This window comes from Halobacteriovorax sp. YZS-3-1, assembly GCF_047084945.1.
GTDB lineage: Bacteria > Bdellovibrionota > Bacteriovoracia > Bacteriovoracales > Bacteriovoracaceae > Halobacteriovorax_A > Halobacteriovorax_A vibrionivorans.
Window position 1 is genome coordinate 1095776 of the sequence record NZ_JBKIYI010000001.1, and the last position, 57671, is coordinate 1153446.

Below are 57671 nucleotides of genomic sequence, written 5' to 3' on the forward strand. Positions count from 1 at the left end.
GACTATACAGAGCAGGGAGTCAGTGACAGTAAAACTATATTTCAAAAAATTATAACGCAGTTGAAGAGAGAGTACCCTGAATTAAGGCTTGGGCAGTTGGGAGTCCTAAAACAGATATATTTCGATGAGATAAAAGAAAACAAAAGTAGCATTTGGCAACATTTAGAAAATAATACTGAAAAATTAAATGAGAAAATAGCAAACTTCTTGGAGAGATCTATTGAGAACCCTACTACTCATCTTGAAAAAATTTCACATTACTTACGGAATCACTGTAATAAAAACCTTTGTGTTGTTTTTGATAATGCGGATCAGTTAAGTGATGAAGCACAGAAAGAAGCTTTTTTATTAGCAAATAGTATTCATAATAAGTTGTACAGTATTACAATTATTTCATTAAGAGAGGGGTATTATAATCGTTGGAAAAGAAAACCTCCATTTGATGCTTTTCAGTCTTTGGTTTTTCATATCAGTGCACCTCCTTACAGAGAAGTAATTCGAAAAAGAATTGAATATGTTGAAAAAAACATTGCATTTGACCCTATAGAATCAACATTTAATGGTCGAAAGCTTACTATAACCGAGGATGGTTTTAAGAAACTTTTTGCGAACCTTTATTATACTTTATTTGATGTTCAGAATAATGAGTTAATAAAATTTCTTGAAGAGACATCTTTTCCAAATATAAGATTAGGCATTGAAAAAATTAATAAATTTCTAGTTTCGGGCCATACTAACATTTCATCTTATATGTTAGGAGATAACTATAGAATTCCAATATGGGAATTTGTAAAGTCTATTGCTCTTGACTCTAGTAAGTATTATCATTCTGACCAAAGTATAGTGTTAAACCTCTTTAAACCTGTTGTTGGTAATAATAATCATTTTACAAAAATAAGAATTTTAAAATTTTTAGAATTAGAGTCTGAGGGAATTGTCGATGAGAATCGTTTTTTTCCAGTAAAAGGAATACTTGATGTTTTTAGATTAGCTGGTTATACAGATGAGATTATTTTAGGAGAACTTACAGAGTTACTAAATTCAATTTTGATTGATAATCAAATAATTTCTTCTGATATTGATTCAGACGGTATGATTAGTGAACTTAGTCAAGTTAGAATCACATATAGTGGAATGTATTACCTTAATAATATGATTTGTCAGTTTCATTATCTGTCTTTAGTTCTTCAGGATACTCCTATTTTCGATGAAGCTTTTTTTGAAAAAATAAAATACACTTTTCCTGAAGTAAATCAGTATGGGAAAAGCGAGCTTTCCAAGCGAATGGAGAGTGTTAAATACTTTACTGACTATTTAAAAGAGGAAGAAAACTTTGATCATGAAAGGACTCTTGTAGAGTCTTTTCATCCATGTTTAAAAATTAACGTGATGGATAGTTTGGTCTGTAACAGTACTTATAATGATAGAATTCGTTTAATAGAGGGAAAGTTAGCAGAAAAAAATATACTATAAATTATTTTAAAAGTGGGTTAGTATTGAAGATTAAAGCAAGTTCGCCTTCGTATAAAACTTGATGCAAATAAGTTTCCAGGTGCTTTCTCTTTACGCAAGATCAATGAAAAGGCACTTGGAACTAGAACTTTTACCTGTATTTTCAGTAACTAAGCCGGTGATTCTCAAGCGAAGCTTTATGTAAAAAATATTGTTAAGAACGAGTTCAATATCTCCGATATTTCAGATACTTATCACATTTTAAAAGGCTAGTATTTGAAGTTTCGTTTTGTTTTATTGCTTTGTTGTTTGTTATCCTTTGTTACTAAGGCAGAGGACTTTAAGAACCGTTTTTCATTAGGTAATCCTGGTCACTCAAAAGTCTTTGGGGTTAGTTTCTCTTTAGAGTACTTAAGAGTTTTCGGCGAAAAACACGCCTTGTATGCACGCACGAATCAAGCATCTCATTCAAGTGGTGCTGATTATTCTTTTGGCTATCGTTATTATTTATCTGAAAAGGCGATTGTTGATTCATGGTTTGTTGAAACAGGTTATAAGTGGGCGAGAGATGCATCACATACAACTACAACAACTCTTTTTCCGTATTATTCAAAGACAAGTTATACGACGATCACAAAAACAGAATTTGCACGTTTAGTATTTGGATATCAATGGGTTTATTTTGATCGAATGAACCTAGATTTTGGTATCGGATATGAATATGATTTAAAAGACAATTACGAAAGGCGTTTTACTGGTGTTCTTTCACTTGGGATTATTTTTTAGTACTTTATAGGAGTCGGAATGAAGAATGTAAGATGGACTATTTCGTTATTTATATTTTTATCCATATTCATAAGTTGTAGCTCTAGTCAGTATTCTATTAATGAAGGTCTTAGTTCTCAAGAAATTGTAAAAGAAATGAGCAGGCTTAGAGAAGAATATAGTGGTGATGATCTTGATTTAAATACTATAAATTCATATGCAGAACTATTGCTAAAGAGAAAAGAGAATACATATGAAGCATTAGTTATGAAAGCATGGGTTACTCTTAGAAAAGGTTATATTAATGAGGGAGTTGGTTTTTATCGCAAAAATATGATCTTAAGCTATAAAATAATGAGTCAAGCCATTGGTGAGCAAAAAATGAGATGGGAAGGATGGTCCGATCTTGCACATTTATACATCGAAGCTAGAGATTTCAAAAGAGCGGAAGCTGCAATCAATAAATTTAATACCTTAAATATCAATCAAAGTGATCAAAACTTTCTTTATAAGAAGTCAATCCTCATGATGAATTATAATAATAGCTTGGGGAAATACAAGACTGCGCAAGTTACATATAAGGTATGTGTAAAGAATGTTTCAAATAAATATCAAAAAAGAAAATGTCTTCATCAATTAGCTTTGAGTTATCCAGAAAATCATAAGCAAGTTCTAAGGATTAGGAAGCATATTTTAAAATTACATCCTAACTCTGCTTGGGATTTAGGAAATCTCGGTGGTGCATACTTTAAATTGAAAGAATATGATAGAGCAATCAAGTATTATGAAAAAGCAATTTCTATTCGAAAGTATGGGGTGGCACAAAGTCATCTCGCTGACCTATATCTTATTAAAGCAAAAGGTCATTTTGAAAATGGTCAAAGAGATATTGCAATTGAATACATAAATAAATTTAGAAGTTTGAATTATTATAATGATAGTAATGTTGAATATGCCACTGTCGTTATTAGAAGTAATCTTGGGAATAATGAGTTAATCCTTGATGTATTAGAAGAAGCTGAGGAGAGTGATGATAATAGCGGGAAGATTAAGAGCTTAATAGGTGAGTATTATTTTAAAAACAAGGATTTTAAGGAAGCGCGTAAATATTTTATATCCGCTATTAGTTCAGAACGAAGAAATACATTAAAGTCACACATGATAACATATGTCGGGACACGTATTGCATTTATTAGTATGTGGAAGTTAGAAACTAAGGATTACGATGTTGCTTTGAAATGGTTACTTGTCTCTTCTAAGTACTTAAAAGAGGACGATGATTTCGCTAGCTCTTTATATTATTATCTAGGTAGTGCATATCATGAAAAGTCTTGGATCGAAAAAGATATTAAACTTTCAAAGCTTGCATTAAATAGTTATAAAAATGCACTTAAGTACGATGATATTGAACATGAGAAGATATACAAGAACATGAGACGTGTAAGAGTAAACATTAGAAACTTCTCTAAGAATATTTGATAAATAATGTTCCAGGTGCTTTTTCTTTACGTAAGGTCAACGATAAGACATATCGAATAAACTTAATGCGATATAGGTAGAATGATGAAAATATTTAAATGCTTTATATTTCTAGTAATAATTTTGTCATGTGCAAGTAATAAGATTACAAAAATTGTTGATGAATTTTCTTCATATCAAAAACAAATAATGCCCTCAGAGAAGTCTAAATGTGAAAATGGTGATCCCGGATCTTGTAATATCTATTTGAGAGGCCTTTTTATTCAAGATAAAAAAGAAGAAGCTAAAGAATACTCTCTAAAGTTATGTCAGAAGATGGGAAGAGATACTTGCTTCTACCTAGGTAATTTCTATGCATATGATGCTCAGATGTCTAAAGCCAGAGATGTGTATGATCTTTCATGTAAGAATAAAGATTATATTTCTTGCTCAATTATTAATGGTTTAGAGAAGCGTAAAGCTAGTGAAGGGGATGTAAAACTCTTTCGCCAGAAATGTTATGAAGAAGATTCTCACGCCTGCTCAATCTATTATCTACATGTAAGAGATGATGAATTAAAATATAAAAAGTTTAAAGATTATATTTCAAAAACATGCAAACAAAATAAAGATCCTTATTTTTGCTATCTTGATTACGCTTATCACTATAAATCCAACCCTGATCTATACTTTAATAAGATTCAAGCATTGTGTGAAAGGTCTAGTCTAGAACTCGCTTGTATGATGGCCGCTAGAGGAAAGAAGCAAGAATCAAGAATAGAAATACTTGAGGGGCAAAAGAGAATGTGTGAGCAGTTAAATAGTAAATCTTGTTACTACTATGGTCAGGAACAGATGAAGATGGATAATACTCGCCTTGCCATAAGTTATATGAACAGAGCCTGTGTTCTTGGTGATGCAAATGGATGTAACTACTTAGGAAATAATTACTTTGATGAAAAGAATTATCTTTCAGCTAAGGAGTATTACTACAGTGGCTGTTTGCGAAACGATGGTGGTTCTTGTCGAATGTTAGGTCATGTACTTTATCAATTAGATAACGATTATAATGAATATATGAAGTATTTTAAAAAATCCTGTTATCTTAAGCATGGCCTTAGTTGTTTAATTGTGGGAAATGAATATTCTAAAAATGATAATATCGATACTGCAAATACTTATCTTGAAAAATCATGTGAAGTCGGATCAAGTAATGGTTGCTTAGCATATGGATTGAATCTTCATAAATCTAAAAAAGTGAAAGAAGCAAATATTCTATTTTCAAAGTCTTGTTCATTGCAAAATGTTGAGGGATGTTTTTTGAAATGCATGAGCTCTGCAGAATTAAGTAACTATGATGAAGCTGTGAGTAGTTATCGCAAAGCTTGTGTAATGAGTGAGAACTCCTATAAGTGTTCCCTTATTGATAACTTAGATAACAATGAGAAAATTTCTTTATCAGATATTAAGAATAAATGTCACTATGATCCTGATAAACCTTGGTGGTTGTGGGTCGGTTTTGGTGTTTTAGGTGCTCTAACCGGAGCATCAATAAACTAATCTAGTAAAACTCCAGGTGCTTTTCTTAGCAGTATGCAGACTTAAAGCACCTGGCTTCACTTCAATTACAGATCAAAAAAACGAACCTCGGACCCATCCCAACCAACTTGAAATCGGTGATCAGTCTTTCCAGCAAAAGTCACATCCACAATTTTAGAGTCGCGCTTTTCTCGGTAGAGCAGAATAATCTTATTCATTAGATTTAAGTCCAGCGGATTAGGAAGACGGATGTCATCTACTGTCGGGTGTTTGTCGATGCGGTCTTCCACATCGCGAACGATTTGGGAGATGAAGATGATAATACAGCCTGATTCTTTGGCGAAGGTTTTGAGTTTTTCTACCTGAGTTTGCAGTGGTGGATTGATGCGTTTTTCATCGAGAAGCTGTAAGTAGTCCACTATGATAAGTGAGCCAGGAGCTACCTCGTTCTTTGTTGCCTTGATAATGTAGTCGGCACTGATATCATCAGAATAGTTAAGTTCAAAGCGCTCGTTATTATGACCAATAGTTTGATCGTAAGTTCCAATGCGGGCAGCGTACTCCTTGTGAGTGTGCGCTAGTGTGAAGTAGAAACTCTTTGCGTGATTGGCATTGATGGCCTGAACGAATAAGCCAAGGGCAAAGCTTGTCTTTCCCATACCTGGTCTTGAACCAATGAGGACGAGGTCGCCGTCATTTAAGTAGCCTAAGATGTCGCTGTATTCTTGTGGCAAAACTTCTTGGGATTTGGACTTTAGCAGTGACCAAGAAGAGAAGCCTTCAGCTCGTGCGATAAGATCTAAGGCCTCGGACATGGTGATGCCTTGGTTTTTCTTTAACTTTTTTGCATGACTTTTTAAAACGAAAATAGGTGATGATAATTTCATCTGAAACCTCCAACTTGGCCGTAAAAACAATCCCTTCTTATGTCCTAGCCTTATTAAAGGTTAGATGTAGAAATTTGATTCATTCTGCACTCTAGTGCTTTCCCTTTGAAGGGGGGAGGCGAGAATAATAACCTACTTATTATGTTAATGGGCAAGTTGAGATTGAGCAAGTGTGAAAGCATAAGAATTACTATAACGTAAAGATTTTAGAAACTTATATTGGGGATACTCTATTTTAATTTAAGAAGTCGGGATTAAGATCCTGCTCAAAGATCCATTCAATAACGTCATTATAATGCTCGATGGATTTTGCCTTTTTAACTTTCTTATAAACTTTGTGCTCATTCTCAAAGATATCTTTGAAGTAGAGCCAATGACCTCGCATTTTTTGTAGGTAGTCTGATTTGGCATTGTCCATTGAGAGGTATTCTTCGCTCATAAGCTTATGCATTTCAATGAACTTTGCCAGATAGGTTTGTTCATTAAATTTTGACCCCTTGATCTGGGCCATAAGGGCCGGGTTTGAAAGGCCTGCGCGTCCTACCATCCAGCGATTAATCTGTGGAAATCTTGCTTTGTAGGCCTTGAAATCTTCTACTGTATTGATATCTCCGTTATAGCAGGGAGTTGTATTTAATAGAGGCAAGCACTCTTCAAAGGCATCAAGATCCACGCCACCAACATAAATTTGTTTTCCGTAGCGAGCATGAATTGTGAAGTCATTGATTTCTAATTTGTTGATCATGGGAATGATCTCTTTGATCTCGGAGACATCCTCACGTCCAAGGCGAATCTTAACTGAAAACTCGATGGGACACTTTTCTTTGATTCCTGTTAAAAGCTTTTCCACTTTATCTGGATGAAGAAGAAGCCCTGAGCCTTTGGTCCTGTTGGCCACCATTGGATAAGGGCAGCCCATATTTAAATTAACCTTCTTAACACCAAAGTCTTTATAGATATTGGCCACATATAAGAATTGATCAACTTCTTTTGTGAGAATTTGGGCCGTGGTCGGAAGAAGGTTCTTCTCTGGAAGAACATCGTGAAGTTGGCGCTTATTGAGTTCATTTGTATGTTTTGTCACAATATAGGGAGCGATGGCACTATCAGCGCCAGAAAATGTCTGCTCCAAGGCATTGCGATAAACGTAGTTGGTTACACCACGAATCGGGGCGAGAACCAGGTGATCATTAAAACTCATAGTTCATTTTCTACACTAAATTTATGCCTTTGGTATAGAAGAATTAGGGGACTAGGTGCTTTTCTTTACGCAAGCTCAAGGAAAAGGCATAATGAAGCAGAGAATTTTGTTTCATTTACTTAGGTGACTCTATGAAAAATAATTTATTGGTATTTGGCGCTGGCAATCTCGGAGAGAAAGTTGCAACTCTTTGGAAAGAGAGATTTCCTAGTGAAGAAGTATTTGGTGTCACTAATACAACTAGAAAACATTCGCAGCTTAGCTCAAAAGAAATCACTCCTCTTTGTTATGGCGAAAAGCTTCCGAAAGTTTCAAATATTTTATTTTCAATACCTCCAAAAGATAACTACTCTGAGCTCGTAGAGGAAGCTTTTAAGTGTTGGGATGAGTCTGGTAATTTTCTATTTATTTCTTCGACTTCTATTTATTTGGAAAGTAATGGAGGAGTTGTAAATGAAAACTCAAAGGCAAATCCTGAGCATCGCTTATTTTCAGTTGAAGAGATGGTTATTGATAAAGGTGGTTGTGTTTTAAGATTGGCCGGACTCTATGACAAACACAGAGGCCCTCATCTGTATTTAAAAAATAAGATGAAACTTAGCTCATCAAAAGACTCACTACTTAACTTAATCCACACCCAAGATGCCGCTGAGCTATCAGTAAAGGCCCTTGAAAGTGGATCGAAAGGTACAAGATACCTAGGATGTGACGGAAGTCCTATGACGAAGAGTGAATTTGCAAAAATCGTTTTAGGTGAACAGGCAAATGGTGTTGAATATTCTAGTCAGAACTCTAATAGTAAGATGTGTAATAATGAATGGACTCGTAAGACATTAAATTGGCAACCGCAATGGCCAGACTTTAAAACATGGAGCCAGGACATTCTAAAGAAAACTTTGAAACAGCTCTTTATGTAATTTCAATACTTAAGTCAGCGTAGTTTTAGAAATTCATTATCTTCTTTTTTACTTTAAGAACTTGTTCGAAATAGCCGATATTTCAGATACTTAGACAATCATTTCAGTATATGGATATACTAAAAGGCATTTTGTGTTTAAATCACTTCTAATTTTAATTCTAATTTTATCATCAACTGCTTTTGCTAACGACTATAAGAATCGTTTTTCGCTTGGACCTTTAAGTAAAACTTATGAAGATGGATTTATCTACTACATAGAAGCATTGAGAATTATAGAAGATACACATGCCGTATTCTTTCGATCTTTACAGGCAACTGACTCCAGTGATTCAGAATATGTTTTTGGCTATCGCAACTTCTTTGGAAATGAGGGATGGAATGATTCATGGTTTGTTGAAGGAAAATATACTTTAAGTCGTGAAATCTCTCGATATGATGATCCTGACTTTATAAATGGTGGTTGGATTGAGAGAACAGAAGTCGAAGAAGATAAGTACATTGGCCTAGTTTTTGGTTACCAGTGGGTATTTTATGAACGCATAAATTTTGAATACGGAGCTGGGTTTAATTTTGATGCTAGTACTTTTGAAAGAGAAGAAGTCACAGGTGTCTTATCATTGGGTTACTTATTTTAACAAAGATATTGCCCTTAGATCACTTTATGCAGACAAATAGATGCTTATCATGCAAAATTATATGTACTAGTTTTGGAGCTTTTATTTTAAAGAGGTTTAAGTGTTAACTTTTATTATTGCTGTTATCGTTGGTCTTATATTTCTTGTTTTAAGTGCTGATAAGTTTGTAGAAGGTGCATCAAGTGTCGCAAGATATTATGGAATGTCTCCACTCCTTATTGGTATGGTGATAATTGGCTTTGGAACTTCTGCCCCAGAGATGGTTGTTTCAGCTCTTTCATCAATTCAAGGGAATCCTGGAATCGCCATTGGTAATGCTTATGGTTCAAATATTGCAAATATTGCTTTAATACTTGGGCTTACATCTCTTATTGTTCCAATTTCAGTGAATTCACAAGTATTAAAAAAAGAGTTACCGATACTTCTCTTTATAACTGTCGTAAGTATTGGGGTACTAATAGATTTAAATCTATCGAGATTTGATGCGGTAATATTACTCATTATATTTATAGGAATAATAGGATGGACGATAAGAGAAGGCTTAAGAAATAAAAAGGATGCTTTGGCCAAGGAGATGGAAATTGAATTAAGTAATACCGATATCCCAATAAAGAAGTCTTACTTAATGCTCGTTGGTGGTCTTATATTTCTAATTTTAAGTTCACGACTTTTAGTCTATGGAGCAGTCGGAATTGCACAAGGTTTAGGAGTATCAGATATTATTGTAGGCCTAACAGTTGTTGCAGTTGGGACTTCTCTTCCTGAACTTGCATCTTCTATTATAGCGGCTAGAAAGGGTGAGTCTGACATTGCTCTTGGAAATGTTCTCGGATCAAACCTATTTAATACCCTTGCTGTTGTGGGAATTTCAGGAGTAATTCATCCTATAATAATTGAAAAAGAAATCTTTTTTCGTGATATAGGTGTTATGTCTATTCTTACCTTGTCCTTATTTTTATTTGGATTTGGATTTAAGAAACAAGGTAAGATCAGTAGAGTTGAGGGAGGCATGCTTTTGACTTCATACATCGTTTATACTGTTTATTTGATTACTACTGTAGCGAAGTAAGTATGATCATTTGTTTATACGAAACCTTATAAATTCTACACATCTCATAATGTTTAAGTACTTCGTCTTGAGATCCTGCTATCAATAGCTATTCTAAACTTATAAATAATTAATCAATAGGGAGATTTATTATGAAAAATATTTCTATTATCTTGTTTTTATTATTCTCAATTTCGGCTCATGCAGAATGCGAAAGTGTTGACCTGACTATAAAGTCTGTGGAATATGGATTAAAGAGTACAAATGATCTAGCCGAGGCCATCAATTGTAATCTGGCACAAATGACTAACTCGAATCAACTTTGTGGAACAAAAATTGGCCTTAAAAAGGATATTGTAGAAATGAAGCAAAGACTTTTTGATTTCGGAATGATTACAAAATTAGAATTAGCTGAAGCAAAAAGTGCTCTTTCAGAGCAAGTCGAGGTTTGTAAATAAGCCTAATTACATTGTTTAATAAACTTTAAAAGAGAGAATATTATGAAAAAAATTATTATGGCGATTTGTTTACTTACTTCAAGTATGTCTTTAGCAACATCTGAAGTGAAACTAGTTGAGATCCTTGAGTCAGCATTACGCTTTGATGGATATGTTGAAATCGCGAAGGTCTCAAAACTTGGATCATATACTATTGTTGATTTCTACGTAGGAGCCTACGGAGAAGAGCGTCCAACTCAGTGTATTCTGAAGGATGATAATCTACTTGAATGTAAAGACAATTGGTTCAAGACTATAAGTCTAATAAAATAAATTTCTTAAGGAGTGCAGTATATCTAGCTGCACTTCCATGTTTTTTCCACAATTTAATAAATTCAAAATGTTACAACAGTATCCTTTAGAAATTAATAGAGACCACCAAAAACTTGGCATATAAATATTTATAGTCCCGTATGATAAGTCTTATTGTCTTATTGAATCTCAGTAATTTTAAATACTTAATGTTTTCTAAATAAAAAACCGATAGAGAGTGTTAGAATAAAAATTGTGGTGAAAATGCATGATGATGAGCCTTTATATAATGGCGTTTAATTGGGGACATTATGAAACGATTTTTAATTTGCATAGCCTTCTTTCTATTTCAATCGCTAAATGTTCAAGCTATCTCTGATGCACAAATAAAAATGGCCAGAGAGATTCAACATGCTTGCCAGTCTAAGACCAATTCTATTGATCGTAGTAGGTGTCAATTAGAGTATCGAGTTAACTTAGTTGAATCAAAATGTGGACGAAATAATGATGGACGAGTTGAAGGAAGTATCGTTGAAGGTGAAATAAAGTGTGGAGCAGAAATTCCTTCTTCTACTTCTAATAACGAAGTCTCAAGCAAGCCTAGGCCACTTCCAAGAAAAGGTAAGTGTTCTTACTCAACGGACTATGCTTGTGAAGCATTTGACTTCAGAATGGATCGTTGCTTGAAGTCTTCAAATAATAATAAGTATTGTAAGGATATTTCTCATAAGTTTGCACTTAAGGCCCAAGTTCATGAAGAGTTAGGTGAAGATGGAATGAAAGCTTACGATCGTTGTCTAAATATGGACGATACTTCTCCAGATGAATGTGCAAAATTTGCGAAATTCTATTTAGATGAACAGAAGAAGAGTCGAGAAGCTCAGTCTTCCAATACCGAGTGTTCTGAGTTTGCAGTTGGTGTACGTAATGTAAATTGTCACGGTTTTGAATATCAACGTGTTGATAGTGATTTGGCAGATATTTCAAGACATGTGGGAAAAAGTATAGAGGACTCAGGAATTACAAGAAGAGAAATTGGAAGAGATTCCTTTCGCTCTGAAAGCCAGTAGATGACAATTATTGAAATAAGTACTCTTTTAAACCTCATAAACCTTGTAATAACAACACTTTAAAAGTGTGAGTTTTTTACTAAGGTATTTTGTTAATTTAACCGATAAGTTGCTTATGAAAAGAATCAGTATATTTATCCTTCTAATAAGTGCAACGACGGCCATGGCCAGAAACGAAGTGGATCATCATAAGAATTCACAAAAATGTCCTAGTGGCTACCTCTATAAATTGACTGAAATAAATAGTACAAATAAGACAACCACGTTTAGCTGTGTTGCTGACTCTGGCAAGGTACATCCTGATTATAAATTTCGAATTGCTAACTGGAGAAGTGGTGACTATCTTCTAGAGCAGAATGTTGGCAAGATTAAAACTCGTTTTACTTATAATAACGAAGGAAAAGTAAATAGCGTCACACAATCAATTAATGGAGTCGACTTTTCAAATAAGTGTAACTTTCGATATGAAGATGGAAGTCTTGTTCCAGCAAAAGATGATAAGTGTAGTGAAGTTCAAAGTGAATTTGGTAATATGACTGCTTCAATCAAACACGAAGTATTCTGTGAGCCAAATGCAACTCAATCTGCATGTACAACAGGTGATGGGCGTGTTTTTCGACCTTCTACAAAAGAGACAGGTGTTCTTCGCTATTTTTACGAAAAAGGCCACGTTGTCGATGAGGTTCAGGTTGATCCAAAAACGGGGAAAGCTCTTTCACAATAGTTGAAACTTCAACCTTATGAAACTCGTATTTTTTTCAGATACTCATAATCAGCATGACAAAGTTCCATTAGAAAGTGGGGATATTCTTTTTCATTGTGGAGATTTCACAAGAAAGGGAAGTCTTGATGATGTTAAAAGTTTTGCTCGCTTTGTCGGAATGCAAGACTTCAAATATAAAGTTGTCATTGCTGGTAATCACGATTTTTCTTTTGAAGATGATAGAAAAATAGAAGCAGAAAATATTCTAAAAGAGCATGGTATTATTTATTTAAATGATTCTTTAGTGGAGCTTGATGGCCTAAAAATATGGGGCTCTCCCATAACTCCTATGTATCATAATTGGGCCTTTATGAGAGAGCGTGGAAAAGAAATACAAAAACATTGGGAGCTCATTCCAAATGATGTGGATATCATTCTAACTCATGGCCCACCGGCCAATATTATGGACCTTTGCTACAATGGTGAGCGTGATGGCTGTCATATTCTCTTAGAGAAGATCTTAGAAATTAAACCAAAGATTCATGCCTTTGGGCACATTCATGAAGAGTATGGAGTCTTGGAGCAAGATGGGATTAAGTTTATCAATGCTTGTAGCCTCGATGAGAAATACATCTATCAGAATAAACCAATTATCGTAGAGATTTAGAAACACTTAGAAAATAAAAAGGCCCTGTCATAAAAGAGAGGGCCTTTTTGTTAAGCCGCACACGCAACGGAGTACTGTACGCAGAGTGATCATTCTCCAACAAGAACTTGCACTAAAGATATCTTAGCACCAAAACAAATTCATAATTTTAATTTAAGCTTAATTTTTACTTAATAGTATATAGTTTTTACCCTGGAATTGACTAAGCAGGCCATTTCAATTTGAATGCGCTATGGAAGAAAAATACACACAAATCCTTGAAAGAATTTATTCAGAAATATCTCCTCTAATCACAAGAGGTAAGGTTGCCGACTATATACCTGAACTTGGTAAAGTTGATCCTAACCAATTTGGAATGTCTGTTTGTACCAATAGTGGACATGAGTATATAATTGGAAATTCTCAAAAGTCTTTTTCAATTCAATCTATTTCAAAAGTATTTACTCTTGTCTTGGCCTACTCAAAGCTTGATGGAAAGTTGTGGGAACGTGTTGGCCGAGAGCCTTCAGGAACTAGATTTGATTCTCTCGTGTTATTAGAAAATGAAGAAGGTATTCCTCGTAATCCATTTATCAATGCTGGTGCAATTGTTGTGGTAGATATTCTTCTTGATCTCTACGAAGATCCTATAAATGAAGTCTTAAAATTTGTGCGTGAATTAAGCGGAAATGAAGATATTTATATTAATGAAAAAGTTAGAGACTCTGAGCTCGAATGTGCTAATCGAAATTATGCTCTTACTTATTTTATGAAAAGCTTTGGTAATATTCGTAATGATGTCTCTACAGTAATCGAAGCCTATACTTCTATATGCTCAATTGAAATGTCTTGTGTTGATCTTGCAAGATCATTTAGACTTTTTAGCTCAAATGGAGAGAATCCGTGGAATGGAAAGAGAATCTTAACAAAGAGCCAGAATAAGCGCATGAATGCCATAATGATGACTTGTGGCCTTTATAATTCAGTCGGTGATTTCGCTTACCGAGTTGGTATACCTGCTAAGTCAGGAGTCGGTGGTGGAATTGTTGGTGTAATTCCAAATGAGATGTCCATTTCAACATGGTCTCCATGTCTTGATAAAACAGGCAACTCTCTTGCCGGTATTAAGGCCTTAGAGCTCTTTACAACATATTCTGAACAATCAATTTACTAGTTCTCATACCAACGATAGAAGCCCTTATGAGATCGGTCTCTCTTTGGGAAATACTGATCTCTTTTTTCTTTAAGTTGATCACAGTCGAGGTCTTCTTTTAAAGGAATTAAGTATATTGGACTTTTTGAAAGGTCTGGATTTTGAATAGGGTTGCTCTCTGTAACAAGATCATCCTTAGAAGCACCAATAATATATTGCTGAGAACGGTCTCTTACAAATCCAGCTAAAATTCCATTTTTCATTTTCTTCATATCGTATGAAAAAATCTCTTTTCTAGCGATATATAACTCTTCATCGACTAATGGTTTAAATGTTAAGTTGACTGTAACTCCAGGCTTGCCGTCTTCATCATCATCTGTAAAGCGAGAATCATTAGGGTCGGATGGAAAGTCTTCTCGATAATCATTTAGGTCAAATCCTAAAAGGGTTGGAGTTTCAGGGCGATGAATAAGCAGTTCTCCATTTGTTTGCATGATTTCCATCTCTACAACTTTTGGCTCTATTGCTCTTGTGAATTCATCTGAAGTCTTTGCTTGGAATGGGAGGTTTGCTTTATATTCTGAAAAACAGAATTGATCTTTAGACATAAGTTTTCCATCTTCAAGATAATACTCTGTGATTCCAAAACTAATAATACGATTCTTTAATTTAATTGGGCCGAATAATTCACCAATATAGGATACAACATCATAGTGAGCATATTTACCAACTAGCTCTTCCATTTTTTCAATTTTTGTACTTGCTAAAGAGGCAAGACCCAGAGTCATTACTAAGACTATTTTTATGATGCTATTCATTATGTTCTCCTTAATCATCATTTTCTACAATTTTTACTGAGATATTTCTATTAAAATGAGGTTAAGAAAGATTATAAATTGATCTTTTTTGCAAAAGAATGCCATATGTCTCTATAATTACTGAGTGAGGGGAATTTGAACGTTAGTAATAAAGCAGTCCATGCATATATAAACTACATTATTGAAAATAACGATGATCCAAAGTCATTCTTTGAGAACTTAGGCTATGACTACTCAGTCATGAGTGATGAAAAGAAATATATGAGTTGGGATGACTACAAAGTAATTACAGAATCACTCAATGATAAATATGACAAATTCTACGAAGGGATGACTCGGCATGGTTTAACAAATAAGTTTGTTAAGCATGTACTTGATATTCTCTCACGTATGATTAGCTTTCGTTTTGTTGGCGATTTCATTTTAAAATATTCCTTTAAAACATTTTATACTAATGCTGTTAGTATTGAGCTTATTAAAAAAGGTAGAACAACTTTTGATATCAAATTAGCTTTCAATAGTGAGGACGATATTTTTCCTGTTTTTGTTGATATGTATCGAGATGTATTTCTAGCACTTCCAAGACTTATTTCAAACTCGCTAACTTGGGATGTGAAGACAAGTCAAAACGGAAATATTCTAATCTATCATATTGATGAGAAAATGAGCTCACCATCTTTTTATACTTCTTTTCAATTTTTTATCTTAAGGATCTTTAAACTTGATAAGTATTACCAAACGCTTATCTTTGATAATCTTCAACATAGTAATGAACTTGAAAAAAAGAATATCGAATTAGAGCTGGCAGAAAAGAAGATAAGTGAGGCACATAAGGATGTTCTCTTAGCAAATCGTATCATTAGTCATGATATTGCTAATAAGATGCAGATTATAGAGCATGTAAAAAGGTTGATGAAGCGAAATGATATCGAAAAGGCCAATCAGAAACTTGATATATACTATAAGTCAGTTAAGGCCATCATCGAAAATACCCGCAACGTAATAGACGATCATTCAAGTTCATTTATGTTAGCTGATGTTTCGCTAAAGAACTTGCTTGAAGAATTAGTCTTTGAATATCAAGATCAGGCCAATAACAAAGATGTAAATATTTCTTTCAATCTAGAGTGTGAAGATAATTATCATTTTAGAACAAATAAAGAAGCACTGAAGGCGAGTGTTTTAGGTAATATTCTTCAAAATGCGATTAAATTCTCAAAAGCAAATTCTGAAATTAAAATTAGTGCTTCTGTGGAAAAAGATATATTAAAGATTTCATGTGAAGACAGTGGAGTAGGCATAGAAAGAAGTCTCGTTAATGATATTAACCACAATTCTGAAAAGCTATTTCAAAGCACAATAGGAACACATGGTGAAACAGGACGTGGCCTAGGTTTATTTATTATTAGAAAAGTATGCCGTGAATTGGATTTTAATGTTAAATTCGAATCTTCATTAGGTAATGGAACTAAGGTTACGATTTCAAAAACTCTTCAAAGTAAGTAATTTCAGTAAGTAATAACTTCTTATTTATTTTCTTTTTTACACATTTCTTATTTTATCTTTTCAAAGACTCCTTTTTATAAGTATTTAGATTTAAAACAAATACCTTAAGGAGATCTCTATGAAGTCAGTTATTGCAGTAATGTCTGTATTATTATCAACTTACACGTTTTCAGCAGCTAGTTTAAATTGTGAGCTTGTATATGGTGAAGGTGTCTATACAAATATGAGTGTTGAGTTTAAAGCAATTGATGATTCTCGTGGACTTCCTTATTCTCTAAAAGACATTGTAGGAACAGAAGTTGTAATTGATGGAACAATGAACCAAAATCATGAAGATAATGATGATATTGGAGAAGAGTGGACATATGTAACTCCTGGTGCTCGTACAACAACGATTAGAAATGATGAATGGAATCAAAGTGGATTAGGCTTCTATGTTGATACTTGTGAAGACTGCGACTTTAATGGAGCAACATATCAGTATCGTCGTTCAAATGAAGGTGAAATCTTCATCACTGAAATGTATGGCTCTGATGGGTCTGGAGAATTCTCTCTTTATTCTTGTGAAAGAAATTAAATATAGAAAAGGGCCAATTAATGGCCCTTTTTTTATTTTACGATACTTTTAAATTTGTCATGTCGATGACATATCGATGAGATGGATTTTCTTTTTGTAGTTTATCCCACGCTTCATTTATTTGCTCTGGCTTTATAACCTCACAATCTGGATGAATATTGTGTTCAGCACAGAAATCCAAAACCTCTTGTGTTTCTTTAATCCCACCGATTAATGAACCGGCAATACGACGTCTTCCCATTATAAGTGGCGCAGTAACGGGCTCATCCATTTCACCTACCTGACCTACGATCACATGAGTACCATCGATATCAAGTAGAGGTGTGTATGTATCAAAATCGTGTTTTACAGGAACTGTATCGATAATTAAGTCAAAAGAAGAAGCAGCTGCTTCGAGTGCACTTTCATCTCGAGATGATAGGATTGCTTTTGCACCTATTGCCTTTGCTTCTTTTTCTTTATCTGTAGATCGACTAATAACTGTAACTTCTGCACCCATTGCTGATGCAAGTTTTACGGCCATGTGCCCAAGGCCTCCAAGACCAATTACACCAACTCTAGTTCCTTTTTTTACATTCCATGTTTTTAAAGGCGAGTATGTTGTAATACCTGCACATAAAATTGGTGCAGCTTTTGAGATATCAAGTTTATCTGAGATTTTAAGAACAAATTCTTCACGTGCAACAATATGCTTTGAGTAACCACCTTGTGTGATTTCTCCTGTTATACGATCTTCTGAGCCATATGTTGCAGTCATACCTTCACGACAATATTGTTCTTCATGATTATGGCATTGGTCACAAGTTTGGCAACTATCAACCATGCAACCGACACCGACGCTATCGCCTACTTTATATTTTTTTACTTCTGGGCCTACATCTATGACTTTCCCAATAATTTCATGTCCTGGAATAAGAGGGTAGGGTTGCTCTCCCCAGTCTCCATGTACTGTGTGAAGGTCAGAGTGACATATTCCACTATAAAGTATTTCAATGGCAACATCGTTTCCTCTTAGTTCTCTTCTTGAAAACTCATAAGGTTCTAATCCGGATGTTGGTGAATGTGCTGCGTATCCTACTGTTTTCATTGTTACTCCAATTGTTTATGGGTTTATATGAATGACATTATTACGCATCTATTGATTTGAATAAATAGGGTACTCGTTAAAGCTTTGTTAACTTTTGGTAAATAATAGCGATTAATAATAATTGTATAGGACTCATGTCTTTATTCTAATATTCAGAACGGTCTTTGCTTGATAAAAATTCAATGTAGTTAACAAAAAGGTTAACAAAATAGGAGTTAATTATGAAAAATGTATTTTTATTATTGGCCATTGCGCTAAATAGCTTCGTTTTTGCTTCGGCTGCTCTTGATCAGGCAGCGCAAGAAGAGATTGTTTCTTTTATTGCAAAAGTTGAAAGAAAGTATCTTTGGAGAGCGGGATATCAAAATGTTAGTTCAAACTTCTCTAAGTTATCACAGAGTTCTTTTAGTTCATATTTAGATCGTGTATTTGAGCACGACCTTGATAAGTCTGAGATTCAGGAAATTAGAAGCTGCTTAGAGGCCAAAGATTGTGCCGCGTATAATATTAGTATTCAGTCTGAGTATCACAGTGGGTATGGTGTGGATTCGGTCTTTGTTCTTATTAATTTAAATAGTGGTAAGTACAATGCTGACATAAAGCACAACGTCTATAGTGAGTAATTTGCAATCTCGTTAAGCCTTCTGCACAATGAAGTAAAGCGGGAGGCTAAAACGAATGGATACAAATAATAAATGGGATTTTTGGATTGATTGTGGTGGAACCTTCACTGATATTGTGGCCATCGATACTAATGGCTCTTACCAAACGGAAAAACTACTCACAAAATCTCCTCATTATAAATCTTCTGTCGTTCAAGGTATAAAGAATCTTCTTGGAGATGATTTTTCACCAAAAATAATTAATAAAGTTAGACTTGGTACTACTGTCGCAACAAATGCATTCCTAGAAAGAGACGGTATTGATTGTGCACTTGTTACCACTCTTGGCTTTAGAGATCTTCTTGAAATAAGAAGACAAAATCGTCCACGCCTATTTGACTTAGATATTAAAAAAGCAAAACCTCTTTATAAAACAGTTGTAAATATTAAAGAGAGAATAGATGCAAGTGGAAATATCATTACTAAACTCGATGAGGAAATTGCCTATTTCGAATTAATGAGATTATACGAGCAAGGTCTTCGCTCAGTTGCTATTGCACTTATGCATTCATGTATAAATCCCGAGCACGAATTAAAAGTTGCCCAGATCGCAAAAAAAATTGGCTTTGAATATATAAGTCTATCACATCAAACGAGCCCTATTTCAAAGTATGTATATCGTGCTGAGACATCTGTCGTGGATGCATATCTGACTCCTCTTTTAGATATCTATACAAAAGAGTTAGAAGATGACTTAGGCGGTGTTGATATTGTTTACATGCAATCAAATGGTGGATTATGTGATGCTAAGACTTTAAAAGGACAAAATACTCTTCTTTCAGGGCCTGCTGGTGGTCTAATCGGTGCTATCAAAAGTAGTGTCAAGAGAGATATCAATAAGATCATCACTTTTGATATGGGTGGTACTTCAACTGATGTTGCTATCTATGATGGTGAGATCAAACTTGATAATGAACCAGACTTTCTAGGAATAAAGCTTTTAGCACCTATGCTTGATATTCATACCGTTGCAGCAGGTGGTGGATCAATATTAAAATTTGATGGAGGACGATTTGCTGTCGGGCCTGAGTCAGCAGGGGCATTTCCAGGTCCTGCTTGTTATCGAAATGGAGGACCATTAACTGTAACCGATGCAAACCTCTTTTTGGGACGACTTGAAGCGGATAAGTTTCCAAAGATATTTGGACCTAATCGCAATCAAGCTCTTGATGAAGAGATCGTTAGTGAGAAGTTTAATAAGCTAGCTAAAGAAGCTGGAATGGATGCTAAAGAGGTTGCAGAGGGATTTCTTGATGTTGCCGCTTCAACAATGGCACGTGCAATTAAAAAAGTTTCAGTTGAAAAGGGTGAAGATCCAGCAGATTTCACAATGGTGAGCTTTGGTGGAGCTGCGGGGCAAATGGCATGTAAAGTTGCAGACGCTATTGGTATTAAGAAAATTTTTGTTCATCCATTTTCAAGTGTTTTATCAGCTTATGGAATAGGGACAGCAAATGAAAGTTTTCGTGTCATGAAAGCTTATACTAAAAACTTTTCTAAGATAAATGAAGAAGAGATTAAAGAGAAATTCACTGAGCTACATAAAGAGATTGAAGAAAATTTAAATAATGTTGATCGTTTTACAAATGAGCTACTGATGCGTGCAAAGGGTAGTGATTATGAAATTAATGTATCAGCAGAAAAGTTTAATGCTATCTCAAACGAGTTCTCAAAGGCCTATGAAAAGCTCTTTGGTGTTGAGTTTGAAGGGGAGGCAGAAGTTGTTAGTCTCGTCTCAACTGGAGAGAGGCTTTCTGGACATAATGAAGAGTTAATAAAGGATGAGGCACTTAATGACATTGAAGGCCCAGCTCTTTTAAGCGCAAATAATACCTGCTTGGTCTTTGATGAAGGATGGAGAGGTTCTAAAAATAAGTATGGTGAATGGATTCTTACGAAAGAAGAAGATGTAAAGCAAGATGAAACTTCAGAGCGTGACGCCAAAGTAGAGCTAGAGATTTACTATCAAAGATTTCAATCGATAGCCGAACAAATGGGGCATACTCTACAAAACTTGGCACATAGTATAACGATTAAAGAACGTAATGACTTTTCTTGTGCGCTTTTTACAAAAGATGCAGAGCTATTAGCAAATGCGCCCCATATCCCAGTTCATTTAGGGTCTATGGGGGATGCTGTTAAGGCCATCGCTGAAAAATTTAACGATGATATCAATGAAGGTGATGGATTTATTTGTAATGATCCTAATTATGGCGGTACACATTTGCCAGACATTACTGCTATTACACCGATCTTCTTTGAAGGGAAGCTATCAATGTATGTGGCCAGCCGAGGACACCATGCTGATATCGGAGGAATAAGTCCTGGATCAATGCCCGGAAAGAGCACAAAATTGTCTCAAGAAGGCGTTGTTATTGCTCCTGAGAGAATTATTGAAAAAGGACGCTTCTTAGAAGAGAAACTTTCTAAGATTTTAAAAGAAGGACAATTTCCTGCTCGAATACCAATTCAAAATATTCATGATATTAAGGCCCAATTTGCGGCAAATCAAAAAGCACGCACAGAGCTTCACTCTTTAGTTGATTCTTATGGTGCTACAAAAACTCTAGCAATGGCCGAAGCGATCTTAGCTTATTCACATAAGAAGATTATTGAAGTGCTTAAAAAATTTAAAGAAGGTACTTCTAATACAAATATAACTAATGAGAGATCAATTACTGTTAAAATGACAAATCACCATGAAGATAAGTTAGTGATTGATTTTTCTGGAACATCTCCTTGCGGAGATCATAACTTTAATACGCCACTGCCAGTAGTGAAAGCATCGATTTTATTTGCACTACGTTGTCTTATAAAAGAAGAGATTCCTCTTAATGATGGTATTGCTAGATACTTAGACATAAAGATCCCTAAGGGCTCTCTACTAAATCCAAGTATTGAAAGTGCTGTTGTTGCAGGTAACGTCGAAACATCTCAAGTTATTTGTGATCTCATTTTTGAATCTCTTGGTGTTAAGGCCCATGGGCAAGGGACAATGAATAATTTAAGTTTTGGTAACGAAGAATACCAATATTACGAAACTCTTGGTGGCGGGGCCGGTGCAAGTTCTAGTGGAGATGGTGCAAGTGCTATTCAAGTAGGTATGACTAATTCTCTTCTTACTGATCCCGAAGTCTTTGAGAGTCGCTTACCTGTTCGCATCGAATTGATGGGAATTAGACAAGGAAGTGGTGGAATTGGAGAGTTCCGTGGAGGAAGTGGAATCTACCGTCATCTCTTATTTCTACAAGATAGTGACTTAAGTATGATCTCGCAAAGAAGGCTTAGTTCTCCTACTGGAATAAATGGTGGGGAAGATGGCCTAAGAGGAAAGAATATTCTAGAGAGAAAGAACGGAGAAGTTATTGAGTTAGAAGAATGCTTTCAAACTAAAGTTGAGAAGATGGATCGACTTATGGTTTGTACTCCTGGTGGAGGAGGCTTTGGTAAGGCCCCTGATGAAGGAGAGCATCTTGTTTTTGGATTTGGTTCTAATATGGATATTTCTCAAATTAGAAAGAGATGTCCTAGTTCTTCATTTGTAACCAGGGCCAGATTAGACGGCTATGAGTTGCGCTATACAACCTATTCTGAAGTTAGAAAGGGTGGCGTTGCTGATATGTATGAAGCCCCTGGAAAGAGTATGTGGGGTGCTGTCTATCGCTTAAATGATCATGACCTAGCAACTCTAGATGAAATAGAGTGTAGTATGAATAATTACACTCGAATCCAAAGAGAAGTAATTAATGATAATGGGCGAAAACTTAAGGTCTATTGTTATGATGTAAATGATAAGGAGCCGGATATTTCTCCAACTAATATCTATCACTGGCTTGTTTATAGTGGGGCCTATAATTTAGGAACGTTAAATAACTATTTAAAGGCCTTATAATAGATAGAATTTAGAAAGAGCAAATTTAAATGGTGCATCAAGGCATTTTAGATGGTATGAGTACTTATGTTTCAAAAGCCTGAAAAGAAGTGGACTAAGGTCCTGTCACAACCATTTGAAAAGCAGTCAAAGTTTCTTAACAAGATCTGTAAAGTTAATCGAAGAGATGCACTTATTCTTAATGAGAGATATTTTGATGGACTGAGTTTCCCATTAGTTGGGGAAGTTGTTGAGCTTGTTCAAAAAGTTATCGCTGCGGGGGAGTTTGATCCAAGCTTTCGTGATCTCATTTTAGATCGCCTTCTAAGAGTCATTGGTATTGAGGAGCTTTATCCTGAAGACTATGAAGATGGTAATGAGTGTAACGGCGATGATGACAATGTAATCTTCGGCGAAAACTACCATGTCTATACTGCCTGTTATGATGATCTGGATATTCTCGTAAATTTCATTAATTCAACTGATGGTATTAGCAACCTATGTGATCTTGGTTCCGGTTCTGGAAGAGCTCTATTTTACCTGGCCATGAAGGTTAAGAAGGAATTAAATTATCTGGGATTAGAATTAGTTGATGAAAGGGTCAAGTTTACTAATGAAATCTCAAAATACTTCTCTTTGGATAATGTAAGATTTCAAACTTGTGACTTTTTAAAGGATCCGCAAGCGTTCCACGGATATGATGCTTATTATCTTTATGACTCTGTTGGTACTGAAAATGTTCCTCATTTAATCGGACATTTTAAGAACCTTATTGATGATGGCCAGAAGTTTTATTTATTCTTTATTTCTGGTTGGGATGAAATCATGCTTTCGGCATTAAATGAACTTGATGGACTAAAGCTTGTTGAAGGTAATGACAGTCGTAAGCAAGAAGGTCGAGTCGTAAATATCTACCAAACTCTATAAGCTAACTTAAATTAAGTATCTTAAATTCTTCGATGAAAATAAAATGAGTATGTTATATTCTTCGGAGGAAATATGAAAGAAATGCTAATCTGTTCAGATCTCTATGAAGGCTCAGATAATAACCTTAAGTCTGGATACTCCTTTGCGAGTAGTCTCGGGCTTAAACCCAAAATTTATCATATCGATACAATGACTCCTCAGTTAAATAAACAATTTCATCCTCTTACTGTTAAGCCTCGCTATATTAAAGATCCTATTTGGAATAAAGATATTGAAGCTACTGTTCTAGATATGGCCAATAAGGCGTTAGCAAGAGTAGGGATTGAAAAAGAAAAGGTTGATTTTGAAAACTTTGAAGGCACAATCAATGAAGGAATTGAGCATCTAACAGAGCATGTTGATCTAGAGATGATGGCAATAGGAATTACTCATCATGGTGTCTTTCATCGCTTCTTTTTAAATACATTTGCAGAGAAGTCTTTATTTCATGTAAAAAAAGATGTTCTCGTAAGTAAGAAGGCCGTAGAGAATTATTCTCACTTTACTTATTTAATACCTTATACACCTTTAGATGAAGACGATTTAGCAAAAGTTATTCACATCGCTAAATGTAATGAAGCAAAGGTCCATATGGATTGTGTCGTCCCAATTAACTTTGTGGGGTATAGTCTAGAGCTTTTTTCCAATGAGCCTTATCCTCGAGAAATTTTAACAAGTGAATTATCTGATATGCGTAGTAAAGCAGAAAAAGAATTACAGAAAGCACACAGAATTATGAGTGATGCCAATATCGAGTGTTCGTATTCTTTGGAGATGGTACTAAACGAAGATGCAGCTAAGCGTGTAGAAGAAATTGTGCAAAAAGAAAACTCTGATCTGGTGATTATAAAGCCTCAGCACTATACGTTTGAGCACTTATCAATTGGAAGTGTCTCATTGGATATTATGAAGAATGTAAGTAGTAACCTTCTTCTTTTAAAAGTCGAATAGTTTATATCTTGGCCCAGCTATTCTCTGGTATATTTATATAGGCTTCTGTCCATGCATTTTCTTTGCTGTTAAAACTTAGTTCAAGATTATCATCTTGTAGAAGATATTTTGCAGCACTAAGTCCTAGTCCACTTCCTTTACTCCTTGTTATTGTTGATATGAAGGGGAGTGTTATCATATCTAAGTACTCTTTAGATATACCGATACCAAAGTCTTTTATTGTTAATCGCAGATTGTTTTTAGAATCTATACTGGCATATATCTCTATTTTCTTGCGAGATTTATCATTATTTTTTTTAACTGCAGAAATCGAGTTTTTAATTATATTTTTCAATGATTGTATGAAGTTTTCCTTTGTTGCCAATATCATATAATCTTTTACACCTTCATCAATCTCTATTTGAATTCCATGTTTTTTTATCTTTTTATGAAAATGAGATGTGCTTTCTATGATTAAATCATAAAGTTCTTGCTTTCCTCTCTTGTGTGTTGCTGATCGAAAAGTCAGCTCTATGGTTTCAACAATTTCATTGATTCGATTATTTGAACCCTCTAATATTGATAGAACGCGTTGTGCTTTTGTATTATCTGGCCTTATCTTTTTAATTTCTTCTTCAAGTAGATGAGTTGAATTTATTGAGAGGTTCAAAGGGTTTCTTAATTCATGTGCCATTGACTTTATTAACTCTAATATTCTTAAGTAATTAGTGCGCTCAATTTCTTTTTCTTTTTCTCTTAATAGCTCCATTGCCTGTTGTTGTACTTTTTCTTTAAGTTCTATTTCTGTCTGCTTTTGTGCTGTGATATCACAGATATATCCTTCTAATGCAATAATCTTATCGCCGTCATAAACGCCAACACCTTGCTCCCATAAATAGATAATCCTCCCATCCTTGTGTCTAACTCTATATTCTGTTGTGTAGTAGTTATGAGCTTCAAGGGCCTCATCAACAGTCTGTCTAACGATTAGTTTATCTTCTTTAAGAGTAATATCATCAAAAGAAACCTTGGCATTGTTTAAGATCTCATCTTGTGTATAACCAGTGATTCTTTCAATACCAGAGGTAATGAACTCCATAGTCCAATATTTATCATTGCGACACCGGTAGGCTATGCCATCGATACTTTCGAGAAGAATATCTAAGTTAATTTTTTGTACCACGAGTTAATCTTCGGTTTAGAAGTGTAGTTAGCTAAGTTAATTAAAAACAAAGGCTTAGCTTAAGTTTCTTAGTTTTTTAGTGAAATACTCAAGCTTGGTGTCTAAATATTTTTCACATAATAATTTCATGAAATCGCGAGTATATCTAAGTAATACGATTTGATATGCTAGATTATTTTCAATGAGAAAGGTTATTTCAATAATATTATTAAGCGTCTTTATGCTAAGTGTACCTGTACAAGCAAGTACTGAGTATAAGTGTATAAAGCAGTACCAAGATAAAATAGAGACATTTTATCCTAAAGAGTCTGTGGAAAATGATGAAGGCTGGGTATACAAACTTAAGGGTTTTTATTGGCTATCTAAAGTCATTGGTAAACCTGCTGCGGCTTTTATTGTTGCTTTCGTTCCAGGCTCCATTCCTGTTGTCTTATCTATATCAACTGTGGCCGCCTTCTTCGATCTTTTAAAGAACGAAAAGGGAATTATAGGTGCTTATATTGTTTTAAAAATGTCTGAAGTAGAAGAGCATGAATTTGCAAATCAGGATATTGATTCAAAGATAGAAGAAGAAGTTCTTCAACTTCAAGAAAATAAATATAAGCGAGAAGAAAATCTTTTTAATACTTTTGTTGAAAGAGTTAATCGTAAATATAAAAATACTGATTTTTCTTATGAGCAGGTTAGAAGAGCAGTCGTAGAAATTGCTTCAAGAGATGATCAGCTTTGCCAGCGTAAGGGAAAAGAGAAGTTTACTTCTCTTTATCGCCTTATTCGCCTGACAAAGAAGAGGTTGATTTATAAATAACTAGATAATGTAAGCTATCGAAAATATGTGGCGCGCAAAGAATCCTTCTATAAATTCTCTTGATTTATTTTTAATATAACCGATAAGAACCCTATGAGATTAGAGGGGATTATCATTTTTATTGCTCTTGTTGCGAGTATCGTAACTAGGGCAGAGTCTATTGAGGAATTATGTAATTCTCTTCGTTTGGAAGATCCAAGTTGTTCAACTCTTGAAATTCCCAAATCAATCCTTCCTAAAGAGATTAGTGAAAATTCATTACGTCGTTGGCATTGGATTATTGAAAAAGTAGAAGAGAAAAAAGACCTTCTTCAAGCTGAAATAGACAATAACAAAGGGATGTTGCGCTTTTTACGTAATGACTTTGTCGAAGAGGATGAAAGTAGGCAATGGTATATAAATGAATTCAAAGATATTGAAAGTGATTATTTAAAGTTAAAAGAAATTACCAAGCAAATTGAAATCGTCTCAGATAAATTAAATATCTGCTTTAGAGTCTGTAGTCCAAAGATGCGAATTGAAAATGAAGAGCATTTAAAAAAACTTCAAAAGCTAAAGATTTTACTACTTTCTAAACGCCCCATTTTAGCAGGGCCAGAAATTGAAAATATCATTAAAAGTAAAGATGAGGGAGATCTTAAATCCGCACTGGTCAAAACATACTCTGATTATTTATCTGGTGCTCAAGATCAAATAAGGGAGATTAATACGCGATTTTCTCCTGAGCAAAGACAATATGACTTTGCTATCAACGAAGAAGTTAATGAGGAATTACAAAAAGAGAGAATTAAAGTCCTCTTTGATATTATAAATGGCAATGATGTCGTTGATGATACAACTTCCTCTATTTTATCAACATTAGATTGGCGAAAAGAGGTTATGAAAGAGCCAAGTCTAGCGTGCAGTCTTTATGAGAGGAATAAAAGTTACTTAACTGATCAGAAAATAAAGGAATTAGGCCTTGAGATTGGAATGTTTGTTGCTCCTTTTGTTGCAGGCCCTGCCTTTAGATTAAGTGTTTGGGGGCTTCGTGGCCTAGGATTAGCAAAGTGGGGAATGAGAGAAGAAATCTATGCTTCAATTACAAAAGCAACGACAGGACTCTCTAGTGCAACTTTTTTTGCAAAAGATCTCGTTGCAATACCTAAGAAAAAAGAACAATGTGAATCTTTATTAAATAATTTTATAAAGTCTAAGCAACATACTTATTATCAAAAATATACAGAGTGTTCTGAGGAGCTAAGCCAAGAGATTCTCTTAACTTCCGTGAGTACAGCTCTAAGTGGTCTTTCATCTTTAGGTCCAATTAAGCAGGCCTTTGAATTATCAAAGAAATATGATCCAAATTCCCGTCTTTTCCATGTTAAGACAATGGATGAGCTTAGCTTTTATCTTGGAAAGAAGCCAATCGATAATGAAGTATTTGGAGATGCAGGATATAAGCTTTCTATTGAGAAGGGTGATTATTATGTTCTAAATCTTAATAGTTCAAATAAAGAAGTTAGGACAATGAGTTCAAATTATTGGAATTTTGTTTCAGATACTTATCAGCGAAGATTAAACCTCTCTGAAAATGAAGTAAAAGACTTCATTCAAAGTAGTCGACAAATGGAAGATCGAACCACTTTGATTATTAGTACAGAAAAAGGGGCAGCTGATTCCATGAGAGGTGGACTGGCCTTTGTAACATCTTCAAAAGCTGATGAATTAATGCCCTTTGAAAAAGCAACAGGGGTAAAGGTCGATCGTCGTCCTGGGCGAAAGGTTGCAGAAGCGGTTCGTTTTACTGTTGATGATAAAAAAGGAGATCGCAAATTAAGCGAAGAATTACTAAGCCAATTAATCACTTCAATGGATGCAGATGATTCTCTGGATGGAATTTATATATTCACATCAAAGGCCCATGAGCGTTTATATGAGAGAATTCTAAAAAAACGTGGCATCAATTTTAATCGAGTAAAAGACCTCGATCGAGATGTTGTTCTAGAGATAAGGCCTTAATATTCCTCAAGTATTAACTCATAATAGCCGATGAGATAGGTATGAGATTCCCTAAGTGCTTATTATTATTTTTCATTCTATTTCAGACGTTTGCTTTAAAAATTATATGGCAACCAAAGCGTGAAATTGGAAATACGACGATTTGGAAGAGTACCCAAACAAAAAGTATTAGAGGATCAACTCAAGTTTTAAAATCATCAAAATCATTTTTAGCTAATATTGATAAGCGCGACAAATTTGTTAAGTCACTTGAGAAGAAAAAGCGAAATGGAATGAAGTTTTTAGGGATTAGTGATTGGAATGCTTTTGAATATAAGTGGCAGAATGATGAGTTAACAATTTCTGGTTATTATATTGATCGTAAAGGTCTTAAAAATTATTTTTATGAAAGACACACTTTTTTAAATGATAAACGTGTTATTAGTCTCATTACTTCTCTTGATAAAGACAAGTTAAACAAAGAAGTAATAAGTAGCTTTTTTCAATCGACTCTTAAGTGGGAGAGTCGTAAATGAGAAAACTATTAAGTTCTATTATTATTCTTTTTCTAAGTTTTAATGTCCTAGCATTTAGTAATAGTGACATAATTGATCAATTTAGATCTTTTGGCTCAGTAACTGATACTTATGACTATATTAGTTGTAGTTCTGAAAGCTCAGTTAAAGGACCTTTATCTGAAGATACATTTCAAAGTTTTTGTGAGGTCGTTAAAAATAGCGATGCATGTAAAGATGTTGAAGAAGACGAGAAGATAACTTGTGAAAGTATCGATGAAAATGAAATCGATATTACAAGTTTTTCTTTCATATATAATTGTTTTCGAGGACTTTGGCGCTCACTCGTGAACCTTTTTGAATTTGTTGTTGAAATGATAAAGGGAAGCCTTGGTTATGTGTTTGATTCTGAATTACGACAAGAAAAGAATGAGGCCCTCGGTGAATACTATGATTCTTTTAAGAATTACTTAGCTATTGAATTTGATAAAGCTTATGAAGAAACAGGCGATGATGTGGATGCATCACTTCTTGTTGCTAAAGATATTATGAAGATGGGGATGGATGCCATCTCTGATATGATTAAAGATACCTACTATACATTAGGTTGTTATAATCAAAAAGCAAGACAGGCAAGAGTATGTGAGATCGTTGGCGAGGTAATTATGCCTCCTGCCGCTGCTGTGACGCTGATCTTTAAAGGTCCAAAGATGGTGAAACGACTTAAAGAGGTCGTTTCAGAACATACAAAAAAACCACAATCATCAATTGTATCGGATGAAGATCTAGCGAAAAAGAAAACCGCTAGGGCCATAAGTCCAGAAGAGGCCCAGAACTCAAATACAAGAGCTGTATCAGCTAAGTTAGAAGAGATTATAAAAGAAGAAAAACATGATTTTCTTTCTGCTCCTCAAATCGGTCAAGGAATCCAATTAGTTGTTATTCGCTCTAAAGAAAATAAAATTCGTAAGTTCGCTAACCCTGTTATCAAATCTGATAATGGAAATGAATTATCAATTTCATATCTAGATATAGATACAGGTAAGATTATTAACGAGAGTATAAATAATGTAGATCGTAAAAGAACAATTGCGGCAATAGATCGTTTAAATGGAAGACGTTTTAATTTTCAAGATGATTCATATTACAATTCACTTGGGATAAAGGGGACACAAGAGCTCAATGAATCTCAAAAAAATCAATTAGGACAAATGATTAATGGCCTTAATAAAGACGAGCAACAGAAATTTAAAGCATATGCACAAAGACTTGGGGAAGATATTTCTGACATTAGAAATCCTCGCTCATTAGTCTCTTCACTCAATGATGGGGATGCATATAGTGATGTTCTATCTCTTTATTCAAATATCGTTAAGTCATCAAGTAGTGCACAAAAGTTTAAGAAGTTTGATCAGTGGGTTAAATCAGATGCGCATGCTCTCTATTTATATGACTTCTTATTAAAAGATGGTATTGAAAAGAATAGCGATTCTCTTCGCTACCTCATGGCCCGAAATGAATATTTTAAAAATGTAAGACCAATTAGGGGGCCACCTGGAACTCTCGTTACATTCTCGTTTGAAAAAGAAAGTAAGGTCGATGATATTACACTTTGGTACAAGACTTCAAATTATACTGATGAAGAGTGGTTAAACTTAAGTGGCGAACAACGCTTAAGCCTTGTTAGAAAAGCGACTATGATCTCTCGGAAAAAAGTTTCTGAAGATAAAATTACTGGAACAGAGTTTAAACCTCATTATCTAGGTGGTTTTTCCCAAGAAGTAGGAGACTATTTAATTGATAAGAGTCCTATTTGGGAAATTGCGAATAAGAAGTATGAAATCAGCCTTGAGCGAACTCTAGATGAAATTTCAGAGGTCTCAGAACTTACAGGAGAAACCCATTCTTTTCATGCCCATGTTGTTTTCGATTTACCAGAAAATTACGATAAGTTTGATCGATTTCAACTTTGGTCTAAACATACAAATGATTATCTCTATCTAAAAGGTATGGAAGAAGGTCTTCACGGTAATGAATTAACAGGAATTGCTCACTTTGCCGAGGATGCCCCTGCTAAAGCTAAGAGAAGTATGAATAATGCCTTACCGGAGACTTTATCAAGTATTGGTGTACGTTCCCATAAGTTCTTTTCAATGGGAATTCGAGGTGATTTATATGGAAAGTCTCCAGTTTCTAAGCATAAGAAAGTGGGACTTGAATTAAGAGATACAACTAGAAAGTTAGATATTCTAAGTGATCATATGAAGAAGGTTACAGCTACAGTTCAGGATTTCAAATGGGAGAGTCTCCCAACTGAAGTTACTCGAAAAAATATGCCTGCTTTACGAGTTAATCAAGACTTAATAGGTCGTGATCTAGCAGGAAAAGTAAGTGATTCATTCTTAGATACTTTAAAAAATGATGTAATCACTGCATCCATTGCTTTGAATCGATTTGAAGAGGGACGCTACTTTGATTATCAAAGAGGGACATTTAGAGAGCTTACTTCAGAAGATAAGAAACAAATCGTTGAAGCAAGACAGTACTTTATTGATGAAATGGGAAAAATTGATCGTGAATTAATAGAGATGAAAAGAAAAGGTGAGTCCTTTGAAAAAGAAGATGTCGAGATGGCCGTTCAAATGACTCTTTCTGAATGGGCAAAAATGGCAAGGGTCTCACGTTTCTATGATGGGATTTAAAAGGGGATATAGAATCCTATATCCCGTTATAGTCATGTCTTAATTTTGACTGATTCAAATAGACCTCAAGACGAATTCTATTTACGCCTCCTAATGGTCGATTAACTTGTGGTGCTCGCCATGGATTAAAGGTCATATTCTCACATGCTGACATTCTCATTTCGTCACGAACTCGATGCTGCCTATTTACGATTAGGCGTCCAACCTTAATTTGTGGTGATTTCTTCTCATCCCACGATAGCATTGCATTTTCGATATTATTCTTTTTTGGATCTTTATTTGGTTGAATATAGAAGTCAAAACAACCTTGTTCACTCTTAAGAGTTTTTGCTAAGCGCTCTCCTAAGTAATCATGACTAGGATTGTCTGGAATCGTATCCTTGTTCTTACGACATGATTTAAAGCTCATTTTCATGCTGGTACTACCTAGTTTATAAGGTGTTGCTGAAGAGTAGTCGATATCAAGTGGATTTGAGACTTCAACTCGTGCCTTCATTATTCTCTTAATTGATCCCCAATGAGTCAGTAAGTATCCAATAACACCAAATCGTCCTTGTGTTGCTTCCATAAATTTTTCATACTTTTTAGGATTTGCAATAAAGAAACTATCAGCATTCATCATAACTAAATCGTGGATATTCTTATTTCCTTCAAGACCTATATCTTGAAGATAGTTTTGATAGGGAACGCCGATTATTTTTACGGCCATACCTCGAATATCTTTTTCGATATCTGCTTTTGAAGGATCAGGGTCTCCATTAGAGAAGCGAATAATACTTTGATATTTTCTATTTTCTTCAAATAGGCCAACTCTTAGTTTTTGAGGTAGTTTAGAATTATCAATTGTAAGTTCTGATTTTACACAACCATGATGTTTTGGATGAGCATCCCTTTTCATGATTTTATTATTTCCTGTCGCTTCGATTAGTGTTTCTTTGAAAATCTCACCGACACGATTCATATTTGCTACTTCATCTTGTCCCCAGACTTCACCTTGTTCTACTTTTGGTTGAAGTGCATTGACTGAGGCAACTTGTCGTTCACTCTTTTGATTTTGACATGAAATTATTAAGCTTAATAAAGCTACAATCTTTAAACTCTTCATAAACCCCTCACTTGTTCCTAAATTATTTTACCTTAATTACCAAATACTCCAAGGACCATTAAATGCGGTAAAATTACCTTTCTGGTGAGTGATTTCTATATAAGTACTTGTAATTATTGTTTTGTCATTTGTCTAAATCTGTCTTTTGCTAGCTGACTGCTAAGGATCGTACCCATTCGTAAAAAGGTAACTCCATCATAGTTTCCAAAGTAGAGTGCATCTGCAATATTATCCCAAGCTTTGTGGGAGTAGAGTGTACCTGCTAAAGCATTTTCTCCTAAGATACGTACGCCTTGTCTTTGTGCTTCTTGAGCAACCCAGAATACTAATGCCTTCGCATAGCTTTGAGCATTTGTTGGCCCTTCAAGATTATTCATTTCTAAACAAGTAAAATGAAAATTTAATTGATGAAAGTCCTTCTCTTTTCTAAGTTCATTGATAATACCGATGATCCTATTATAACCATGACCTGTTTTATCACTAAAGATATCTTGATCTGTTGATATCAGTCCTGCATTAAGCTCTGCCAATCGATCAGCACCTGGTGCAACTCGCCAGTGTATTCCTGGTACTTTAAAGCCTAATTGAATATGGGCCTCTGTTCTAAAGGTATCAATGGCCGCTCCAAGAATTCTCTTTCCGTGCTCTCGTAAACTTTTAGAATACCAATTATAAAAGTCCTTACCATAATTAGTATGTTGTTCTTGAGCTGGAAAAAAGAAGAAAGGATTAGGAGGTGCAACTTCTTTGAAAGAAGATAGATTAAAGCCCCACATGAAGTTTACAGTATCAATATTAGAATACTTATTTCTAACGTAGTTTCTAAAGCTTTCTACTGCTAGCTCAGAGTAGGCTTGAAGCGCTCCACGTGTTGGATAACCTGATCCATTATCGTGTGAATTATATGAAGGATAGCGAAGCTCACCGGCAGGGCCAAGGCTTACATTAATTTCATATATATCTTTCATCTTATGTGAAAAGTTCATTTTAAATGAACCCATGACCTCATAAAATTCATTGATCGCTTTGTGGGTAGACCAAACAGATAGATATTCTTTTGAAAAGTTTCCTTGCTCACTTTTAGACATGGCACTCGCACCATACTTTTGCCATAACCAATTTGGGATTGGTACATCACATGTATCACCAACATTACCACCACATTGATGGAATGATAGAATCGGAACCCACTTTAGGCCAGCGTCTATAATAAGATCACTCAGCACTTGATAGTATTGCCAATTGAATTTATTATCTTCTTTTTCTATTAGTCCCCACCAGATATCAGTACTAACTCCTGTTGCTCCTAGGGACTTTATTTCATTTAATTGATCTTGAAATTTTCGTAACTCAGCTTTTGAATATTCAGACGACAAGTTATTTGGATCACCTATGATTAAGGGGGCCATGACATTGAATACTTTTGCGGAAGTCGTTAAACAATACAATGTTAGAAAGAGGGAGAGTAAAGCTTTAGATTTCATGTCTTACTTATAGCGATACTTCTCCCTAAATAATAGATATTTTGAATTTTTTATAGATTATTAGATTTTAAGATATCGTCCACTTTTGCTGCAAATATAAAATCACTTTCCACTAAGTCATCAATTTTATGTGTCCAAAGATCAACTTTCAGCTTACCAAAGCTTACGTGTAGATCAGGATGGTGCCATTGCTCATCTGCAACCTTTGCGATTTCATTTGCAATTTTCATTGGTTGGTCAAACTTTTCGCAATCAACTTCAAGAGACAGCCTTGTTTTATCATTAGTGAAGCTCCAACGTTTGTCGATTTGCTCTTTAAGGCTTAGTTTTTCCTCAAGAGGTAGGGGAGGTACCCCTCCTTGGCAAGGTATACATGTTTTCTCTTTCAATGAAGTCATATTTCCTCCTAAAAATTTACGAGTTCATAAAGGTCGATTGCTGGCTCCTCATAGGGATGGGCCGTTCTTAACGCCTTAATTACTTCTTTAACTTTATCATCAGGACAAATCGTTTCCACCTTAAGTTCTCTTACTTTTTCGATAATTCCGGATTCGCCAATATGGGGATTGGCTTGATTATTTGGACGAAATTGACCGATACCTTCTGTCTCAAATGAACATTTGTCATAGTTTCCAATGGTTCCAGCACCGGCATTAAAGATGACCTCTTTTACTTCTTGTGCGTCATCTACAGGAACAAAAAATACTAGTTTTTTCATTATTAACTCACTTTTTTTTTGATCAAAAACTTAACAGTACTCTATAAAATATACTTGATATCTACTAATTAATCTAATTCTTGATATAAATGACTCTCAACAATTACTCCCCAAGAAAAAATAAAAGTTAATCTTAATGATGATTTAATTTCATCTTAACTAGGGGGATATATGAAAAACATTCTAATTTTAATTGCCACTTTAATTTCTTATTCTGCATTTGCTTCAAATGTTGATTTTCCAGATTACACTTGTAACGTTTCAAAGTACTCAGATGACACTGTTTTTGGTGAAGAATTTGAAATAAAAAGAGACAATTCTAGTCGTTACAATCTAATGAGTACTGTTGTAGATAATATTGAATTTAAAGTTGCTCTTGTCGATAAAGCTTCTGGTCCACAAGCATCTTTTACAACAAATTATAAAGATCAAGGGATTCAGGTTTCTTCACAACAAGACTTTAACGGAGTACAGATTATTTTTGGGCCGACTCATCAAGTTGGGACTACAGGCTATATTGTAACTTGTGATAGAAGTTCACTAGATTGGTAATAAATATAGGACCTGCCTAAAGCAGGTCCTTTCTTATTAAATAAGTTCTTTGATTTTTGAAGTGATTTTTTCATCTCTTGGATCAATGTCAGGAAAGTATCTTTCAACAATTTCTCCATTTTCGTTTAAAAGGAATTTTTCAAAGTTCCAATGTATATCATGAGCTTGTCCTGAGATTAGACCTTTGCTTGTAAGTAATTGCTCAAAGTCTGGTTTGTCATTTCTTACGGCTTCTTTTTTCCCTTCTGTTAAAGCTTGATAGAGTGGGTGTTGACCTTCTCCTTTAACAACAATCTTTTCATTCACTGGAAATGTTACGTTGTACTCCATTGAACAGAAGTTTTGAATTTCTTCATTAGTACCTGGCTCTTGTTGTAAGAACTCATTTGCTGGAAAAGCAAGAATTTCAAGTCCTTTATCTTTGTATTCAGAATATAGTTTTTGTAGCCCTTCGTATTGTGGTGTAAGTCCACATTTTGAAGCAACATTGACTACAAGATATGCCTTAGCATCAAAGTCCTTAATTGTTTTATCTAGGCCTTTTCCATCTTTAAATTTAATTTCATTTATATTTGTACTCATGTGATAACCTCCATAGTTTTAACTAATAGAGGTTACCATAAAGATTTATTTAGAAAAGTTGTGGCGTGCCAATTGTAGCTTTTTATAACTTTCAATTAACTTTAGATGCTTATCAATACCTACAAGACTAGAATTTGTCTGAGTTAGGCCATCAAAGCGATTCTCTAGGGTTAATGTCTTAGTTACTCGCTCCATTAATTCAGGGCCATACATCTTAGTGAAGCTTTCAAGATAATCCGCTATTTCAAGATCATCTGCCAGTTCTATATCAAGTGCATTATTGAGAGCCTGATAAAAGCGTCTTCTTTCTATTGTATTATCGTTGAATGTACCAAGCATTTCGACGAGATGCTTAGCTTCTTCATAATTTTGTAGAGCAAGATAACCAAGTGCCTTGAGTTCTCCAATAACTAATTGTCCCCATACAGTACTTTCATCAAATGCAACTCCGATTAACTCAGAAATTGGCATGTAATTATCAAGCTCACTGTCTTCAAGTCGTTCAATTAGTGAACTTAGGTCTTCATTGTTTAAAGAGTGGAGATTTAAAATATCTTCTCTGAAGTCTAGTGCTTGATTATGGTTGTCCCAAATCAGATCTTCTGGTTGATAAATTTCAGAGTATTCTGGAACAAGAATACGACAAGCACTTGCTCCTAACTCGTTATAATCTGCTATATAAACTTCTTTACCTAGCTCTTCTAAGATTCCCATTAGATATTGATATTCTTCTTGAGTTGAGCCTGAGAAATTCCACTCGTTAAATTCGTATTGCGGCCTAGCACCAAAGAAGCGCCAAGAGATAACTCCTGTTGAATCAATAAAGTGATCAACAATATTATTGTGTTCACGAATAGCAAATTCATTAAATGTTGGAGGGAATGTGTCATTCATACCTTCAAAGCTTCGACCTTGTAGAAGTTCTGTCAGGCTTCTTTCAAGTGCCACTTCAAAACGTGGGTGAGCACCAAAGGATGCAAATACACCTCCATTTCTTGGATTCATGAGAGTCACACACATGACAGGAAACTTACCACCTAAAGAAGCATCTTTTACAACAATTGGAAAACCAGCTTCTTCAAGTTTGTTAATCCCTTCAAGTATTGTTGGATACTTTTCTAAAACACTTTTTGGAACATCCGGTAGTGTGATCTCTTCTGTAATAATTTGATTTTTTACAGCTCTTTCAAAAATTTCTGAAAGACATTGTACACGAGCTTCATATTTTGTATTTCCAGCACTCATTCCATTACTTACAAATAAATTCGCAATGAGGTTGGCCGGTATGTAAACCGTTTGGCCATCAGATTGACGCTCAAAAGGTAGAGCACAGATTCCACGCTCTTTATTTCCTGAGTTTGTATCAATTAAATTTGAGGCCCTAAGCTCGCCACCGTTATCGTAAGCATTAAGAAGTGTCTCATCCATTAATCCAGTCGGAATAGACTCATCATTTGGAATCTCAAACCATTTCTCATTTGGGTAATGAACAAATTCTGCATTAGCGATATCTTCACCAAGGTAATAATCGCTGTAGAAATAATTCGTGCTAATACGCTCTAGATATTCTCCTAGAGCAGAAGCAAGGGCCGCATCTTTTGTGGCACCTTTTCCATTTGTAAAGCACATCGGAGAGTCAGCATCGCGAATGTGAACTGACCAAACATGAGGAACTTGGTTTCTCCATGATGCAATTTCAATTTGAATTCCCAGGTTTGCTAGAAGTCCTGTCATATTCTTTATTGTTTCTTCTAAAGAACAATCTTTACCTGGAATCATCGTCTTGGTTTCATTTACTTCGTAGTCAAGTTTGACATCGTTACCAAGTATTTCTTTTGCTTCTATCTTAAAATCAATTTCATTTTGAATAACTCGCTTAACAGTACATCGATTCATTGAAGCAAGTATTCCTTTTTTATCTTTTTCAGATATTGAAGCAGGAAGCTCGGCATGTATAACAAATGATTGCTTGTAGCGATTATCAGGGTCCACTATATTTTGCTGACTTATGCGAATATCCTCTGTAGGGATATCTCTGCTTTTACAATAGACCTTTGCAAAATAAGCTGCACACATGGCCGAAGAGGCCAGAAAATAGTCATAAGGGCCAGGAGCTGTACCATCTCCCTTGTAGCGCACAGGCTGATCAGAGATGATTTTAAAATCATCGAAACTGGCTTCAATTTTTAAATTATCGAGGTATCTTACGTTTACTTGCATAAGGCAGATATAGCAGTATTTAAGGTGATTTACAGCTATTTCCCCTCATTCCTATAAGTTTTACCCTAGATCATACGTAACTTCTTTTTAGTTGGCCTAGAGTTAGAAAATTGGATTGTTTCAAATGAGGTAAGAGAGTCGCTGGAGCTCAACATCATTGCTAGATAATCATCAAATTCGCTTCCTCTATCCATTTTTTTAGACGTAATTTCAGTAGCTTGAGCCTCTTTTAATTCTGTGATCAGCTTCTCTAATTCATTAAGTATCATTCTAGCTTTTAAATTCTTCATATATTCCCCTTTGTATATCTCTATATTGCACCTTGTTGTTTTTTATTAGGAGGGGAGGATTCTGACTTTTTGACTTTTCTTAACTTGCAAAATCTTGTCATCGATGGTTTTTATTGCGAATATGTCTTTCGCTAATTTAAAGGAGAATTAAATGAAATCACTCGTTTTGATGCTGGCAATGTTGCCTGCTTTAGTATTTGGTTATAGTAATCCAGACGCTAAGACTCTTATGAATGAATACCAAGAGTTTCGCTCAATGGTATCAAATATGGAACACGATTACCTAGTTGGTGGTTGGTATAAGGCCAAAGACTTTGGTGATACAACTGTTATGTGGCTTCTTAGTGATGACTTAACAGATCGTGAAGTTATTAGATTTTTTAGAAAGAAAGATGATGGCTCAGTTTTTACTGTTACTTACCATCGTTCAGACTACATTGTAGATGGTAGAATTGTTCTTCGTCGTTTCGTTGGCCCAGAGCCAACTGGTTGGATTAACCACACTATTGATTTCGAAACAGGTGAGCACTTAGGTTCACAAGGTTGGTGGCCATTCTTTGATGAAAGCGACCATGACTTTATGAAAAAGTGGGGATTCCACTACTAAAATAAAATTAAGCCTACTTTGTAGGCTTTTTTTATTACTCTGATTTAACTCATAATATTTTAAAATCTCCTTTGATATTTTTAATTCATAGAAATTTCAAAGGAGTTTTTGTGAAAAAAACATCAATCGTTTCAATTTTACTTTTTCTAATGTTTAGTTCTTTCTCATTTGCAGAAGGAAATTCAATGGTTCGTGTAAGGGCCTTAAGCGTAACCCCTGATGTTTCAGACAATATCGGTGGTAATATTGCAATTAATAATGAATCAGTTCCAGAGATCGACTTCTCTTACTTCTTCAATCAAAACTTTGCACTTGAGTTAATTCTTGCAACAGCAACTCATGATGTAAACCTCAATGGAACAGGAAGCCTTGGTAGCGTTTCTTTACTACCTCCAACTTTATTAGCGCAATACCATATGGAATTTGGAGACTTCAAACCATATGTAGGTGCTGGTATCAACTATACAATCTTTTATGGAGAGGTACCGGGAGATATGGTCTCGACAAAGTATGATGATGCATTTGGATATGCCTTACAACTAGGAACTGATATCAAAGTTGCTCAGAATTTATATCTCAACCTTGATGTGAAAAAGCTTTACTTACAAGCTGATGCAACTGTTGATACAGGGTCTGGTGTTGTGAATGCTGAAGTTGATATCGACCCTTTACTTGTTGGGATCGGTATTGGTTTTAGATTCTAGTTTCTTGAAGGGTGGCCATAACACTTGGCCACCTTCTCTTTTTTAACTTGTCCTTTTATTTCTAAGAGCTAAACTATTTCTATGAAAGAAATAGATATTCAAATCTTAAATTCGCAAGACTTTAATAAATACTATTATAAGTATAAGAACGATGTTTTTGAAGATGATCATAGTTATGTACTATGGGATATTCTGTCAGAAACAGAACTTTCAAATGTAAAAAGACTCCAAGAAAATTTAGGAGAACCTTTTAAGTTATGTTTGGCCGCCTTTGATAAAGAAGGAAACTTCCTTGGCTGGAGTTGGGGATATCAAGAAAGTAGTACAACATTTTATATGTGTAATTCAGCAGTACTTCCACAATATCGAAGACAAGGTATTTATGGGGCCATTTTAGACAAGTGTCTGGCAATTCTAGAAGCGGAAGGATTTCAAATGGTCTATTCTCGCCACTGTGCTACGAATAATTCTGTTATTATACCTAAACTTAAAGCTGGCTTTTTAATTTCAAAAATGGAGCTAGATGATAAGTTTGGTGTATTGATACATTTACACCACTATTTTAATGAGAAGAGAAAAAAGGTCATGGATTATCGCGCCGGACAGATTAGGCCCGACGCAGATATTAAGAAGTTATTTAAAATTTAGCGTACACAATAATAAGAATACACCTTAGTATTTACTGACCATGGGTTTCTTACTGGTGTCGGATTCATAAGACCTGGATGATAAACTTTTCCACCACTAATGGCCCAAACCGTTTGTCCAATTGAAACACCTCCATTCCAATCACCATAAGCATCAATAGCTTCTAGTTCATTTGCATTAGGAAGTCTTGCATAAATATTGTCACAGGCTCTTTCTGCTTGTCTCATTGAAGTCGCTCGACCTACTGATCCGTTATGTGTTCCTACAATTGTAAGATTGCGACGTCCTATTTGTACCGTTGCTGGAAACTTTGTTCTTTGAAAATCTTCAAACATTGTAGAGGCAATTTGAGACATAACAACAGATGGTTGTCCTTGTCCTTGATATGTTTTCGTCGACCCATCAGAACTTACTAGAGTAAGTGTGACCTGAATTCCGCCACGGCAATTTGGTGCATATGAATAAGATCCATAAGCCATATAGTCTACTAAAGCTCCTGCATTATTTGGAATCCAACCTGGACGTTGTCCATTATTTATAGAGTCCATAATGTAACGAATATTATTCATATGGACGAATTCTAACTTACGATTAACTACTGGAAAATTACGATAATAGCTATCAAAATATGCTTTAAGAGTATTTTCTAGAGTTACATCCATATACTTATACTGTGTAGCAAGGCGCACATTCTTGTCATATAGAGCATCGAAAGTAACAAGAAGATCCAAGGCCTCATCTCCCTTTGCTCCAGATTGCATAAGCTGAGATGCTAATCCTGTCATTTCACGCATATACTCAGAACGTGTTTGAGAATAAGCTTGTTTGTATGCACACAGGTCTGCTCCTCTTATAAAGGGGATTGAGGCCCAGAGACGAGCTGCTTGAGAGTGTGCACTAACTCCTATTAAGAGAATAAGTGCAAGGGATTTGAGTTTCATAGATTTCTCCAATTTTATTTTATTGCGATCTTAAAAATGCTTCATAAATACAAGCACGAATTCTATCTTTACCCTCAGGTAACTTCTTACATTTGAATTCAGTTTTTGTATTATTTCTAGGTCTCCATTCAAAGTTAACCATGAAAGTTCCTGTTTCACGATTCCAAGAAGGAAAGACCATTAGTCCACCATTTGAATCATCGCCTTCGTGCATTCTAATAACAAGCTTTGTTATTAGATGTCCAGCAATCGCTCCTGCAAATACATCTGATAGCCAGTGTTTTCTATCGTGTAGGCGTCCATAAGATGTTAGAGCGGCCACACCGTAAGCTAAATATGGAACGACTTTATTATCTTTATAAATTTCTGCAAAAACTGTTGCAAATGACCAAGCTCCTGAAGAATGACCTGAAAAGAATGACTTTCCAGTTGTTCCAAAAGCATATGGCCCTTGGTCAGCATTTGGTCTTTGTCGCCCAAAGCCTTTCTTGAATGCTTCCGTTACAATCTGAGTAGCAATTTGACTCGTTAAAACGTAGAGTCCTGCCTTTTTAAGTTTTCCATCTTTTATAACAACACCTAAAAAGTATGATCCGGCGGCTGCTCCTCCAAGGATCATTTTGTCGTGATTATTTGTTGGGTAGACGAGTTTTTCAGTAAAGCCATTCTTATGATCTTGGACAAAGTCCATTGTTTCTTGGTCAGAGCCAAACATAACAAGTCCAAGTGAAGTGGAAGCTGCTAGCATTAGAAGCTCTTTATCACTTAAACCTAGTGGGATGAAATATCCTTTCTTATTATTAGATGAATCAAATTTACGAAGGTAATTAGAGAACTCTTGTGGCGACATTCCACCATAAATGGCCTTGTTTCCAATTCGCCCCTTAATTCCTTCCATTCTGTCGATATTCTTTTGTTCTTCTTCACTACAGCCTTGTACCGTATTCTTACAACTATAGATTTCATCAAGCATATGCTTGGCATTTGAGCGAAGATCTAACTCATTTTCATCAACTGTGACACAACCTTCATAGCGCCATTCACAATCACTTTCATAGACAGTTTGATATATGTCTTTTTGAAAAAAAATCTCATCATTAAGCTTATCTGCTTGGGCAAATTGCCCCATGAGAAGAGTCGATAGAATTAAACTTTTTGTTATTTTTAATGTTTTCATAATTTCTAATATAGAGAAAACGGTTAAAATATGTTTATTTATGTAATATTCACATTGCAGATCAAAAATTGGACAGTCTTAAGAAGGATTTTACAAAGTATACAAAAAATAAGCCTGTAATATTAGGTACTTAAAGTTGTTTTAAGCTACAGTTATACTATTCGTAATAGTATTTATTTGTCGTATGATAGTGTTTTTATCATAATGGACATTTAACTAAACTAGAAAAAGGTATGTTGTGGATATTATAACGTATACGAATATAACTCGTTATACTACGATTTTCTTCTTTTCATTCTTTGTTTACCACTCAATAAGTGGCTTTTTAAATTATTACAATTTAAAAGACCGCTCGACTTTATGGTATACTTTGATGTCAGTTGCTTCAGCCTTTTACTGCCTTTTCTTTACTATAAATACTCATGTACTAGACATAAAAAACTCAAACATTATTTTAAATAGTCTTTGGATTTTTGCTTTTTGTGCTTTTTACGCCTATATGCATGCTATAGAGGCTTTTTTTGGAAGCTCCATTAAGATGATAAAGTATATCAAAGTGTATATCCTCTCTCTGGGCATCTTTCAGATTCTTTCTCTTATTTCTTACGCTTTTTTTGATTATAGCTTTATGTTTTCACCCCAGTCACAAATAAAAGATAGCCTCTTTTATCAATCGACGAATATCGCAATCTCACCAAATTTGATAGGAAACCTAGTCGGAGGCAGTGCAGCTCTTTGCGTCTTTTATGTTAGCTTTGTTATCTGGAGAGAAATTTCGAAACGAAATCTTGAGGAATACTTACTGAGAATAGGTGTTATATTTAATATTCTCGTTGTATTGAATGATACTTTTATAAGCTTAGAAGTTTCAGGAAGCTTGATTCCTATTTATTATTTTGCTAATGCCTTTGAGGCTCTACGGTTTAATTTACACTTTCTTAAAAAGGCCCATAGTAAGATGTACAACCTCGAGTCAGAAGTAGTTCACTTATCTAAAGTCGCTCAGTTTGGATATGCAGCGGCTAGTATTGCACATGATATCAAGAATCATGTTTTCGTAATGAAAGTTAAAGTTGATAAACTAATAAAAGGACGATATTCGACAACTGATAAGGTTTATGAAGATTTAAAAAAGTATAATGAGGGTATATTAGAAATCACCGATCTATATATGAATATTTTTAAGAATAATATTAGTTCTCAAAAAGAAGAATTAGACTTTAATGAGATTTTAAAAGATGTTAGGGGACTAATCTTACCAAAGTTTGAAAATACTAATGTTCGATTTTTAGAAGAAACTAAAAATTTTAAAATATTTTGTAATAAAGCAGAAATGGTAATTTGCCTCGTTAACCTTATAAAAAACTCTTTAGAAGAGGTTAAAGAAAAGAAGGACAATCCTTGGGTTTTGCTTAAAAGTGATATTGAAAAAAATAAGATACTTGTAGTAGATAGTGGCGATGGGATCGATCAAAAACAAGCAGAACAAATCTTCAAGTTTGGCTATACAGGAAAGAAATCTGGAGGTCATGGAGTAGGGCTGGCCATAACAAATGAATTGTTGCAGCGCTCCGGCTTTTCTTTAAAACTTGAGAAAGGTTGTAAAAATACGACGTTCTCTATCAATTGTTGAGATAATTTTTAAAATTAATTAGATAAGTGTTTGAAAATATTTATTTGTTAAGATGGTTTACTCTTTGCTTTATTAGAGTGTATCGATATAAACTATTTATCAATTTTATTAATTAATCTTTGGAGAAGGTCGGTGGAGCTAGACCTATATGTCGCATTCACGCGTTATTTAACGACTTTTGTGTTTTCGTTTTTTATCTACCAACTTTTTGCAAGTTTAGTTAATTATACACAGCTCAAAGAAAGAGAAGCTTTATGGCCAATGGTCATGTGTTTGACGACTGCGGCATATTGCTTTGTTTTTGCTTTCAATACTCATTTCATCAATCAAAAGTTATCAGATTTTCTTTTAATGATCTTCTGGGTTTGTGCTTATTCGTCTTTTTACAGTTACATAAGAACCATAGAAGTTTATTTAAAAAGACGTATAAAGAAGCTTGAGTTTGCGAAGCTATATTGTGTGTTTCTAGTTAGTGTTCAGATTGTTTGTGCCATATCGACACTGCTTTTTAATCACAACTTTCTTTTTGATGAGCACAACTACGTCAAGTCCAATCTCTTTGCTCAGACAATGCACTTTAATGTTTCTCCAAATATATATGGTAAAATATTAGGAGGTCTCGGTGCTTTAGTTGTTCTCTATACATGTATTGTCATTTGGATTGAATTAAATCGATTAAAAAGAAATGAAGTTCTACTAAAGCTTGGAATTATTGTAACTTTTCTCGCTGTTTTAAATGATACTGCATTGGGACTTGAAATCTCAGGTGCAATTCTTCCTCTGTATTATTTCGGTAATGCATTTGAAGCAGTACGTTTTAATCTATATTTTCAAAGAAAGGTGTATCGTAAATTATTCAACCTAGAGAATGAAGTTGTAAGACTCTCTCGAATTGCTCAATTTGGATTTGCTGCTGCAAGTATCGCTCATGATATTAGAAATCATATATTTGTTCTTAAAATAGGAATTGATAAACTTATTAAAGGAAGGGAGGAGGACCCACAGCAGAATTATAAATCTTTAAATAAACACATTAATAAAGTTTCAGAGATCACAGATCTTTATATGAATGTTTTTAATAAGAATAATGCAAATGAAAAGAATAACGTCTCTGTAAAGAAGATCGTTGATGAGGCCATTGAGCTCGTAGCTCCAAAGTACAAAAATTCTAATGTTGAGCTAATTGTAGATATCGAAGACTTTTCAATTTATTGTAATGAAACGGAGATCACTATTAGTATAGTGAATTTATTAAAGAATGCCCTCGAAGAAGTCTCTTGTGTTGATAAGTATCAGTCTCCATGGGTCCAAGTTCATGCCTACGCAAGCAAGAGAAGTATTTGTGTTACTGATTGTGGTCAAGGAATTTCTAATGAAATTGCTTCCGAAATATTTAATTTTGGATATTCTACTAAGAAGGGTGTTGGTGGACATGGGGTTGGGCTTGCTATCACAAAGGCACTTCTTATGCGTTCTGGATTTCAATTAGGTCTATTAAAAGATTCTAAGAATACTACTTTTGAGGTCTTATTTTAATGTTGTGGTCCTAAAGTAATTACATACCTTCGTGCAATCTCATGAAGTTTCTTGTATTGACTATTAAATTCAAAAATCACTCAGGAGCACTATATGAAATCATTTGTTTTACCCCTAATTCTAGTTATGGCTTCGTCTAATTTATTCGCAGCCGGTAATGTCTCAAGTTTCCTTAAGAGCCTCGAAAAGCTTGACGGACAAGAAGGACGAGTATCTTCTAATACAAATGAAAGAGGAACAGGTGAATGCCAAATTGAAATTCTAAAAGATACTCAATCAACAAGTATTTATTTTAGAAACACTGGATATTATTTTACCCCTGTGGCCCATGCTTTTTCTGATTCAGCTGAGCTTGTCGATGCTAACACGCTACTTGTTTCTGAGGACTCTAATCGCCCAGGAGGTGATGCTTGTGGAAGTTATGGAGGAGAAAGTGGTTACAAGAAAACAATAACTCTAAATGGAGATTCAGTCACTATTAGAGAGACATTTCGCTGCTTTTTATTCAAAAAATACGACTTTAGTTTCACTTGTAAGCTATAAAATTTAGTAAAATTTTTTAGGTAATTAAGGGAGCGTATAAGCTCCCTTTTTTGTTAAATTAGTTAAGCTTCAGAGAATTTTTTAAAGTATTTCTATATTTTAAGTGTTTAATTAGTCTAAATAATGTATATTTTATATTATGAGTGTTGATGAATATATAGTAGTTACTCGGTATGTAACTATCTTCGCATTTTCATATTTCCTATACCAAGCATCAATTGGTGCCTATACTTATCGGAAACACCTAAATGTGAAGGCTTTCTGGCCTATTCTTATGTGTCTTTCGGCCGGAGCTTATGCCGTCTTAATTGCTGTAAATACTCATGTCTCAGATCCTAAACTTTCTAATTTCCTCTTAATTACGTATTGGTTCTTCGCATATTGGACTTATTATTGTTACCTAAAGGCGATAGAGGGTTTTTTTGGATATGATCTTAAAAAGCTGTGGTTCTCTAAGTTCTTTTGTGTGGCCCATTCGGTCTATGTTGTCATTGGAGGTTTTCTTTACCTCTTCACTTCTGTTGATTTGATATTTAAGCCTCGGGAAATTCCACCATCAACACTTTTTACAAAAGCATTAAATCTACAAATCTATCCCAGTCTTTTAGTTGTTCTAACAGGTGTTATGGGATTAGTCGTTATTCTCTACTCTACTATCGTCGTTTGGAAGGAATTAAATAGACGAAACAAGAACGAGTATCTTTTTAAAATGGGATTAATTGTTACTTTATTTGCATCGATATGGGATACATCTATAGGGACAGAAACAATTGGTTATCTCGTTCCTATCTATTATCTGGGCTACGTTTTTGAATCCATGCGATTTAATATTTATTACCAGGATTTGGCTTTTACAAAGATGTATAACCTTGAAAAAGATATGGTTAAGCTCTCTAAAGTTGCCCAATTTGGCTTTGCCTCAGCTAGTATTGCTCATGATATTAGAAATCATCTCTTTGTCTTAAATACGGCAAATAATCGTCTAGAAAAAGAATTATTAGAAGATCAACGCCGATATACAGAAAAACTCCGTAAACATATTGCAAAGATTCTGGAAGTTACTGACCTCTACATGAATATCTTTAAGAAGAATTATGATTCTCACAAAGAGAGAATCAAAATCTCAGATGTCACAATGGAAGCAATTGATCTCGTACAAGAAAAGATTGATAAGGATAAGGTGAAAGTAGAGCTTGAGATTGATGATTTTGATATAGATGGCAATGAAACAGAGCTAAGCTTGTGTTTAGTTAACTTGATAAAGAACTCACTTGAAGAGATAAAAACAACAGATACACCTTGGATAAAGGTCATTACTTCATCAAGTCAGCGGTTTATTAAGATTGTAGACTCTGGAAATGGGATTCCAAGGGATCAGTTAAAGAATATCTTTGAAATGGGTAAGACTACAAAGAAGGACGGCTCAGGCTTTGGTGTAGGCTTGGCCATCACAAAGCAAATCATTGAAAACTCAGGATATCAACTTCTGGTTGAGGAAGATTCAGAAAATACCACATTCGTGATAAATTTTTAGGGTTTCATTTATATTATTTTATTCTTAGGCATGCTGTGTTACTGATAGGCTAAATATTTTGTAATATTAGGGAGCTTAATATGAATATCTTAAAATCTATTATTCTACTGAGTGCTTTTTCTGTATTTGCACATCAGCCACAATCAACTTTTATTATCACTAATGATGCTCAATTAGGGACAGTTATTGGTTTCAGTGATTCTAGCTTCAATTATGATGTAAACGATACAAAGAGAGAAAGACAATTTTGCTTTGTCGGTAATGTAAATGAAGTATGTGCTCAAATTGAGCAAGCTTCTTTTGATATGAATGGCCGTTATTATCAAGGATCTCATGATCGTATTGAATTACTTAGCTGTGAAGTAAAGGTTCAAGATGATTATCGTTTAAAAGACTATATTGAAACGACATATAACCTAAGCGATGACTACGGGTCAGACTTCACTGTAACTCGTAAGATTGAGACATGTCTTAAAAATTAGAAATTCTCAAATAACTTTTAGGCCCATTTATTGGGCCTTTTCTTTTATATTTTCCAATACTTATTAAATTTTAATTGGTCTGACTTATAAAAAGTCAGAATGTCAGGATAATTATATTTAGCTTAATTTGTCTTCCTATAACCTAAGTACAAGAAAGTGATGAGTAATATCAGTTGTAAGATTGATTAATTACATTCTTTATATACCCTGATGGTTTCGTGATATGCAATTTTGTGATCTACTATTTCATCAGGGTATTTATCAGTTCCGTATTCTGGAATCCATTTCTTTATATATTCAAAATCTGGATCAAATTTCTTTTGCTGTGTATAGGGATTAAAAATTCGAAAGTATGGGGCAGCATCACAACCAGTTCCTGCCACCCATTGCCAATTTCCATTATTAGAAGCAAGTTCAAAGTCATTTAATTTGCGAGCAAAGTATTTCTCGCCCCAGCGCCAGTCAATGAGAAGATCCTTAACTAAAAAAGAAGCTGCAATCATACGAACTCGGTTATGCATATAGCCTGTCTCATTTAATTCTCTCATCCCAGCATCAACTATTGGGAAACCTGTTTTTCCTTCACACCACTTCTTGAATTCTTTTTTATTATTCTTCCATTTTATACTTTTATATTTCTCTCTAAATGGAGCATTCTCGACATGAGGGAAGTGATAGAGGATTTGAATGAAAAACTCTCGCCAGATTAGTTCACTTAACCATGTATCATTTTTCTTATATCCTACTTGTGCACATTTACGAGGAGATATGGTTCCAAATCTTAAATGGATACCTAGTTTTGATGTCGCATCGAGAGCTGGAATATCACGGTTCTTGTCATAGTCATCAATTATTCGACCTTTAATCGTTTTTACTTGTTCATCAGCTTTCTCATTATAGATAAAACCAAGATCTTCTAACGTTGGTAAGGTTTCTGCCTTAAAGTTCTTAAAATTATCAAAGTATTTATGAGTCTCAAGGGTCGCAATGTCTTTTGGCCTTAACTCTGCCAGCCATTTATTTTTGTAAGGAGTGTAGACTACATATGGTTTGCCATCATCTTTTAAAATATCGTCTTTAGCAAAAATACAGTGATCTTTATATTGGTGAAAACTAATATTTTCTTTTTCTAAAAAAGAAGCAATTGCTTTGTCTCTTTTAATTGCATATGGTTCGTAGTCTTCATTTGTATAGACTTCTTCGATATTATATTCTTTTATAAGCTTTTTGTATTCAGTAAGGGGGTCACCCGTTAAGACAAGTAGGTCACTTCCAAAATCGTTTAATTCTTCTTTTAGGTCAGTTATTGCATCATGAATGAAACTTACTCTAAGGTCATTTTCATCTTCTAATTTCGACAAAATATTTGTATCAAAGATAAATATAGGCAGGACTTCTTTCTGTGATTGAAGTGCATGAAGAAGGCCGCGATTATCTTTTAATCGAAGGTCTCGACGAAACCAGAATATATTAACTTTCTTAGAACTCATATTATGCAATATCTTTTAATAGCTTTAATTCTTTTGGGTACGGTTCAAAGATATATTGGTCTTGTAAATATGCCTTTTGATGTGCCTCTGTTAATACGTTTAGAAACGAGTTTATTGTGAGGTAATTTGAAACACCATTTTGATAATCTTCCATTAAGTTTAACAAGGCTTTCTTTTCTCCTGCTCCTAAATCATTCTTAAAATATCCAAAGACATGATAGCAAGCATTTAGTCTATTCTTACGAGTTGGAAGAATTGAAATCGTTTCCATAAATAACTTAAAGTATATTTGGTAAACTTTTTGTGCTGGTAAACCTTCATGGTTAGCAGCAATACGACCGAGAGTTCTCATATTCTCTTGATTATGTTCCATGATGGCATATTTATGCATCTGATGAAATAATTGTAAGTCCCTCATCGTTCCATTTAGTTGTTTAAAACGAAAGTGTGAAAATATCTTTTTTACAAAGTTTTCTCGTAGTTCAATATTTTTAATTCTTCCATTATCGATATAAGGAAGGTTAGGGAATTGATCCATAATGAATCCTGCATATAAACCAGTTGATTTATTCACATAATTTGGATCATCTAATGTAATGGTCTTTACGTTATCTGGGCCACAAGTAGGAGACTTCCTCGTAAATATATGGCCGTCGATATCTAAGTTCTTTAAATCATCTTCGATTGACTCATATGTAATATAAGCTGTCTGAGTAAGCTCTTCTTTTGTGAACTTAGAGCGCAGCTTTACTTCATTATCTTTTCTAGTGGTGCGAAAGAGATGAATTTCTTCTCTTGGAACACCCAGTCCCATCGCAAGTTCTGGACAGACTGGGTGAAAATCAACAAATTTAGATAATTCTGAATAAATCCAATTCTCACGACAATGGCCACCATTGTAGCGAATATTTTCACCTAAAAGGCATGAGCTTATAGCAATGAGTGGTTTTTGTCGTTTCATAATTTATCCAATCTCAACCTTATTGTTGAGTCTTTAAAAGTTTACTAACATCAAAGTGAAGATCTTTCGCTTTTGCTACTAGTTCAAGATAGATTTTCTCATCTAACTCTTTAGTACGTGAAAGAATCCATAGGTATTTTCTCGACTTGTCTCCAACCATTGCATATTGATAGTCTTCATCAAGTTCAAGAATCCAGTAATTACCTGCAAAAATAGGAAGCTTAATCCCTCTTAAAAAGAATTGTACTTTTAACTTTGCATTTGTTTCTTCATCAACAACCCAAGCTCTTGCTTCAGCTTCTTTGTATTCACCATCAGGAGAACCAACACGACACGTATTTATAACTTTAATATCTCCATCTTTTCTAAGACTGTAATTGGCTTCAACAGCAGTACAGCCTTTTTGAAAGCTTTGATCAAAACGTGCAATCTCATACCACTTACCTAGGTAGCGATCGAGATCAACATAATCAACTGTATCTAGCGGTAAGCTTGAGCTAGATAGTGCAACCGAGCACATTAACATTGAAAAAAATAACACGAGCTTCTTCATCTTCTTCTCCTTCTTAATTTTAGATTAACTACTTATTAACTTCATCAAAAATTTTATCTAATTTTTGACTACGAAATTTAAAAATTTTCTTAACATCACTCCTAACAAAGGCACCGGCAAAGAGATCCCCAAGGGCACCGAGAGGAACCTTATATAAGACCTCATCAGTTAAGAGTGTTCCATTCTTATATGGTATAAAACCATGTGTATGAACCCATTTGTTATAAGGACCTTCTAATTGTTTATCGACAAATTCCTTACCTTTAACAAAGTGTAAAATTTCTGATTTCCACTTAAGAGGAATACCATAAATACTTAAGCGGTAATCGATTATGGTACCCTTTGTAATCTCTGGAGTATTCATATCTAGTACTTTAAACCCGATAGAATCTGGTGTGATTGCTTCTAGGTTTTTTTCGTTACTAAAGAAATTAAAGACATTCTCAACTGGCCTTTCAACCCATTGAACCTGTGAGAACTTTTTTTCCAAACCCACAAGATCCTCCAAAGCATCTTTTAAGTTAGGAAATTGAAATTGAAATTTATTTTCATTTAAATATGATGGGATTACATTTTGACCATCTAATAAGAGGGTAGACATCTCTCCTAGAATTATTTTTAATGCAAATCCTGGTGCAGGAAGAATCGTTGGTCTTTTAACAACGCTTCCTAGAGTTGATGTGAATTCTTTATTACTTACTGGTCTTGGAGCTGTTGCATTAATGGCAACTTGATTAACTTGGTTTTCCACTAGGTGAAGATAAATACTTACTAGGTCCTTAATGTGGATCCAGCTCATAAATTGATTTCCACTGCCCAGTTTTCCGGCCACTCCAAGTTTAAAAGCTGGAAGCATTTTTTGAAGAGCACCACCGTTGTTGGCCAAAACGATACCTGTTCTTACATGATTAATAAGAATCTCTTTATTATTTAATTTATCAGTTTCGTCTTCCCAGGCCTTGCATACCTTGGCCAGAAAATCATCACCGTATGAAGCGTCTTCTTTTAGCGCCGGAGGATTCTTTTCACTTTGTGTTCCATAAATTCCAATAGCACTGGCCGTGATAAACTTCTTTAATGAAACTTGATTATTATTAATTGTATCAACTAAGAGTTTAGTACTTTGTGTTCGAGAGTTTAATATTTTCTCTTTTTGTTTCTCGGACCAACGGCCGCCTCCGATATTCTCACCTGCAAGATGAATAATTGTTTCAACACCTTCCAGAGCAGATTCATCGATCTTGTTCGCATTTGGATCCCATTCGAAAAATGAGAGAGGAATTGTGAATTGCTTTGCGGCCTTAGCTGTATTTCGAGTTAGTACTCTTATGTCTTCATGGCCTGCTTTAGCTAGAGCGTAAACTAACTCTTGGCCAATCAATCCAGTTGCTCCAGTGATAAGTATGCTCATTTTTCCTCCTGAGTATACAAGAAATAACTCTTGTATATGTTTTGTATATATAATATAATATACAACAATTGAACAAGAATTTGTAAAATATAGAGGCTTTCATGAATAAAAATATTGGTATCCGAGTAATTTCAGACATTTGTCGAGTTCAACCCCATACAATCAGAATGTGGGAGAAGAGATATGGTGCATTTGAGCCCGTTAGGGGAATGAATGGCGAGAGGCTCTATGGTGATGAAGATGTGGCCAGAGCTAAGGCCATGGCAAACCTCATTGCCCACGGACAAACAATTTCTAAAGTTGCTAATCTAACTCTACAAGAGTTAAACGAGCAGGTTTCTGGGATTTCTGATGAAATGGCCTATGAGACAAATCACATCATTAATGAAGGTGTTGAGCGCTTACTAAGTGCCCTAAAGAGATATGAAATTGATAGAGTTCATTCTGAAGCGGAATACTTGAGGCTTAATTCAAGCTCCAAGGAGTTTATCTTCAAGGTTGTCCTACCTGTAATGCAGCAAACTGGACAAATGGTTGTTGATGGTATGTATACCGTAACACAAGAGCATATCGTTTCGACTATTATTAGGGAACAACTTGGACAAATTAGATTACCAAATCTCCCAGAGTCTGAACGTTTTGCCTTAGCTACTCCTGAAGGAAACCTTCATGAATTATCAATTATAATTGCTGATATCCTTTGTAAGGCCAATAGAAATAGTACTTATTATCTTGGTGCCGCAAATCCTGCACATTGCTTAGCAGAGGCCGTTAACGCGCTATCATGCGATAATATCATCCTTGGTGTTGTAAGTTCTGATCATTGGAATTATGAAACTCATATCATTCCATATTTGAACCGAGTAGATAAAGTCCTTAATAGACCAGTTAGGATCATATTAGGTGGGGCGAAGCCTTTGGACTTTCCTGAATTTAAAAATATTAAGTCTGTTGAGATTATTGCTGACTTCCAACTATTTGATAAGAGGTTATCTGGGCTGTCATAATTAACGCGTTAGGCTTTGTCATACCATTGTTTGATTAGTAAAACTTCCTCGACTTTATAGAGGAGACAACAATGAGAAACACATTCCTAATGTTTATTGCATTATTCTTTAGTGCTCAAGTATTTGCACTTAATGGTAATAATGAATGCCTAAGATTTGAAAATGACGCAGCTAAGGTTGAAGCAATTGAATTTAGCGCAAATTTATTAAATTACGAATCAACACTTGATTTCTGTACAGCAGATCGCCTTTGGGATCTTCAAGTAACACATGCTCCAAATTTTTGGCCAGTAGGTGAAGAAGATGATCATCATATTAAGCTTCAGCTTCATTATGAGTATCATAGCTGTACAATTTATTACAACCAGACACTTAAGAAGCTTAGTCGTCAGCGTTGTTATAATACTTGGTGATCTAAATAATATTTCAAATACTTAAGGCCCACTTCGTTGGGCCTTTTTTCTTATCTTTTCTTAAGAAATACCGATACTTAAATAAGATGAGAGCTAAATTAAAATACTATTCACTTATTCTTATTTGCCTATTAGCTACAGCTGAGCTCTTTGCTCAAAAGAGTCAGACGTTTGAGTTCGATGATAATAAAGACAAAGTAATTGATAATATCTTTCGCTATGTAGACGGAGCTCTCGTAGAGCACCTCAATGATCGTAATTATGATCAGAAATATGATTATAAAATGCAGGTAAAAGGTAATATTACTCGTATAGAAGCAGATAATGACTTTGATGGTAAATTTGATCGGCTCGAAATCATATCAAATAAAGGCGCAAGCTCACAATATCAACTCTATGACATAAATGATGGAAAAAAGAAGCTAATAGTTGATAGAGAAATTTCAAATCTTGATCATAGAGAAACATTAAGTAATGAATCCAATATTAAATGTAGTTATGAAAACTTCCTCAGAGGTCTAGAGGGGGTTGATGATTTTATTGATAACTTCGATCCAATCATCTCAAGAATTGGAGGAGGTGTTTTTGAATTTACACCAGGAGTTCAAATACACAAGAGCTGCTTAGATAATCTAGGCGATGAGAAGTTTCCAAGGATGCTTCGAAATGCATTGGATAAAGGTCTAAGTTGTCTCTCTGATTTGGCCAGTCAGGATAAAGATAAGTCAATGAAAGGTGAGATTTCAAACTTGTTAAACTTTTTTAACATACAGTTAAGTGGAAAAGTGAATCCTACAAAATTCATCTGTCATAATAAAAACTATAATTGGAATAATGGTGTCGTCGGTTATGCATCGACTAGTGAAGTTGAGATTAAGAGTCTAGGTATTAAGCATCCATTTGTTTCATTAAATCCAAAGATGGAAAAAAGCTTCTTTGGTGGAATAAAGAACGGCCCGAGCACAGATGAGTTAGAAGGTGTTATGTTTCATGAGATGATTCATAATTTTGGCTATCGACATGGAACAGGAGTCGATACATCTTATGGATGTGAAGCATGTTGCTTTGGTAATGATAAGGCAAAGAAATATGCATGTAATATCTGTGTTGGAAAGTATAAAGACGAAATGGATTCAGCATATATAAGAGATATGGCATTGATGTCTAAGGAGTCAGGTCTCGTTTCAGCAGAGTTATTTCTCTACAATAACATTGAGAGAATCCCTGTTAATCAAGAAAATATCGAATCTTTCTTTATTGGACTGGCAACAAGAGGTCCAGGAGTTTTACAAGAATTCAAAAAGCAAATGGAACAGAAAGGTTATAAAATACGAGAAACAAGTGAAACGAAAGAGCTGATAAGAGATGCAAAAAACTACCGCCCAATAAATAGTTTTATTGCAAAAGTAAGTGAAGCCTACGCAAGGGCGCTAGTAACATCATTTGTGGATAAAGAATCCTCAAAAGCTAAAACGGCCCTTAGAATGCAAATAACTTCAAAGTCACTTTTTGAAATAGCAGATGAAAATGCAAGAGATTCTCAATTTGCGGCAAAGCTTGGTCGTGGCATTAGAATGTTAGAAGAACTGCTTTAGTGTTATCTAATAATTGTATAGTGTAAATATTATCAATCGAATATACATCGTGTAGCTCGTAATCTATATTCCCCTAAATTATTTAAAGGGGATTCCAATGAAAAAGCTAATTCTACTAATGCTAGTTACGTCATCAATTTTTGCCAATACACTAAGTGAAAAGCAAGAATCAGAGGTTTTAACAGCAATTGATAATATTTGTGGTGATACATGGTGTGAAGGTGATTTTAACTTTAGCTTCAACCTATTTGTTTGTGATGAGAATACAAATTCATGTGTTCTTCAAGCAGATTTAATCGTTTATGACTATAATGGTGAAGTTGAAACTGAAAAGCGCTTCCCACAATCTTGTATTGTTAAAGGTTATACAAACTTCAATCAAATGGTTGAAGAAAGTCGTTGGGGATATGATCTACAATGGCCATTCTATGAAGCTGTTACAGATTGTGTAACTGAGATGGAAGAAGCAGTTTATCAGGTTTGGGAATAACGGTTGAATTTAAAATATTTAAAATATAGGCCTCTTTCATAGAGGCCTTTTTTATTTCTATTTTAATTTGTAAGGCATATTTGTTTTTGGATTCTTTAAAACACCTTGTGGAAATGAGCTTCTCATTCTCTTTCCATTTGAGAGAATTGTTACATTTACTTGGTTCCCACCAGAGAATGTCTTGTATTCAAATGAGATTTCATTATCTGAGAATAGTCTAATATTCTTATCTGATTGTGCATCAAATGTTGTGTCGTACTCTTTAAATGCATACATTTCATCGAGAAATTTAAATTCAATAGGGCGACTATATTGTCCTGCCCAGCCAAGTGCATATTTAGCGCTTTCCACTATAATTCTGACTCCACTTGTACATTCTTTCCCTGATTTAAAGAAACCAGTTTGTTCTAAAGACTTTGTACTATTTAAAGAATAAGTAAAACGAGTAAGGCCATTTCCTAATTTTGTTCTCTTCTCTCTTAGTGGAGTTGATTGATGTTTTGTTTTATATTCAGCAGAGTCAGACCACACTGGGATCTCATAACGACACCATTGCTCTAAAGTTACATCAAAATTGAGCTCATTTGTTGGAGCATAAAATTCAAAGCTAAAAGGTCTTGCTGTTGTTTGAACTGCTTGAGCGCTTAGACCTGTAAAAAGAGTACTTAGGGGAATTAAGTATTTCATTATTTATTCCTTTATATGCGGTTTTTATTTAAGTTTTAAATGAAATATCACTTTTGTTCATTTATGCCAGTTAGAATGTATTTTATTCATTGCCTTGATGCTCGTTTCTATCTAATATCCAATAGTTAATTAGTGAATATGGTGAAAATCCATTACTGTCCCGCAACGGTTATAGTCCGATCCTAATTAGCAAATAACATTTATCCCGAGGAGGAATTATGACTGAAGATCAGTTAAAAGACGCAATCGCGCGCTCAAAAACACGTATTGTTAGGGCCGTTTTCCCAAATAGTACAAATCATTATGACACATTATTTGGTGGTATCACGTTGAAGTGGATGGATGAAGTTGCCTTCATTACCGCAACAAGGTTTGGAAGAAAGAAATTTGTCACTGTTTCAAGTGATCGTGTGGACTTCAATATGCCGATCCCAGGTGGCCACTTTGCTGAACTTATCGGAGAAGTTGTTAAAGTTGG

The 57671-nt window shown here is 34.7% G+C and carries 56 protein-coding genes and 1 riboswitch (2 of these 57 running past the window's edge); of the genes, 37 read left to right on the forward strand and 19 right to left on the reverse strand.

All coding sequences use genetic code 11. The features are described from left to right. The 4 genes from ACMAZI_RS05285 to ACMAZI_RS05300 form a co-directional block, all read left to right on the forward strand. On the forward strand, positions 1-1473 hold the 3' portion of the coding sequence (locus ACMAZI_RS05285; RefSeq protein ID WP_412473620.1) for an AAA family ATPase. It extends 1002 nt beyond the left edge of the window; the window shows 1473 of its 2475 coding nt (coding positions 1003-2475); its start codon lies off the left edge, out of view; its stop codon occupies positions 1471-1473. A 255-nt stretch (positions 1474-1728) separates the two neighbouring features. Then, positions 1729-2238 (forward strand): hypothetical protein, encoded by a 510-nt coding sequence (locus tag ACMAZI_RS05290; RefSeq protein ID WP_412473619.1) that lies wholly within the window; start codon positions 1729-1731, stop codon positions 2236-2238. Positions 2239-2256: 18 nt separating this feature from the next. Beyond that, the gene (locus ACMAZI_RS05295) at positions 2257-3696 is read left to right on the forward strand and encodes a tetratricopeptide repeat protein (protein WP_412473618.1); all 1440 of its coding nucleotides are present in this window, start codon (positions 2257-2259) and stop codon (positions 3694-3696) included. Between the two features lie 81 nt (positions 3697-3777). Continuing rightward, positions 3778-5235 carry a tetratricopeptide repeat protein gene (locus tag ACMAZI_RS05300; protein ID WP_412473617.1) on the forward strand — a complete coding sequence of 486 codons (1458 nt, stop codon included), beginning with the start codon at positions 3778-3780 and terminating at the stop codon, positions 5233-5235. Between the two features lie 65 nt (positions 5236-5300). Here the strand turns inward: ACMAZI_RS05300 and ACMAZI_RS05305 are convergent, their stop codons facing one another. Then, entirely contained in the window at positions 5301-6101 is an 801-nt protein-coding gene (locus tag ACMAZI_RS05305; protein WP_412473616.1) for a DNA helicase, read from the reverse strand. Positions 6102-6336: 235 nt separating this feature from the next. Then, positions 6337-7302, reverse strand: a complete 966-nt coding sequence (locus tag ACMAZI_RS05310) for a tRNA-dihydrouridine synthase family protein (RefSeq protein ID WP_412473615.1) — start codon at positions 7300-7302, stop codon at positions 6337-6339. A gap of 131 nt (positions 7303-7433) precedes the next feature. On the opposite strand from ACMAZI_RS05310, the gene ACMAZI_RS05315 reads away from it, so the two are divergent. From ACMAZI_RS05315 to ACMAZI_RS05355, 9 genes are all read left to right on the forward strand, one after another. After that, positions 7434-8219, forward strand: a complete 786-nt coding sequence (locus ACMAZI_RS05315) for a hypothetical protein (RefSeq protein ID WP_412473614.1) — start codon at positions 7434-7436, stop codon at positions 8217-8219. 133 nt (positions 8220-8352) lie between these two features. Further along, on the forward strand, positions 8353-8856 hold the full coding sequence (locus tag ACMAZI_RS05320; RefSeq protein WP_412473613.1) for a hypothetical protein: 504 nt from the start codon (positions 8353-8355) through the stop codon (positions 8854-8856). Positions 8857-8956: 100 nt separating this feature from the next. Next, positions 8957-9925 carry a calcium/sodium antiporter gene (locus tag ACMAZI_RS05325; RefSeq protein ID WP_412473612.1) on the forward strand — a complete coding sequence of 323 codons (969 nt, stop codon included), beginning with the start codon at positions 8957-8959 and terminating at the stop codon, positions 9923-9925. A gap of 131 nt (positions 9926-10056) precedes the next feature. Further along, entirely contained in the window at positions 10057-10362 is a 306-nt protein-coding gene (locus ACMAZI_RS05330; RefSeq protein WP_412473611.1) for a hypothetical protein, read from the forward strand. 42 nt (positions 10363-10404) lie between these two features. Next, entirely contained in the window at positions 10405-10674 is a 270-nt protein-coding gene (locus tag ACMAZI_RS05335) for a hypothetical protein (RefSeq protein ID WP_412473610.1), read from the forward strand. A gap of 290 nt (positions 10675-10964) precedes the next feature. Further along, positions 10965-11723 carry a hypothetical protein gene (locus tag ACMAZI_RS05340; protein ID WP_412473609.1) on the forward strand — a complete coding sequence of 253 codons (759 nt, stop codon included), beginning with the start codon at positions 10965-10967 and terminating at the stop codon, positions 11721-11723. Between the two features lie 115 nt (positions 11724-11838). Next, a complete protein-coding gene (locus ACMAZI_RS05345) occupies positions 11839-12447 on the forward strand; it encodes a hypothetical protein (protein ID WP_120405188.1) in 609 nt (202 codons plus the stop codon). A gap of 16 nt (positions 12448-12463) precedes the next feature. After that, positions 12464-13093: a metallophosphatase domain-containing protein gene (locus tag ACMAZI_RS05350; RefSeq protein WP_412473608.1), complete on the forward strand. Its 630-nt coding sequence runs from the start codon at positions 12464-12466 to the stop codon at positions 13091-13093. A 232-nt stretch (positions 13094-13325) separates the two neighbouring features. Next, a complete protein-coding gene (locus ACMAZI_RS05355) occupies positions 13326-14246 on the forward strand; it encodes a glutaminase (protein WP_120405187.1) in 921 nt (306 codons plus the stop codon). On the opposite strand, the gene ACMAZI_RS05360 is transcribed toward ACMAZI_RS05355, so the two are convergent. After that, entirely contained in the window at positions 14243-15043 is an 801-nt protein-coding gene (locus ACMAZI_RS05360; protein ID WP_412473607.1) for a hypothetical protein, read from the reverse strand. The genes ACMAZI_RS05355 and ACMAZI_RS05360 overlap by 4 nt on opposite strands. 135 nt (positions 15044-15178) lie before the next feature. Between ACMAZI_RS05360 and ACMAZI_RS05365 the strand changes: the two genes are divergently transcribed. Then, positions 15179-16549 carry a sensor histidine kinase gene (locus ACMAZI_RS05365; RefSeq protein WP_412473606.1) on the forward strand — a complete coding sequence of 457 codons (1371 nt, stop codon included), beginning with the start codon at positions 15179-15181 and terminating at the stop codon, positions 16547-16549. 118 nt (positions 16550-16667) lie between these two features. Beyond that, a complete protein-coding gene (locus tag ACMAZI_RS05370; RefSeq protein WP_412473605.1) occupies positions 16668-17126 on the forward strand; it encodes a hypothetical protein in 459 nt (152 codons plus the stop codon). 37 nt (positions 17127-17163) lie between these two features. On the opposite strand, the gene ACMAZI_RS05375 is transcribed toward ACMAZI_RS05370, so the two are convergent. Further along, on the reverse strand, positions 17164-18213 hold the full coding sequence (locus ACMAZI_RS05375) for an NAD(P)-dependent alcohol dehydrogenase (protein ID WP_334678210.1): 1050 nt from the start codon (positions 18211-18213) through the stop codon (positions 17164-17166). 221 nt (positions 18214-18434) lie between these two features. Here ACMAZI_RS05375 and ACMAZI_RS05380 point away from each other — a divergent pair, with 221 nt between their 5' ends. The 4 genes from ACMAZI_RS05380 (at position 18435) to ACMAZI_RS05395 (ending at position 24663) form a co-directional block, all read left to right on the forward strand. Continuing rightward, on the forward strand, positions 18435-18836 hold the full coding sequence (locus tag ACMAZI_RS05380) for a hypothetical protein (RefSeq protein ID WP_412473604.1): 402 nt from the start codon (positions 18435-18437) through the stop codon (positions 18834-18836). Between the two features lie 55 nt (positions 18837-18891). Next, complete coding sequence (locus ACMAZI_RS05385) at positions 18892-22767, forward strand: hydantoinase B/oxoprolinase family protein (protein WP_412473603.1); 3876 nt, start codon at positions 18892-18894, stop codon at positions 22765-22767. Between the two features lie 66 nt (positions 22768-22833). Next, positions 22834-23673 (forward strand): methyltransferase domain-containing protein, encoded by an 840-nt coding sequence (locus ACMAZI_RS05390; protein WP_412473602.1) that lies wholly within the window; start codon positions 22834-22836, stop codon positions 23671-23673. Between the two features lie 72 nt (positions 23674-23745). After that, entirely contained in the window at positions 23746-24663 is a 918-nt protein-coding gene (locus ACMAZI_RS05395) for a hypothetical protein (RefSeq protein WP_412473601.1), read from the forward strand. Position 24664: 1 nt separating this feature from the next. Here the strand turns inward: ACMAZI_RS05395 and ACMAZI_RS05400 are convergent, their stop codons facing one another. Beyond that, the gene (locus tag ACMAZI_RS05400) at positions 24665-25825 is read right to left on the reverse strand and encodes a PAS domain-containing protein (protein WP_412473600.1); all 1161 of its coding nucleotides are present in this window, start codon (positions 25823-25825) and stop codon (positions 24665-24667) included. A 181-nt stretch (positions 25826-26006) separates the two neighbouring features. Between ACMAZI_RS05400 and ACMAZI_RS05405 the strand changes: the two genes are divergently transcribed. From ACMAZI_RS05405 to ACMAZI_RS05420, 4 genes are all read left to right on the forward strand, one after another. Next, the gene (locus ACMAZI_RS05405; RefSeq protein WP_412473599.1) at positions 26007-26633 is read left to right on the forward strand and encodes a hypothetical protein; all 627 of its coding nucleotides are present in this window, start codon (positions 26007-26009) and stop codon (positions 26631-26633) included. Between the two features lie 93 nt (positions 26634-26726). Continuing rightward, a complete protein-coding gene (locus ACMAZI_RS05410) occupies positions 26727-28634 on the forward strand; it encodes a hypothetical protein (RefSeq protein ID WP_412473598.1) in 1908 nt (635 codons plus the stop codon). Positions 28635-28675: 41 nt separating this feature from the next. Continuing rightward, entirely contained in the window at positions 28676-29149 is a 474-nt protein-coding gene (locus tag ACMAZI_RS05415) for a hypothetical protein (protein WP_120405179.1), read from the forward strand. Next, on the forward strand, positions 29146-31830 hold the full coding sequence (locus ACMAZI_RS05420) for a hypothetical protein (protein WP_412473597.1): 2685 nt from the start codon (positions 29146-29148) through the stop codon (positions 31828-31830). The genes ACMAZI_RS05415 and ACMAZI_RS05420 overlap by 4 nt, the downstream gene beginning before the upstream one ends. 16 nt (positions 31831-31846) lie before the next feature. Here ACMAZI_RS05420 and ACMAZI_RS05425 read toward each other — a convergent pair whose 3' ends face one another. From ACMAZI_RS05425 to ACMAZI_RS05440, 4 genes are all read right to left on the reverse strand, one after another. Continuing rightward, on the reverse strand, positions 31847-32935 hold the full coding sequence (locus tag ACMAZI_RS05425; RefSeq protein ID WP_412473596.1) for a catalase: 1089 nt from the start codon (positions 32933-32935) through the stop codon (positions 31847-31849). 113 nt (positions 32936-33048) lie between these two features. Then, on the reverse strand, positions 33049-34419 hold the full coding sequence (locus ACMAZI_RS05430; RefSeq protein ID WP_412473595.1) for a family 14 glycosylhydrolase: 1371 nt from the start codon (positions 34417-34419) through the stop codon (positions 33049-33051). A 50-nt stretch (positions 34420-34469) separates the two neighbouring features. Next, positions 34470-34817 (reverse strand): 4a-hydroxytetrahydrobiopterin dehydratase, encoded by a 348-nt coding sequence (locus ACMAZI_RS05435; protein WP_114705225.1) that lies wholly within the window; start codon positions 34815-34817, stop codon positions 34470-34472. Positions 34818-34825: 8 nt separating this feature from the next. Continuing rightward, positions 34826-35137, reverse strand: a complete 312-nt coding sequence (locus ACMAZI_RS05440) for an NGG1p interacting factor NIF3 (protein ID WP_412473594.1) — start codon at positions 35135-35137, stop codon at positions 34826-34828. Positions 35138-35308: 171 nt separating this feature from the next. Between ACMAZI_RS05440 and ACMAZI_RS05445 the strand changes: the two genes are divergently transcribed. Then, positions 35309-35689, forward strand: a complete 381-nt coding sequence (locus ACMAZI_RS05445; protein ID WP_412473593.1) for a hypothetical protein — start codon at positions 35309-35311, stop codon at positions 35687-35689. Between the two features lie 36 nt (positions 35690-35725). Here ACMAZI_RS05445 and ACMAZI_RS05450 read toward each other — a convergent pair whose 3' ends face one another. The 3 genes from ACMAZI_RS05450 to ACMAZI_RS05460 form a co-directional block, all read right to left on the reverse strand. Further along, a complete protein-coding gene (locus ACMAZI_RS05450) occupies positions 35726-36271 on the reverse strand; it encodes a glutathione peroxidase (RefSeq protein ID WP_114705222.1) in 546 nt (181 codons plus the stop codon). A 45-nt stretch (positions 36272-36316) separates the two neighbouring features. Then, on the reverse strand, positions 36317-38491 hold the full coding sequence (locus ACMAZI_RS05455; RefSeq protein ID WP_412473592.1) for an OsmC domain/YcaO domain-containing protein: 2175 nt from the start codon (positions 38489-38491) through the stop codon (positions 36317-36319). Positions 38492-38556: 65 nt separating this feature from the next. Continuing rightward, positions 38557-38781 carry a hypothetical protein gene (locus ACMAZI_RS05460; protein ID WP_412473591.1) on the reverse strand — a complete coding sequence of 75 codons (225 nt, stop codon included), beginning with the start codon at positions 38779-38781 and terminating at the stop codon, positions 38557-38559. A 151-nt stretch (positions 38782-38932) separates the two neighbouring features. Here ACMAZI_RS05460 and ACMAZI_RS05465 point away from each other — a divergent pair, with 151 nt between their 5' ends. From ACMAZI_RS05465 to ACMAZI_RS05475, 3 genes are all read left to right on the forward strand, one after another. Next, a complete protein-coding gene (locus tag ACMAZI_RS05465) occupies positions 38933-39388 on the forward strand; it encodes a hypothetical protein (RefSeq protein WP_114705219.1) in 456 nt (151 codons plus the stop codon). 110 nt (positions 39389-39498) lie between these two features. Beyond that, on the forward strand, positions 39499-40092 hold the full coding sequence (locus ACMAZI_RS05470) for an OmpW/AlkL family protein (RefSeq protein ID WP_114705218.1): 594 nt from the start codon (positions 39499-39501) through the stop codon (positions 40090-40092). Between the two features lie 81 nt (positions 40093-40173). After that, a complete protein-coding gene (locus tag ACMAZI_RS05475) occupies positions 40174-40740 on the forward strand; it encodes a GNAT family N-acetyltransferase (RefSeq protein WP_114705217.1) in 567 nt (188 codons plus the stop codon). On the opposite strand, the gene ACMAZI_RS05480 is transcribed toward ACMAZI_RS05475, so the two are convergent. Further along, complete coding sequence (locus ACMAZI_RS05480; RefSeq protein ID WP_114705216.1) at positions 40737-41681, reverse strand: hypothetical protein; 945 nt, start codon at positions 41679-41681, stop codon at positions 40737-40739. The genes ACMAZI_RS05475 and ACMAZI_RS05480 overlap by 4 nt on opposite strands. Positions 41682-41700: 19 nt before the next feature. After that, a complete protein-coding gene (locus ACMAZI_RS05485; RefSeq protein ID WP_412473590.1) occupies positions 41701-42858 on the reverse strand; it encodes a phosphatase PAP2 family protein in 1158 nt (385 codons plus the stop codon). Positions 42859-43486: 628 nt separating this feature from the next. Between ACMAZI_RS05485 and ACMAZI_RS05490 the strand changes: the two genes are divergently transcribed. The 5 genes from ACMAZI_RS05490 to ACMAZI_RS05510 all read left to right on the forward strand — a co-directional run bounded on the left by ACMAZI_RS05490 (position 43487) and on the right by ACMAZI_RS05510 (position 48586). Then, positions 43487-44491, forward strand: coding sequence for a sensor histidine kinase (locus tag ACMAZI_RS05490; RefSeq protein ID WP_158536715.1), 1005 nt, complete (start codon positions 43487-43489; stop codon positions 44489-44491). 132 nt (positions 44492-44623) lie between these two features. Then, positions 44624-46027, forward strand: coding sequence for an ATP-binding protein (locus tag ACMAZI_RS05495; RefSeq protein ID WP_412473589.1), 1404 nt, complete (start codon positions 44624-44626; stop codon positions 46025-46027). A gap of 93 nt (positions 46028-46120) precedes the next feature. Then, positions 46121-46570, forward strand: coding sequence for a hypothetical protein (locus ACMAZI_RS05500; protein ID WP_120405166.1), 450 nt, complete (start codon positions 46121-46123; stop codon positions 46568-46570). Between the two features lie 139 nt (positions 46571-46709). Further along, complete coding sequence (locus ACMAZI_RS05505; protein ID WP_412473588.1) at positions 46710-48104, forward strand: sensor histidine kinase; 1395 nt, start codon at positions 46710-46712, stop codon at positions 48102-48104. An 80-nt stretch (positions 48105-48184) separates the two neighbouring features. Beyond that, positions 48185-48586 carry a hypothetical protein gene (locus ACMAZI_RS05510; protein WP_114705210.1) on the forward strand — a complete coding sequence of 134 codons (402 nt, stop codon included), beginning with the start codon at positions 48185-48187 and terminating at the stop codon, positions 48584-48586. A 185-nt stretch (positions 48587-48771) separates the two neighbouring features. Here the strand turns inward: ACMAZI_RS05510 and ACMAZI_RS05515 are convergent, their stop codons facing one another. From ACMAZI_RS05515 to ACMAZI_RS05530, 4 genes are read right to left on the reverse strand one after another with little or no spacing between them, the layout of a single operon-like run. Continuing rightward, entirely contained in the window at positions 48772-50076 is a 1305-nt protein-coding gene (locus ACMAZI_RS05515; protein WP_412473587.1) for a cryptochrome/photolyase family protein, read from the reverse strand. A gap of 1 nt (position 50077) precedes the next feature. After that, positions 50078-51037 (reverse strand): DUF523 and DUF1722 domain-containing protein, encoded by a 960-nt coding sequence (locus ACMAZI_RS05520; RefSeq protein ID WP_120405162.1) that lies wholly within the window; start codon positions 51035-51037, stop codon positions 50078-50080. A 19-nt stretch (positions 51038-51056) separates the two neighbouring features. Further along, positions 51057-51590 (reverse strand): lipocalin family protein, encoded by a 534-nt coding sequence (locus ACMAZI_RS05525; protein WP_114705207.1) that lies wholly within the window; start codon positions 51588-51590, stop codon positions 51057-51059. 28 nt (positions 51591-51618) lie between these two features. Then, a complete protein-coding gene (locus tag ACMAZI_RS05530) occupies positions 51619-53001 on the reverse strand; it encodes a TIGR01777 family oxidoreductase (RefSeq protein WP_114705206.1) in 1383 nt (460 codons plus the stop codon). Between the two features lie 101 nt (positions 53002-53102). Between ACMAZI_RS05530 and ACMAZI_RS05535 the strand changes: the two genes are divergently transcribed. The 4 genes from ACMAZI_RS05535 to ACMAZI_RS05550 all read left to right on the forward strand — a co-directional run bounded on the left by ACMAZI_RS05535 (position 53103) and on the right by ACMAZI_RS05550 (position 56506). Continuing rightward, positions 53103-54008, forward strand: coding sequence for a MerR family transcriptional regulator (locus ACMAZI_RS05535; RefSeq protein WP_114705205.1), 906 nt, complete (start codon positions 53103-53105; stop codon positions 54006-54008). A 71-nt stretch (positions 54009-54079) separates the two neighbouring features. Then, positions 54080-54421: a hypothetical protein gene (locus ACMAZI_RS05540; RefSeq protein WP_114705204.1), complete on the forward strand. Its 342-nt coding sequence runs from the start codon at positions 54080-54082 to the stop codon at positions 54419-54421. Positions 54422-54507: 86 nt separating this feature from the next. Continuing rightward, complete coding sequence (locus tag ACMAZI_RS05545) at positions 54508-56016, forward strand: hypothetical protein (protein WP_120405160.1); 1509 nt, start codon at positions 54508-54510, stop codon at positions 56014-56016. A 97-nt stretch (positions 56017-56113) separates the two neighbouring features. After that, complete coding sequence (locus tag ACMAZI_RS05550; RefSeq protein WP_120405159.1) at positions 56114-56506, forward strand: hypothetical protein; 393 nt, start codon at positions 56114-56116, stop codon at positions 56504-56506. 57 nt (positions 56507-56563) lie between these two features. On the opposite strand, the gene ACMAZI_RS05555 is transcribed toward ACMAZI_RS05550, so the two are convergent. After that, complete coding sequence (locus tag ACMAZI_RS05555; RefSeq protein ID WP_120405158.1) at positions 56564-57193, reverse strand: hypothetical protein; 630 nt, start codon at positions 57191-57193, stop codon at positions 56564-56566. Between the two features lie 78 nt (positions 57194-57271). Beyond that, a riboswitch (cobalamin riboswitch) is annotated at positions 57272-57446 on the forward strand. Between ACMAZI_RS05555 and ACMAZI_RS05560 the strand changes: the two genes are divergently transcribed. After that, positions 57412-57671: the 5' portion of an acyl-CoA thioesterase gene (locus tag ACMAZI_RS05560; protein WP_148666850.1), read on the forward strand. 136 nt of this gene lie beyond the right edge of the window; only the first 260 of its 396 coding nucleotides appear in the window; it begins with the start codon at positions 57412-57414; its stop codon lies beyond the right edge, outside the window. (Overlaps the previous riboswitch by 35 nt.)

Coding starts and splice junctions, on each gene's coding strand:
- ACMAZI_RS05480 (WP_114705216.1), bottom strand. CDS start 41,681: ATGAAACTCAAATCCCTTGCACTTATTCTCTTAATAGGAGTTAGTGCA.
- ACMAZI_RS05510 (WP_114705210.1), top strand. CDS start 48,185: ATGAATATCTTAAAATCTATTATTCTACTGAGTGCTTTTTCTGTATTT.
- ACMAZI_RS05525 (WP_114705207.1), bottom strand. CDS start 51,590: ATGAAGAAGCTCGTGTTATTTTTTTCAATGTTAATGTGCTCGGTTGCA.
- ACMAZI_RS05530 (WP_114705206.1), bottom strand. CDS start 53,001: ATGAGCATACTTATCACTGGAGCAACTGGATTGATTGGCCAAGAGTTA.
- ACMAZI_RS05370 (WP_412473605.1), top strand. CDS start 16,668: ATGAAGTCAGTTATTGCAGTAATGTCTGTATTATTATCAACTTACACG.
- ACMAZI_RS05315 (WP_412473614.1), top strand. CDS start 7,434: ATGAAAAATAATTTATTGGTATTTGGCGCTGGCAATCTCGGAGAGAAA.
- ACMAZI_RS05305 (WP_412473616.1), bottom strand. CDS start 6,101: ATGAAATTATCATCACCTATTTTCGTTTTAAAAAGTCATGCAAAAAAG.
- ACMAZI_RS05465 (WP_114705219.1), top strand. CDS start 38,933: ATGAAATCACTCGTTTTGATGCTGGCAATGTTGCCTGCTTTAGTATTT.
- ACMAZI_RS05330 (WP_412473611.1), top strand. CDS start 10,057: ATGAAAAATATTTCTATTATCTTGTTTTTATTATTCTCAATTTCGGCT.
- ACMAZI_RS05500 (WP_120405166.1), top strand. CDS start 46,121: ATGAAATCATTTGTTTTACCCCTAATTCTAGTTATGGCTTCGTCTAAT.
- ACMAZI_RS05520 (WP_120405162.1), bottom strand. CDS start 51,037: ATGAAACGACAAAAACCACTCATTGCTATAAGCTCATGCCTTTTAGGT.
- ACMAZI_RS05390 (WP_412473602.1), top strand. CDS start 22,834: ATGTTTCAAAAGCCTGAAAAGAAGTGGACTAAGGTCCTGTCACAACCA.
- ACMAZI_RS05550 (WP_120405159.1), top strand. CDS start 56,114: ATGAAAAAGCTAATTCTACTAATGCTAGTTACGTCATCAATTTTTGCC.
- ACMAZI_RS05380 (WP_412473604.1), top strand. CDS start 18,435: ATGAAAAATGTATTTTTATTATTGGCCATTGCGCTAAATAGCTTCGTT.
- ACMAZI_RS05485 (WP_412473590.1), bottom strand. CDS start 42,858: ATGAAAACATTAAAAATAACAAAAAGTTTAATTCTATCGACTCTTCTC.
- ACMAZI_RS05535 (WP_114705205.1), top strand. CDS start 53,103: ATGAATAAAAATATTGGTATCCGAGTAATTTCAGACATTTGTCGAGTT.
- ACMAZI_RS05405 (WP_412473599.1), top strand. CDS start 26,007: ATGAGAAAGGTTATTTCAATAATATTATTAAGCGTCTTTATGCTAAGT.
- ACMAZI_RS05545 (WP_120405160.1), top strand. CDS start 54,508: ATGAGAGCTAAATTAAAATACTATTCACTTATTCTTATTTGCCTATTA.
- ACMAZI_RS05415 (WP_120405179.1), top strand. CDS start 28,676: ATGAGATTCCCTAAGTGCTTATTATTATTTTTCATTCTATTTCAGACG.
- ACMAZI_RS05490 (WP_158536715.1), top strand. CDS start 43,487: ATGTTTTCACCCCAGTCACAAATAAAAGATAGCCTCTTTTATCAATCG.
- ACMAZI_RS05515 (WP_412473587.1), bottom strand. CDS start 50,076: ATGAGTTCTAAGAAAGTTAATATATTCTGGTTTCGTCGAGACCTTCGA.
- ACMAZI_RS05475 (WP_114705217.1), top strand. CDS start 40,174: ATGAAAGAAATAGATATTCAAATCTTAAATTCGCAAGACTTTAATAAA.
- ACMAZI_RS05540 (WP_114705204.1), top strand. CDS start 54,080: ATGAGAAACACATTCCTAATGTTTATTGCATTATTCTTTAGTGCTCAA.
- ACMAZI_RS05350 (WP_412473608.1), top strand. CDS start 12,464: ATGAAACTCGTATTTTTTTCAGATACTCATAATCAGCATGACAAAGTT.
- ACMAZI_RS05505 (WP_412473588.1), top strand. CDS start 46,710: ATGAGTGTTGATGAATATATAGTAGTTACTCGGTATGTAACTATCTTC.
- ACMAZI_RS05420 (WP_412473597.1), top strand. CDS start 29,146: ATGAGAAAACTATTAAGTTCTATTATTATTCTTTTTCTAAGTTTTAAT.
- ACMAZI_RS05360 (WP_412473607.1), bottom strand. CDS start 15,043: ATGAATAGCATCATAAAAATAGTCTTAGTAATGACTCTGGGTCTTGCC.
- ACMAZI_RS05385 (WP_412473603.1), top strand. CDS start 18,892: ATGGATACAAATAATAAATGGGATTTTTGGATTGATTGTGGTGGAACC.
- ACMAZI_RS05395 (WP_412473601.1), top strand. CDS start 23,746: ATGAAAGAAATGCTAATCTGTTCAGATCTCTATGAAGGCTCAGATAAT.
- ACMAZI_RS05310 (WP_412473615.1), bottom strand. CDS start 7,302: ATGAGTTTTAATGATCACCTGGTTCTCGCCCCGATTCGTGGTGTAACC.
- ACMAZI_RS05335 (WP_412473610.1), top strand. CDS start 10,405: ATGAAAAAAATTATTATGGCGATTTGTTTACTTACTTCAAGTATGTCT.
- ACMAZI_RS05455 (WP_412473592.1), bottom strand. CDS start 38,491: ATGCAAGTAAACGTAAGATACCTCGATAATTTAAAAATTGAAGCCAGT.
- ACMAZI_RS05445 (WP_412473593.1), top strand. CDS start 35,309: ATGAAAAACATTCTAATTTTAATTGCCACTTTAATTTCTTATTCTGCA.
- ACMAZI_RS05340 (WP_412473609.1), top strand. CDS start 10,965: ATGAAACGATTTTTAATTTGCATAGCCTTCTTTCTATTTCAATCGCTA.
- ACMAZI_RS05375 (WP_334678210.1), bottom strand. CDS start 18,213: ATGAAAACAGTAGGATACGCAGCACATTCACCAACATCCGGATTAGAA.
- ACMAZI_RS05295 (WP_412473618.1), top strand. CDS start 2,257: ATGAAGAATGTAAGATGGACTATTTCGTTATTTATATTTTTATCCATA.
- ACMAZI_RS05355 (WP_120405187.1), top strand. CDS start 13,326: ATGGAAGAAAAATACACACAAATCCTTGAAAGAATTTATTCAGAAATA.
- ACMAZI_RS05440 (WP_412473594.1), bottom strand. CDS start 35,137: ATGAAAAAACTAGTATTTTTTGTTCCTGTAGATGACGCACAAGAAGTA.
- ACMAZI_RS05555 (WP_120405158.1), bottom strand. CDS start 57,193: ATGAAATACTTAATTCCCCTAAGTACTCTTTTTACAGGTCTAAGCGCT.
- ACMAZI_RS05425 (WP_412473596.1), bottom strand. CDS start 32,935: ATGAAGAGTTTAAAGATTGTAGCTTTATTAAGCTTAATAATTTCATGT.
- ACMAZI_RS05430 (WP_412473595.1), bottom strand. CDS start 34,419: ATGAAATCTAAAGCTTTACTCTCCCTCTTTCTAACATTGTATTGTTTA.
- ACMAZI_RS05410 (WP_412473598.1), top strand. CDS start 26,727: ATGAGATTAGAGGGGATTATCATTTTTATTGCTCTTGTTGCGAGTATC.
- ACMAZI_RS05460 (WP_412473591.1), bottom strand. CDS start 38,781: ATGAAGAATTTAAAAGCTAGAATGATACTTAATGAATTAGAGAAGCTG.
- ACMAZI_RS05300 (WP_412473617.1), top strand. CDS start 3,778: ATGATGAAAATATTTAAATGCTTTATATTTCTAGTAATAATTTTGTCA.
- ACMAZI_RS05450 (WP_114705222.1), bottom strand. CDS start 36,271: ATGAGTACAAATATAAATGAAATTAAATTTAAAGATGGAAAAGGCCTA.
- ACMAZI_RS05345 (WP_120405188.1), top strand. CDS start 11,839: ATGAAAAGAATCAGTATATTTATCCTTCTAATAAGTGCAACGACGGCC.
- ACMAZI_RS05435 (WP_114705225.1), bottom strand. CDS start 34,817: ATGACTTCATTGAAAGAGAAAACATGTATACCTTGCCAAGGAGGGGTA.